This window comes from Paracidobacterium acidisoli (genome assembly GCF_003428625.2).
Lineage (GTDB): Bacteria > Acidobacteriota > Terriglobia > Terriglobales > Acidobacteriaceae > Paracidobacterium > Paracidobacterium acidisoli.
In genome coordinates this window covers 1-57,544 of record NZ_QVQT02000004.1, presented here as the reverse complement: position 1 = coordinate 57,544, position 57,544 = coordinate 1, and the positions used below count along the sequence as shown (strand labels likewise).

The following is a 57,544-nucleotide window of genomic DNA, read 5'->3' as shown; positions in this document are numbered from 1 at the left end:
GCGTCGGAGGCGCTGGTGGATTCGCAGAAGATTCAGAAGGGCTTCCTGATGCGCGAAGACCAGGAGAAGCTGACGAATGCACTGGAGCGTCTGGTGGATTCGCACATTTATATCGACGACACGCCGGGCATCTCTCTGACCGAGATGCGAGCCAAGGCGCGCCGCCTGCGCCAGACGGTAGGCGGCCTGGACCTGATTGTCATTGACTATCTGCAGCTGATGACGGGCAGCGCGGGGGGGCCGGGGACGAAGCGCTTCGAGAACCGCACGCAGGAGGTTTCGGCGATCTCACGCGGGCTGAAAGCGCTGGCGAAGGAGATGAATGTACCGGTGATTGCGCTGTCGCAGCTTTCGCGCGCCTCGGAGCAGCGCGGCGGAGACAAGAAGCCGATGCTCTCTGACCTGCGCGAGTCGGGGTCGATCGAGCAGGACGCCGACGTGGTGGCGTTTATCCATCGCGAGGCGTATTACAACCGCGACGAGACAGGCGCGCCCGATCCGGACACGGAAAACAAGGCGGAGATCATTATCGCCAAGCAGCGCAACGGTCCGACTGGATCGGTGCATCTGGCGTACCTTTCGCGGTGCACTCGTTTTGAAAACCTGGCGCATGGCGACGATGGCGGTGGTTATTGAGCCTGCGATTGACAGGCGGTGGTGCAGATCTTATGGTTCTGGTCAGGCGAAAGCCCGGGCCGGAACTGCAATACAACAACGTAAAACAGCATTTCGCGAGGACACACTGATGAAACGTCTGATCTGGCTGGCAATAGCTGGTTTGGCTGCGCCGCTTGCGCTCTCCGCACAAACAACCGCGAATCCTATTGTTTCGAGCGCGCGCGAGATCTATGCGCGGCAGTCGAAACTTATCGTTGCCGCCGCAGAGGAGATGCCGGCGGACAAGTACAGCTATCATCCGACGCCGGATCAGTGGAGCTTCGGCAAGGTGACGTCGCACATTGCGATGTCGAGCTATGCGGTATGTTCGATGCTTTCCGGTACTGCGGTGCCGGATGGCGCGAAGGTCAGCGATACGGACTCGAAGGACCAGATCGTGGCGGGGGTGAAGGCCGCATTCGATTTCTGCGACAAGGCGCTCGGCGGACTGCAGGACTCGAGTCTGGGCGACACGATTACGTTTTTCCGTGGAACGCATGCGCCGCGGGCACGGGCACTCTTTGAGCTGACGGGAGATCTGCAGGATCACTACTCGCAGCAGGCCGGCTATCTGCGCCTGAACGGAATGCTGCCTCCGTCGGCGAAGCCACGCAAATAACGCACGCTGCCGCTCCGGCCCGGAAGACATGTTTAGATTCCGCGCCGGGGCTGCGGTGTAAGGCGCTACAGGCCGAGATCGGAGAGACCGGGGTGATCGTCCGGGCGCCGGCCCAGCGGCCAGTGATATTTGCGATCCGACTCTTTGATGGGCTGATCGTTGATCGATGCGTGGCGATGATGCATCAGGCCCTCCTGGTCGAACTCCCAGTTCTCATTTCCATACGAGCGATACCAGTTGCCGGAGTCGTCGTGCCACTCGTAGGCGAAGCGCACGGCGATGCGCACTCCGTCGAAGGCCCACAGCTCCTTGATGAGTCGATAGTCGAGCTCGCGCTGCCATTTTCTGGTCAGGAATTTCACGATCTCTTTGCGTCCGTGGATGAACTCAGCGCGGTTGCGCCAGCGGCTGTCGACGGTATAGGCGAGCGCGACCTTTTCGGGATCGCGCGAGTTCCATCCATCCTCGGCCCGGCGCACTTTCTGTATCGCGGTTTCGCGGGTAAAGGGTGGAACCAGACTGACGGGCTGCGTGCTCATCGATTGACTCCTTCTGCGGGGGGCTTTGCCAGAGCTTCTTTCTCGAGCTTTTTCTCGGCCCAGGGCAGCCAGTGGCGGTAGCGATCGGATTTCTGCTCGCGCAGAGAGTCTGCGACCGCGGTCCGGTATCCACCGTTATAGATGGAATACATGACAGCCAGAGCGCAGCCCACACCAAAGAAAAGCCCGAAACAGAAGCCCCACATCATGGTGATAAAGATGTCCATGGCTGACTGGATTGTAGTTCGAGGAACGCCGGGCAGCCTATGGGTAGATGCGATTCAGAGTGCGCGCGAAGGGAATGGTTTCGCGCACGTGCTCGAGTCCGCAGATCCAGGCGACGGCGCGCTCGATGCCCATGCCGAATCCTGAGTGAGGGACGGAGCCGTAACGGCGCAGATCGAGGTACCACTGGAAGGCGTCGAGCGGCAGGTTATGCTCTTCGATGCGCGTCTTCAGCAGATCGTATGACGCGATGCGCTGCGAGCCGCCGATGATCTCGCCATAGCCCTCAGGAGCAAGCACGTCGACACAGAGGGCATATTTCGGGTCGTCGGGGTCGGGTTCCATGTAGAACGCCTTTACCCCGGCGGGGTAGCGGTGCACCATGATGGGACGGTCGAACTGCGACGAGATGTATGTTTCATCGGGCGAGCCGAAGTCGTTGCCGTACTCGAAGGGGTTTTCGAGCAGACCTTTGGCGTGCGCGTCATTCAGCATGGCGACGGCTTCGTCGTAGCGCAGGCGCGGGAAGGGCGCTTTGATGGTTTCGAGCTTTGCCGTGTCGCGGCCGATGACTTTGAGGTCGGCGGCGCGTCGGGTGAGAACGCGATCGACGAGGAAGCTGATGAAGTTTTCCGCGAGACCCATAAGGTCGTCGAGGCCGGCATAGGCCCACTCGGGCTCGACCATCCAGAACTCGGTGAGATGACGGCGGGTTTTTGACTTTTCGGCGCGGAAGGTGGGACCGAAGGAGTAGACCTTGCCGAGGGCGAGCGCGGTGCTCTCGATGTAAAGCTGCCCGCTCTGGGTGAGAAAGGCTTCGTCGCCGAAGTATTCGACCGGGAAGAGCGTGCTGGTGCCTTCACAGGCGGCCGGGGTAAGAATCGGCGGATCGGTGAGGATGAAACCGTTGTCGTCCAGAAAATCACGGGCGGCTTTGACGATTTCAGCGCGGATGCGCAGGATCGCCGACTGGCGGGGGGTACGAATCCAGAGGTGCCGGTGCTCCATGAGGAAGTCGGTGCCGTGTTCCTTGAGAGAGATCGGGAACGGAGTGTCTTCCGGCACGCGCTGCACGACTTCGACATTCTCAACATCCAGTTCGTAACCGCCAGGAGCACGTTTATCGGCACGCACTTTTCCGGTGACGATGACAGAGGATTCCTGTGTGAGAGTTTTGATGCGCTCGAAGATTTCGGGCGTAACGGCCGCCTTTGGGACGATGCCCTGGATGGTTCCACTGCCGTCGCGAAAGATGGGAAAGAGCAGCTTTCCGCTTTCGCGCAGATTGTAGAGCCAGGCGCGCAGGGTGACGGAGTGGCCTTCGTGCTCGCCGATGCGGGCGATCGTGGCAAGAGGCGCATTGGCCACAGGGGCTGTTACGGATTCCGGTTTGATTTCTTCTGACATGGCTTAGAAGCTCTCAAATATTTTTCGCGTCTTTTGCTCCACGGCTTCGGGGGAATCGTCGAGATTGTAATGAATTTCAAGAACGCCGGCAGGAGTCTGCGGGGCGGTCTTCAGCTCGTTCATCGTCTCGTCCCAGACGATGGTGCCGTCACCCGGCCAGAGGTGCGTATCTTTGTCCCCTTTATTGTCGTGCAGGTGCGAGGAGCGGATGTGGCTGCGCAATTCGGAGAGCGTCGGAGCGACTCCGTCGTCAAGATGAGCATGACCCACATCGAGGCAGACGCCGATGTCGGTGAAGTGGCCGGTGGTGAGGATTTCGAGGATGTGCTGCGGCTTCGTCACGTCGCCCTGCAGGTTCTCGATGAGGAGCTTGACGCCGAGGGGATTGGCGAAGGCGCGGAGATGCTCGAGCGCGGTGAGGGAGTGCTCGAGGGTGCGGGGGCTCCAGGTGTCTTCACGCTCGCCGAGATGAACGATGAGAAAGCGAAAAGGGATGAGCTCGGCGGCTTCGAGCGCGCGGCGGATCTCGTCCATGGCGTCGATGCGGCGGGACTTTTCCGGATGGATGACGTTGACGGCAGGAGCGCCGCCGCGGCCCATCTCGAAATCCGGAAAGAGCGGAGCATGCATGGAGAAGGGTTCGACGGGGTTGGAGCGAAACCACTCCGCCAGCTCGGAAACATCGCTGCGGCGTGTGTAATTGAAATGCTGGCGGGCCGCAAAGAGCTCGACGCCCTGGGCGCCCGCTCTGGCAAACAGATCAAGCAGACCTGGATGCAGGCGATGGCGGAGAAAGACGTGCGACGAAATAGCTTTCAGCATGAATGAGACCCGAATGAAACTCCTGTTTCTATCATCTCATTGGGGACTGGCCGTCCGGGGCTGCGTCTCCAGCGATACGTGCTTCGCGCCCATTCAGTACAAACATCTGCTGCTCAGTCAGTTTTGCAGCCATCATCAGTATCCCGCGGCTTTGCCGAAGTGGTGGCGATGATCCTGGCCGCCTTCGAGGTCTCCGGTTGCAGGATCGACATCGATACACTCGCCGTCGCTCCAGTGGCCGCCGATTTTGAGCTGATAGCCGAGGGCACGGAGGCCTTCGATGGTGGAATCGGAGAAGCCGGGCTCCAGATAGAGAACGTCAGGCAGGTACTGGTGGTGGAAGCGCGGGGCGTCGACGGCCTGTTGGATGTTCAGGCCCTCGGCCGCAGTGCTGAGAAGGATGTTGGCAACAGTTGTGATGATGCGTCCGCCGCCGGGCGAGCCGAGCACCATGCGCACTTTGCCGTCTTTCAGCACGATGGTCGGCGTCATGCTGGAGAGCGGACGTTTGCCGGGAGCGATGGCATTAGCCGGGCCCTGGATGAGTCCGAACATATTGGGGACGCCCTGCTTCGAGGCGAAGTCGTCCATCTCGTCGTTCAGCAGAAAGCCAAGTTTCGGGACGGTTACACCGGAGCCGAAGCCGCCGTTGAGGGTGGTGGTGACGGCGACGGCGTCGCCCTGCGCGTCCATGACGGAGTAATGTGTGGTATCGACGGCCTCCTGGCGCACATCGCTCATGGCGGGCGGAGGAGGCAGAAAACCTTCGGGGCGTTTGAGCGTGGCCGAGGGCGAGGCCTGATCGGCGACGATGCTCTGGCGCCAGGCGGCGGCGTACTTTTTGTCGATGAGCTGGTCGATGGGGATTTTTACGTAGTCGGGATCGCCGAGGTAATTTGAGCGGTCCATGTAGGCGCGGCGGAAGGCTTCGACGATGAGATGGATTTCGGCCGGAGTGCGGTCGCCGAGACGGGCGAGGTTGTAACCGTCGAGGATATTGAGGGTCTCAAGCAGGACGACTCCGCCGGAAGAAGGCGGCGGCGCGCTGACGATGGTGTATCCGTTCCAGGTGCCGGTGAGCGGAGTGCGCTCTTTGACGGTGTAGCGCGCGAGGTCGTCGGTGGTGATGAGGCCCCCACCGGCCAGCACGGCAGCGGCAATCTGCTTTGCCATCTCGCCGTGATAGAAGTCGTCGGGGTCCTCGGAGATGCGGCGAAGCGTCTCGGCCAGCTCAGGCTGGCGGAAGATTTCGCCGGCGCGATAGTAGTTGCCGTCGCGCTGAAAGATGCGTTTCGATTCGGGGAACTTTGTCAGGCTGGGGTCGCGGAGCTCGGCTGCCTCTTCTTCGGTAAGCACGAAGCCACCGGCAGCGAGGCGGATGGCCGGAGTCATAACCTTCTTTAACGTGAGACGGCCATATTTCTTTTCGGCATAGACAAGGCCGGCCTCGGAGCCGGGAACGCCAATGGCGCGATAGCCGAGGATGCTGGCGCCGGGGATGACATTACCCTCGGCGTCGAGATACATGCCGGGAGTGGCCTTCAGAGGAGCACGCTCGCGGTAATCGATGAAGATGTTTCTGCCGGTGTGCTCGTGCACCAGCATGAAGCCGCCGCCACCGATGTTGCCGGCTCCCGGCCAAACCACGGCAAGGGCGAAGCCAACGGCTACAGCGGCATCGACGGCATTACCACCATCTTCAAGGGTCTCAACGCCGGCGTCGGTAGCCAGATGGTGGATGGTCACCACCATGGCATGTTTTGTGCGAGCGGGGAGATCGACGGCGAGGGATGCAGCGGTGGTCTTTGCGATGCCGGCGGCGGATACACCGGGTGCGGAGTCCTGAGCGCGCAGGCAGGAGGAGAGGCAAAGACATACGGCCAGAGAGAGCGGGGCGATCCGACTGGTCATCGTCGCCTAGTGTAGCGCGGTACAGGGGCGGAAGTACGCCCGATCGGAAGGGGTTCCGGGGCTGATTCCAGCGGTGAGACGGGTCTGGAGATGACGGAAGCGCTTCTGTTCTGAAGAAGATCGGGTGGTTTCCCGGCAGAACAATCGAAAACGGGATAAAGCACATCTAATGGGATGATTCATACCGGTCAGCATGGGCTGCTTTGAAGGGCCGCGACCGGCGGGAGCAGGTTATGTCACTTATTCGAAGCTGTAGTCATTGCGGTGTTTCCAACCGCGTTCCGGCAGCGCACCTGGCGGATACCGGCCGCTGCGGAGCCTGTAAAGACCCGTTGCCGCCGGTAAGCGAGCCGTTGCAGGCCGATACGGCGCTTTTTGACGAGGTGATGCAGACGGCGCGCGTGCCGGTGCTGGTCGATTTCTGGGCGGAGTGGTGCGGGCCCTGCCGGATGGCGGCGCCGGAGGTGGCGAAGACGGCAGCGGAGATGGCCGGACAGGCGATCGTGCTGAAGGTCGATTCGGATCAGCATCCGGAGCTTGCGGCCCGCTTTCAGGTGCGCGGTATTCCGAATTTCCTGGTGCTGAACGAGGGCAAGGTGGTTCACCAGCAGGCCGGACTTGTCGACCATCACCAGATGGAAGCCTGGCTGCGGCAGGCGGCCACGGTACCGGCCTGAGCGCCAGCCTCAGATTCTGTCAGATCCGATTCCGGCCCTGATCGATCTCAGGTTGGTTCAGAGCCGGGATTTCCGGGAAGGGCCGAAGTGGCTGCCGGCTTTTTCAGGCCAGCATATTGATTTTGTTGTCGAGATTTTCCTCGACAGCGATGAGGCTCGATCCGCTGGCCGAGGCGCCGGGCATGCCGGTGACCTCGATGGTGTACTCACCGGCTGACTGTTCCACGTCGGCCGAGTAACTTTTGCCGCCGGCTATGGTTGAGAAGACTGCCGCCAGAGTCGCCTCCTGCGCGGTGGTTTCGAGTGAAGATGAAACGCTGCTGATCTGCATGGCTCTCCTCCGTGGGATGAATGGGGACGGCAGAACAGGTGCCGTACTGGAGGGTTTTTCGGCCGGAAGCATGCCGGTCTTCAGGCGTTGTATCGGAAAATCGCTGGCCAAACTCGAGTCTGTCTCAGAACAGGACTCTGTTGAAGGCTCTGCCGCTATATATGGCTCAGAAGGATGGATGGCCCCGGTCTTCCGCTGCGAAGCCGGGGCCATGTTTTGCAGACAGCCTGTAAGCCGGATTCTGTCGAGGGTGGCCATTCCTCTTGGCGGCGCATTACTGCGCGCGCTCCAGCGACCTACCCGAAGGTTTCCGCCCCAGGACGGCGAACCGTCATGAGAAGCCCACGCTGGCGCACCGGGCCGGCACGCATCGCGGCACAAATGGGCCGAACCGCGATTTCCTCCCTATTTGGTCTTGCTCCGTGTGGGGTTTACCCTGCCTCCGCCGTTACCGCCGGAGCGGTGCGCTCTTACCGCACCTTTTCACCCTTACCCGTCCTCCTGACGGAGGCCGGGCGGTATCTTCTCTGTGGCACTGGCCGTCCCGGAGCCTTGACGCTCCGGTCCCGGACGTTATCCGGCACACTGCCCTGCGGAGTCCGGACTTTCCTCTGCCGGTCGGACGATGTCCGGCGGCAGCGGCCACCCGGCCTGCCTGCTTCTTCATTATGGCACTGAAAGAGGCGCAAAAAGGCGCACCCATTCCGGTTTCAGCGAGAATGACCGAAAAGAGAATGCCTGCAAAAGGGGAAAGCAATGAGCACCGGCTTCGATTTTTTTTTTCTTTGCGACATCTGGGCAGTCTTTATGGTGCTGTGCCTGCCATGGCGCGGCGAGCAGAGCGAGTTTCTTGCATGGTCTCTGCTCGACATGATGATGCTGGCCGCCGTCGTCGCCGGACTGTGGGCGATCAGCCCTCGCAAAATCAATGTGGAAGCCTCCCTCGCTGCTCTGGCCATTGCCTGCCTGCGTTTTACCATCCGCTGGAAGGTCTACAAAGAGAGGCAGAAAAAAGCAGCAGAAAGCAGCCGGGAGAGCAGCAATGCAGCCGTCGGCGGCCAGGCAAAAAACGGTCAGGAATAAGACGGTCAGCGATATGGCTGTCAGCCGGCCGTTTCATGACTGGCCGCTTCATCCCCGACGGTCTTATGCCTGACTGCCGACCGCTTTTTCGATGACTCGCCGATTTGCCGGTCCGCTGGCCTGCTCACCCGCTGTCAGCTCCTCCAGCAGCGTGCGTACTTCCGCTATCACCTCGGCGGCCTTTGAGGAGGTCAGCGGATACTTCAGCACTCCCTGCGGGGTGAACTGCGCGCCGCGCTTCGCGTTCTTCGCGACGAGCTTCATGAGGCGTCCGGGATCGACGCCCGCGTGCTCGGTGAAGCGGATGTGGAGCTGATCGCGTTTGCGATCGACCTGGGAGACGCCGATGGACTCGCACTGCACGCGCAGCAGCGCTGCGTCGAGGAGGTGACGGACGCTCTCCGGCAGAGGACCATAGCGGTCCTCGAGCTCGGACTGGACATCGGCCAGCGCGCCCTCGGTGGTGGCTCCGGCGATGCGCTTATACATGCGCAGCCGCTGATTTTCTTCGGCGATGTAGCTCTCGTCGATGCGCAGAGCGATGCCGAGGCTGAGCTGGGTGGTGAGATGCTCGACCTTTTCCTCGCCCTTCAGTTTGGCGACGGCCTCTTCGAGCATGCCGGTGTACATCTCAAAGCCCACTGCTTCGATGTGGCCGCTCTGTTCGCCGCCCAGCATGTTGCCGGCGCCGCGGAGCTCGAGATCGAGCGCGGCGATCTTGAAGCCTGCGCCGAGGTCGGAGAACTCCTTGAGCGCGGCGAGACGGCGGCGGGCGATGTCGGTGAGCTCCTGCTCGGGCGGGATGAGGAGCCAGGCATAGGCGCGCCGGTTGGAGCGGCCGACGCGGCCGCGAAGCTGATAGAGCTCGGAGAGGCCGTGGCGGTCGGCGCGGTTGATGATGATGGTGTTGGCGAGCGGGATGTCGAGACCGTTCTCAATGATGGTGGTGGCAACCAGAACATCGTGCTCGTGGTGCATGAAGGAGAGCATGACCTTTTCGAGCTCACCTTCGCTCATCTGGCCGTGGCCGACGGTGATGCGGGCGGAGGGCACCAGCTCCTGAATCTTTGCGGCGATTTCGTAGATGGTCTCGACGCGATTGTGAACGAAGTAGATCTGGCCGCCGCGCTCGAGCTCCACTTCAATGGCGGAGCGGATGAGCTTCTCGTCGAATTTGGCGACGACGGTCTGGATGGCCATACGGTCTTTCGGAGGCGTTTCGATCACGCTCATATCGCGCAGGCCGACGAGGGACATGTGAAGGGTGCGCGGGATGGGCGTGGCGCTCATGGCGAGGACGTCGATCTCGCGGCGTATCTGCTTGAGGCGCTCTTTGTGGCGTACCCCGAAGCGCTGTTCCTCATCGACGACGAGCAGACCGAGGTCGTGGAACTGAATATCCTTCGACAGCAGCCGATGCGTGCCGATCAGGATATCGACCTTACCGGCCGCCGTCTGTTCCAGAATCAGCTTCTGTTCTTTGGCCGTTCGGAAGCGCGAGATCATTTCGATGTTGATGGGGAACTGGCGGAAGCGTTTTTTGAAGGTCTCGAAGTGCTGGAAGCTCAGCACGGTGGTGGGAGTGAGAACGGCCACCTGTTTGCCGTCCTGTACGGCCTTGAAGGCGGAGCGCATCGCCACTTCGGTCTTGCCGTAGCCCACGTCGCCGCAGAGCAGGCGATCCATGGGGGTGGTGGATTCCATGTCGCGCTTGATGTCGTTGATGGCAGAAAGCTGGTCGTCGGTTTCGTTGTAATCGAAGGCGTCTTCGAACTCGCGCTGAAACTCGTTATCGGGCGAGAAGGAGTGGCCCTGCGCCGCGCGGCGCTGCGCGTAGAGCTTCAGCAGCTCATCGGCCATGTCCTGCATGGCCTTTTTCACGCGCGCCTTCGTTTTTGCCCACTGCTGCGAGCCAAGCTTGTTCAGAACAGGAGCCGGGCCGGCTTCCGTCGAACGATACTTCTGGATCAGATCGAGGCGCGTGAGCGGGACATAGAGGCGGGCGCCTTCAGCAAACTCGAGCACCATGAACTCGATCGTGACGCCGTCCTGCACGATCTCTTTGAGGCCCATGTACTGCGCGATGCCGTGCTCGACGTGCACGACATAATCGCCGACGGCGAGGTCGCGGAAGTCGGAGACAAAGGCCGCGGTCTTCGATTTTTTGGGAGCAGGCCGCGCGGTGACATCAGCGTCGTCGGAGAAGTCCTGCGCGCCAAAGATGACGAGGTTTGCCTTGGGCAGGCTGACGCCGTTGGCGAGCGGGCTGCGGACGAGAATCGGCGTGCGGTAATCGCCGGCCAGATAACTGGACTCGTCGTAGATATTTTCGCTGCCGGCGTGCTGGGTGCGGCTGCCGAGGCGGTAGGGCAGCTCGTATTCACGGAGAAGGTTGGCAAGACGCTCGACTTCGCCCTGGCTGGGCGCGGTGAGGAGCATACGCGTCTCCTGCTGCATGAGCGAGCGCACCTGCTCGATGAAGGCGGGGATCGATCCGTGGAAACGCAGCGTGGGGCGGGATTCGAACTCGATTTCCCCCAGCGTGTGGTCGTCTTCGAGGACGTCGACAGCGCCGAGCTGATCGATGTCGAGGCCGGGATGCGAGGTGAGCTGAGCCTGCAGCAGCTCAGGGCGCATGTAGAGATCTTCGGGGCGGATGAGCGATCCGATGCTGGAGCGATCGTGGCGCTGCTCGACTTTGTTCCACCAGCGGTCGATCTGATTGCGGATCATGGCCGGTTCGTCGACGAAGAGAGCGCAGCGCGGGAAGAGATCGAGCAGCGTGCCGGTGGCTCCGGCGACTCCGGCGAAGAACTCCCAGCCGGGAAAGACGGAGACGCCGCCGGCGGCGACGGACTGGGCGACGAGATCGGGATCGTCGGCGGATTCGAGGCGCGCGCCGCTGAGACGCGCATGCACCGCCGCGAGGAGCCGCTCGGTGACGGGCGTTTCGGTGAGAGGCAGCAGACGGGCTTCCTCTAAAGGCGAAGACGACCGCTGTGTCTCCGGATCGAATTTCTTAATCGTCTCAATCTCGTCGCCGAAGAATTCGAAGCGGACGGGACGGTCGGCCTCGGGCGAGTAGACATCGAGGATGCCGCCGCGACGGGTGAACTGGCCGGGCATCTCGACGATGTCCATCTGCGTGTAGCCGATGCCGGTGAGATGAGCGAGCAGGGTTTCGACATCGACCTCTTCGCCGCGGCGAAGAACCTGCGCGAGACCGTTGTAGAACGATGCGGGAAAGAGCTTCAGAGCGGCGGCTTCGACGGGCGCAATGACGATGGAGGCGCCACCGGTGGCGATCTTCCAGAGCGTGGTGGCGCGCTGCTCCTGTACGTCAGGGTGCGGAGAGAGGTTTTCAAAGGGGAGTACGTCGTGCGCGGGCAGGCGAAGCACGCGCTCGGGCGGGATGGCTCCGGTAAGGTCGCAGCCGGAGCGGAGGGCGAGCTGCAGCGCGTCGGCGGCCTTGTTGTCGGCAACGACGACAATGACGGGAACCTGAGCGGCGCGCGCGAAGAGGGGAAGGTAAAGGGCTCGCGCTGTCGAAGTCATTCCAGAGACACGACGGCGCCCACGGGCAAGAGCCAGGTGTCTCCGTGCCTGTTCAAAAGGGGAAGAATGCTCCAGATCCGCCAACAATTCGCGGACAAACGGGAGGATCATGCAGATACCAGTCTAACAGCGGCGCGACGTATGTTGATACTCCGTGACGTGGCGGGCAGGGCGGTCATCAGGCGCGTGTAAAAGCTCGTTCAAATGATAAAAACAGGAGTTTGCTACCCTGTCTCGCTATGAAAAAACATTTCGCTCTTTTGCTGGCGGTGGTGGTCGTGGGATGCAGCGGTATGGTGTCCTTCGCGCAGCATGCGATGCTGCTCTCAAACGTGCGCCGTATTTACATCGAGAAGATGGCGGATAACCTTGACCAGTATCTGGCTTCGTCAATCTCCGGCAAGTTTCACGGAACGGTGACGGTGGTTCTGGATCGCAGGGATGCCGACGCCATTCTGCGGGGAGTGAATATCGGCGCACAGACGACGGAAAAAGCGACGGTCGAGCTGGTCGATCCGGGCGAGCATCAGGTTCTGTGGTCGGGCACGGCGGGCGACCGCAAAATGCTGACCCTCGATATTGGCCACGGCGGCCAGCAGAAGATGGCCGACAATCTGATGGGACAGTTGCGGAAGGCGATGCGGCGATAGGGGCGGACAGCTTTTCTTAGCCGCGAGAGCGCCTTACTCCATCGAAAGGTTGAGGCCGGAATCGCACTCTGGATTGAGGACAACAATACCAATGCCTGGTATGGTTCCCTGAGGCTTATTTCCCAGGATATGCACAGAGGAAATGAGCGCATTGTTCTCTTTCGAGGAGTGCCCATGTTCAGACGTTTCCTGTCTGCGAGTCTGCTTTTCCTGGCTTTGTCACCGATGCTTTATGCGCAGAGCAATTACGCCACGCTGCGCGGCTCGGTGATGGATGGCCAGCGCCACATCATTCCGAATGCACATGTAAAGGTTACGGCGAGCGCCACGGGAGCCACGCGGGAGCTTGAGACGGATTCTGCCGGTCTTTATGTTGCCGAGGGCCTGCAGCCCGGCGCCTATCAGGTCGAGATCAGCAGCGCGGGGTTTGCAGCTGCAACGGAGTCGATTCAGCTCGAAGTCGGCCAGCAGGTGACACTCGACAAGGTGCTTGCGGTCGGCGCGCAGACACAGACATATTTCGTGGGCGCAAATCCTGAGCTGCTGAAGACCGCCGATGCCAGTGTGGGCGAGGTGGTGGATCGCCGCTCCGTGCAGCAGCTTCCTCTCAACGGCCGCCAGCTGATCGATCTGGTGAGCACGGTGCCGGGAGCGCATGTGAGTATGGGCGCGCAGGAGGGCAATGCAAATCCGCTGTACTGGCGGCCGGGGCAGTTCTCGGCGATCAGCATCAGCGGCAATCGCCCCAACGCCAATTACTTTCTGCTCGACGGCGCGACCAATACCGATCCGACCTTCAATACGCAGAACCTGAATCCGAATCCTGACATCGTGCAGGAGTTTCAGGTGGAAACGGGCAGCTACACCGCCGAGATGGGTGGTGCCGGGGGCGGCCAGATCAACATCGCCACTCGATCGGGGACCAGCGTTTTTCATGGCACCGCGTATGAGTTTCTGCGCAACGGCGCCTTCGATGCGTATTCCTTCGGAGCGATGGGCGCGACCAAGCATCTGGTGCAGAACGATTACGGGGCAGCGGTGGGTGGTCCGCTTTACGGCAAACATACTTTCTTTTTCGTGAACTACGAAGGCTACCGGCATGTGGCGACGGATGCGATGACGGATACGGTGCCCACGGCTGCGGAAGCGTCAGGCGACTTCAGCCAGAGCGGCGTGGATATCTACGATCCGAATTCCACCTATGCCAATCCCGATTACAACGCGGCGCAGCCGGTGAGCGCGTCGAATCCGCAGTTTCTGCGTAAGCAGTTTGAGTACAACGGTCAGCTCAATGTGATTCCGCCCGACCGGATCAGCTCGGTGGCGAACGTTATGCTGCAGAAGTATGTGCCGCAGCCCAATCAGATGAGTGGCATGAGCATGGGCATGACGATGAACGGCCAGCCGGGCGTTGTGGGGGCTGGAAACGATGCGAATAACTATCTGGACCTGCGCAACGAACAACATTACACAGACCAGGGCACTCTGCGCGTCGATCATGACTTCAGCAAAGGCAGCAGTGCATTTCTGCGTTACAGCGCTCAGGGCGAACATGGCTTTATGCCGGAGAATCTTCCCGGTTTCGGCTACTACCATGACAACCTGGCACAGCAGGGCGTACTGGGATGGAGCTATATCCTCTCCGAGCACATGCTGAATATCTCGTCGCTGGCGATCTCGCGGCTGAGTATGGATCACACGACAGAGAGCGCCAACAAAAACGACATCGTCAGCGAGCTGGGTATTCAGGGTGTCGGCTTCGGCGGCCCGGGAGCGTGGGGGGCGCCTTACTTTACCGTGCAGGGCTATTCGCCTTTCGGAGACAGCTTCTCTGCCACACCGATGCACGCCTGGGACACGATTCTTGAAGGCCGCGATACGCTGAGCTGGCAGGCTGGCCGTCACAGCTTTAAATTCGGCGGGGCGTACCAGTGGTACATCTGGCCGATGTGGGGCTTCTTCCAGAATCGCGGGTACTACCAGTTCACGAATGGATTTACGACGCACACGCTGACCAGCGATGGGACGGGATCGGGGCTGGCCAGCTTTCTGTTAGGCATGCCGGTGGTGCGGCAGCGACAGGCGGGTGTTCCGCAGATGAACCTGCGCCAGTGGTATGCCGATGGCTTCGCTCAGGACACCTGGCGCATGACGAATACGACGACGCTCGATTACGGCGTGCGGTATGAGTACATGAGCCCTCTCTGGGACATTACGTACACGAACAGCAACCTCACGTTTAACGACGGCGTGCCTTCCCCCTTTATCGGCGGGCAGGGCGGTTATCCGAAAGGTCTGATGTATCCGAATAAAGCCAACTTTGCCCCGCGCCTGGGTCTTGCGCAGAGTGTTCCGGGCATGGGTCTGGTGGTGCATGTGGCTTATGGCATTTTCTATACGCCGGTGGATATGAACACGTGGTGCAATCAGCGCCATAACATTCCGTACGTCTTTCCGGAGACGGCGCAGAGCGATAACTACACGCCGACCACGGCGATTACGAATTTCAATTTTGGAGACCCGGTACTGGGCAAAACGGTGGTCAGTTTCACTGCGCTCGATCTGCATGCACCAGCTCAGTATGTCCAGCAATGGAGTACGTCCATCGAGAAGAGCCTTGGGAGGGAGACGACGCTCGAAGTGGGATATCTCGGCTCCCGGGGCTTCCACCTGCAGCGAGCGCATCTGATCAACAATGCGCAGCCGGGACCAGGGGCCATTCAGCCGCGGCGTCCTCATACCAGCATGAGTTTTGTTGCGGGAACCGTGCTGCCGAAGAGCGTGACGGTGGCGAACCAGGCCAATCCGCTGCTTACGCCGGTGAGCACCATCAATCTGCTGGAGAACACGGCGCAGAGCTGGTATGACGCGGGGTACGTCAATCTTCGCCGCCGCTATGCGAATGGCCTGAGCCTGCTGGCGAACTATACCTTTGCCAAGAGCCTCGAAGGTGCGCCGGACTTCCGTTCCCCCATGTACGAATCGGCCATTCCTCAGAATGACAATGATCTGAAGGCGGACAAAGGGCCGGCGTGCGATATTCGCGATCGCTTTTCACTGAGCGGTGTCTATGATGTTCCGTCCTGGGCGCATTCACGCCTCACGGCGCTGGTGACAAAGGACTGGCGGTTCTCGACGATCTATCAGATTCAGACCGGCTATCCGCTGACCATTTCGGTCTTCGGGGATACGGCGAATGCGGGCACCGCTCTTGGAGAGAATCCCATCCGGGGTAACTATACCGGGCAAAAGATTTTTCCGCACGGGACGCACAATGCCATGGAGTGGTTCAACACCGCGGCCTTTGCGGCTCCGCCTGCGTACACCTTCGGCAACGTCGGCCGCAACTCGGTCTATGGGCCGGGTCTGCAGAGCCTGGATCTGGCTGTGGTGCGCGCCTTCCATCTGACGGAGCGGTACAGCTTTGAAACGCGCGGAGAGTTCTTTAACAGCCTCAACAAGGTCAATCTCGACACGCCCAACCGCTTTGTCAATACGGCAGGGTTTGGAACCATAACCGATGCGATGAATCCCGGGCGGCAGATCCAGCTCAGCGCCCGGATTTCGTTCTGAGGCATGGAAGGCGGGGCGACAATTATCCGTGGGGCGGCTGTTCCGGCCGCTTCGTGCTCCGCCTTGCTAAACTGAAGGCTGTTTATGGCGACAGCGGCGATTGTTTCTCCTGAGATTATGGCGAAGTACGAGCCTGTTATCGGGCTTGAAGTCCACGTGCAGCTTCTGACCGAGACCAAGGCCTTCTGCGGCTGCGCGAACAAATTCGGTGCGCCGCCGAATACGAATGTGTGTCCGGTCTGTCTGGGATTGCCGGGCGCGCTGCCTGTGCTGAATGAGCGAGCTGTGGAGTTCGCTACGCTGGCCTCGCTTGCGCTGCACTGCCAGGTACGCGAGCGCTCGATTTTTGCGCGGAAGAACTACTTCTATCCCGATCTTCCGAAGGGATATCAGATCTCGCAGTTCGATAAGCCGCTGGCCGAGCATGGATGGATTGACGTACCGACGCCAAACGGCACGAAGCGGATCGGGATTACACGTCTGCACATGGAAGAAGACGCGGGCAAGAGCATTCATGATGGGTTTTCGGACTCGGCCACGCGCACCTATGTGGATCTGAACCGCTGCGGGACGCCGCTGATCGAAATTGTGAGCGAGCCGGATATCCGTACGCCGGATGAGGCCTATGAGTACCTGACGCGGCTGAAGGAGATCCTTCTCTATACGGCGGTGAGCGACTGCAATATGGAGGAAGGTTCGCTGCGCTGCGATGCGAACGTGAGCGTGCGGCCGCGCGGGCAGGAGAAGTTCGGCACGAAGGCCGAGGTGAAGAATGTCAACAGTTTCCGGTTTATCCGCGCTGCGCTGGAGTACGAGATCGAGCGCCAGATCGATGTGATCGAAGGCGGCGGACGAGTGGTGCAGGAGACGCGGCTGTGGAATGCAAATGAGGGACGCACCTATTCGATGCGCTCGAAAGAGCAGGCGCACGATTACCGGTACTTCCCGGAGCCCGATCTGCCGCCGCTGATTGTCAGCAGCATACGCCGGGCGGAGATTGCGCAGCAGATGCCGGAGCTGCCGGAGGCACGGCGTGCGCGAATGGTGGCCGATTATGGCCTGACCGAACAGGACGCGCAGACGCTGACAGCCACGCGCGCCTTTGCCGATCAGTTTGAAGCGGCAGCGAAGACGGCGAAGAGCCCGCGCCGTGTAGCGAATCTGATTCAGAGCGAGCTGACGAGCCGGCTGAAGGCTGCCGGACTGGAGCTGGAGCAGTCGCCGATCTCGATGAAGGGCGTCGCTCAGGCGGCCGATCTTGCCGAGGAAGGCAAGCTGTCGAGCAAACAGCTCAAGCAGCTCTTCGACATTGCCTTCGAGAAGAGCGAAGATTTCCCGGTTGTCTACGAGCGCGAGAAGCCGCAGCAGATCACCGATGCTTCAGAGATCGAAAAGATGATCGATGAGGTGATCGCCGCGAATCCGAAGCAGGTGGAGCAGTACCGGGGCGGCAAGAAGACGGTCGCAGCATTCTTTGTCGGCCAGGTGATGAAAGCGTCGAAGGGGCAGGCGAATCCAGGGCTGCTGAACGAACTGGTGGTCAGGAAGCTCGACAGCTGAAAATCAGGAGGGCGCCGCGCCGGTGTTTCCCGGCTGCGCCGCCCTGCCCGATCAGCCCAGGCCCTGTGCGATGAGCCCTGCTGTATGTGATTCTCTTAGTCGCCCGTGCCGCAGCTGCAGATACCCTGTCCACTACCCAGGATATTGACGAAGGCACACTGTGCCTGCAGATTGGCAAGCTCCGAGGCGCCCAGCGTCGAATCGGAAGACTCAGTCTCAGTGATCGGCCAGGCAGTCCCGACCGCGTTCTGAATATGAGTCACCCATGCGCGAAGGTTGGACTTCGGGGAGACATTGGAAGTCGGATCACACGGCGAGTTGTTGACCGCGGCGGATACGATCTTAATTACGCCATTCCGGGACACCACACCGGTCAGCGGATTGCTGGTCAGGTTGCTGCGAACCGACAGCGTACGGAGGCCGTTATGGGTCTCGACGCATCCGCAGCACTCGGAGAGCTGCTGATCGGCATCGAAGACGTAGATCATGGCGCAGAGGTTTCCATACGTCAGGCCAGGATTGTCAATCCTGACTGTCGCATCGGGCGCCGGCGCCGCGTTGTTCGAGAAGTAGTTGACTTTAAAAACATCCTGAGCTGAGGCCTTTGTTACACCTGCTATCGCCAGACCGGCGATCACGAGGACCGCAGCGAGAATTTTACGGACAGGGAATTTCATGTGGTCTTCTCCTAAGCGCCGGCTTGCATCGATGTTTCGGCACTTAGTCCCCAACTCTACCCCTGAATTTCAAACTTACAATTACCCAGTTGACCTAAACCCTAAACCTTAAACCCTCCTGCTGAACCGGAAGGCTGATCGGTCTCCAGCAGGGGAAAATCGCTTCCTGGAGAGGGTGTCCTGCGGAATCGCAGGCCGCTTTTTGACGCGGGCTAAGTTGTTTTCTTTAGCGCACGATGCCCTATATCGCGCCGATAGATCATGCCTTCGAAGGAGATGAGCTTCATCGCTTCATAGGCCGCTTCGAGAGCGTGCTCAAGTGAGTCGCCGGTAGCGGTTACGCCGAGCACGCGGCCACCGCTGGTGAGGTATTCACCATTGACCAGCGAGGTGCCTGCGTGGAAGATCTCGACGCCCGGCAGTCGGACGGCGGCATCGAGTCCGCTGATCTTATGGCCGGTCGTGTAGCTGCCGGGATAGCCCTCCGAAGCCGCGACAACGCATGCCGACGCACCGGGCTTCCAGCGGAACTCGGTCTCGCTCAGACGGCCCTCGACACATGCTTCCAGTGCTTCCATCAGATCGCTTTCCATGCGCGGCAGGATGGCCTGCGTCTCCGGATCGCCGAAGCGGGCATTGAACTCGAGGACCATCGGGCCGCGGGCGGTCATCATCAGTCCGCAATAGAGCACGCCGACGAAAGGCGTATCTTCGGCAGCCATGCCATCGATGGTCTTCTGCGCGATATGGTGCAGCAGCCAGGCCCTCATTTCCGGATCGAGCATGGCATCGGTGGAATAGACGCCCATGCCTCCGGTGTTTGGTCCGGTATCGCCTTCGCCGAGACGCTTGTGATCCTGCGCGGGGGCGAGCGGCGCGACGTGCTTTCCATCGCTGAGGACGAGGAAGGAAAGCTCTTCGCCGGTGAGGAATTCCTCGACGATGATGCTGGTTTCGACGGAGCCGAGAAGGCGTCCGCTGAAGAGGCCGGCGATAGCCTCCTGCGCCTGCTGCTTCGACTCGCAGATGAGCACGCCTTTGCCGGCGGCGAGGCCATCGGCTTTGATGACGACGGGGAGGTGGAAGAGGTCGAGCGATTCGAGCGCTTCTGCCTGGGAGGCGCAGACGGCATAGTTGGCAGTGGGAATATTGTGCCGCTGCATAAAGCGCTTGGCGAAGCCCTTGCTCGTTTCAAGCATGGCGGCCTTGCTGGTGGGGCCGAAGACACGCAGGCCGCGGTGGATAAGCTCGTCGGCGAGGCCGAGCGCGAGCGGTACTTCAGGACCGATAACGGTGAGGTCGGGATTTTCGGCAGCAACGACGCGCAGAAGGTCGTTCAGGTCCTTTTGATTGGCGGGGACGCAGCGCGCCTCCGCAGCGATTCCGCCGTTTCCCGGCGCGCAGACCAGCTCTGTTACCCGAGGAGACCTGCGAACAGCGCGGCAGAGCGCATGCTCGCGGCCCCCCGACCCGATGACCAGCACTTTCATGAATTCAACTTCTCCCGTTGTGGATGCTTCAAAGAAAAGTCTAACCCACGCTCTGTGAGGAGACAGGGTGACGCGGTGAGTAGGCGAAGGGGCTTCAGGGAGCGGGCTTTGTTGTGACGGTGGTGTGATCGAGGATGATGCGCCAGCCTTCGGGCTCCTTTTCAAAGACGAGCGAGAAGATGCCGCCAGTGTCGCCGCCTCCGGCCTGGGTGCGGGCGAGATGAAAGTGACCGGTCACGACGGCGTGGCCGGCGCCGAGCATACGCACCTGCAGCTCGGAGAAGTGCAGGATTCCCATAGCAGATTTGCCGGGGTAGCTGTGCCGGTAGCGATCGAGAATGGGCTGATAGCCTCGCGCGATCTGCTGGCCGATGAAGGTGGTTTCGGGCGAGTCCTGATAGCCCTTCATGAAGGCATCGATGTCCCCGCGGTTCCATGCGGTTTCCTGCGCGGTAAGGACCTGCAGGATAGAGGCTTTATCGCCTGCAAATGCCGTCGCGGCACAGAGCAGCATGGCCAGCAGAATTGTGGTTTGTCTTCTCTTAGTCATCTCACCCTCCCTCAGATCCGGTTCCGGATATATCATGACCCGTTCCACGCGGACGGAAAAGCTATGAAGCATATTGCTCCGATGCTGTCTTTGATGGTGCTCTTTTATTGCATGCAGGCGATGGCGCAGCGGGGGCTGCCTGCACTGCCGACGCTGCCTTCAGCGGGCGTGCTGCCGCAGCCGGCGGCGCTGACGATTTCGCACGAGAGCTCGCCGGAGCAGCCGTTTTCGGTGATCGGGCCGCGCGGCGCGCTGCTGGGCCAGCAGGATGGCGGGTTTGAAGCGTGGATCTTTCCGTGGAAGGTCTTCAGCGGTCTGAAAATCACGGCGAATATGCAGGATTATCCGGTTCCAATTGATGTGAACGAGCATGCGGCATCGATTGATGTTCGTCCGGATTCGACGACGATCACGTATTCGCATGCGAACTTCACGATCCGGCAGATCATGTTTGCTCCGAAAGAGACACCGGAGGGGTCGGGAGTTCTGGTTCTTTATCAGATTGAGGCAGTGCGACCGATGACGCTGACGTTCAGTCTTACGCCGGTGATGGACCGGATGTGGCCCGCGCTGTCGGATTCGCCGCCTTCGCCGGAGTGGGTTCGCACAGCGGGGGGATCGGGCTTTTACATTCTGCACGAGAATCTGCCGGGAAATGCGGCGGCGCTGGCGATGCCCCGGGCGGAGCCGGGGATTCTGGCGCCTTACCAGGAGCGGGCGAGCTTCTGGCCGCTGCAGTTTGTGCTGCACTTCGATCCGAAGACGGATGCTCACACGCTGTTTCCACTGCTGATCGCGGTGGGGAATTCGGATGCGGCGACGACGCATCAGGCATTTGCGAAGAGCCTGGCGGAGCTCGACAGCCTGGCGGCGTCGCAGGTACAGGCCAACGAGGCCTACTATGCGAAGCTGCTGAGCACGAGCACCGGCATCGAGACGCCCGACGCGCAACTGAATGCGGCATTCTCATGGGCGGAGGCTTCGATCGATCAGCTTCGCATCCGAACACTGACGCAAAGAGAGCCGGACGGGAAAGAAGAGGCGCTGACGGCGGGATTCGTGGGCTCGGGGGATTCGGCGCGTCCGGGTTTTGGATGGTTTTTCGGACGGGACTCTCTGTGGACGCTGTATGCGATGGACAGCTGCGGTGATTTTTCTGTGACGCGGCAGGAGGTGGAGTTTCTGCTGGAGAGGCAGCGGGCCGATGGGAAGATCATGCACGAGTGGTCGCAGACGGCGAGCCTGGTGGACTGGCATGCACTGCCTTACGAATATGCCGCGGCGGATTCGACACCGTTGCTGCAGATGGCGATGGCGGATTATCTGAAGATCAGCGGCGATGCGGATTTTGTGCGGACGCACTGGAATGAGCTGCTGAAGGCGTGGCGGTTCGAGACGGCGCATGTATCGGACGATGGGATTTATAACAACAGCCAGGGAACGGGCTGGGTGGAGTCGTGGGTGCCGTCGATGCCGCACCAGGAGATTTATCTGGCGCTGCTGGATGAAGAGGCGAGCACGGCCTTTGCGGAGCTGGCGCAGGTTACGGGGCATGCCGATGAGGCTCAGCAGGCGCGAGAGCGCGCGGGACGGCTGCGGAGCGCGATCGAGAAGGAATACTACGTGCCGTCGGAGAGCTTTTATGCGTTCAGCCGCAATCCGGATGGATCGACGGACAACACGGCGACGATTTTTCCGTCGGTGGCGTGGTGGGACGGCAATGCGGCGCTGGAGCATCCCGACGCGATGATGAGCCGCTGGGCATCAGGCGAGTTTTCGACGGACTGGGGCACGCGGATTCTGAGCGACCGTGTGAGTTTTTACGATCCGATCAGCTATCACCAGGGAACGGTATGGCCGCTGTATACGGGCTGGGTCTCTGTGGCGGAGTATCGCGCGGGAAGAACGCTGGCCGGCTATGCCCACCTGATGCAGAACGCGGAGATGACCTGGGCACAGGACCTGGGCAATGTGACGGAGCTGCTGTCGGGGCAGTTTTATCAGCCGCTGGGACGGAGCACGGCGCATCAGCTGTGGTCTTCGGCGATGGTGATCTCGCCGGTACTGCGGGGAATGTTCGGGCTGGAGTGGAATGCGGGGGAGCATACGCTGATGGTGGCGCCGCATCTGCCGGCGGAGTGGAAGACGGTGACGGTGCGGAGGGTGCCGCTGGGAGGCAGCCGGTTCGATCTGACGTTTACGCGGCGCGGCGCGGAGATGGTAGTGGAGGCTTCCCGGAGTGGCGAGGTGCGGCTGGCCTCGCATGTGCCGGGAGCCAAAGCTGAAGGGCGCACGCTGCGAATTCCTCTGCCTGCAGTGGAGGCGGGTTTGCGGCAGAAGCTGCCGGAGCCGGGTGCGGAGACGCAGGAGATGAAAGTGCTGGATCAGCAGAGCAGCGGGCGTACATTGACGCTGACGCTTGCGGCGCAGGGCGGGAGCCGGCAGGTGCTGGATCTGCGGGAGAACGCTCCGAAGCTGACTCTGCGTACCGATGATGCCGAGATGGGTGTGGTCAGCGATGGGCTGCGCACGATGGCGGTCACGTTTCCGCCGGGGGACGGTTATGTGACGAAGACGGTCACAGTGCGCTGGTAATCGGGCAGAGCACCATAACCGGGGTTATTAACCGGCATTCGTGAATCGATTCAGCGGCTGAAGACGATTCTGCCGCCGCAGATGGTCTGCTTCACCCGGCCCTGCATAGACCAGCCGTCGAAGGGTGTGTTCTTCGATTTCGAGAGCGAATCAGTGGCGTGGAAGGTCCAGCTTTCAGAGGGGTCAAAGAGGACGACATCGGCTGCAGCGCCGATGCTCAGGGTGCCGCGATCTTTCAGATTGAGAACGGAGGCAGGCCGGGAACTGAGCAGTGAGATCATGCGATCGAGCGGCATTTTGTGCCTGACGTGCAGGATGGAAAGGGTGAGCCCAAGAGCGGTTTCAAGACCGGGGATGCCGTTGGGAGCGCGCTCGAACTCCTGCTCCTTTTCGTGGGCGGCGTGCGGGGCATGGTCGGTAGCGATGGCATCGACGGTTCCGTCGAGGATGCCTTCGATCATGGCTTCGCGATCGGCTTCGGCGCGCAGAGGTGGATTCATCTTTGCGTGCGTGTCGTAGTTGCCGATGCGCTCTTCATTGAGCACGAAATGGTGCGGCGCCACCTCGCAGGTGACATGCAGCCCGGAGCGGCGCGCCTGGCGCACGGCATCGAGCGCCTTCTTTGTGGAGAGATGAGCGACGTGCAGATGCGCGCCCTTCACCTTTGCCAGCAGACGAATATCGCGCTCGACGAGACCGGATTCGGCTTCGACAGACATACCGCGCAGGCCGAGGCGAAAGGCAACCGGACCGGCGTTCATGGAACAGCCGCCGGTGAGACGTGTGTCCTCAGCGTGCTGGATAACGGGCAGGCCCACTTTTGCTGCGGCTTTGAGCGTGGCCAGCATAATGTCATCGCCGAGAATGGGTTTGCCGTCATCGGTGACGGCTACGGCTCCTGCGGCTTTCATGGCCGCGTAGTCGATGAGGGTTTCGCCCATGGAGCCGCGAGTCGCTGCTGAGATGGGATACACGCTGATGGCGGCGCCTCGCTCGGGGGCGAGCATCCAGCGGGTTGTCTCCGGCGAATCGTTGACGGGGATGGTGTTCGGCATGGCACAGACGCTGGTGAATCCGCCGGCGGCAGCGGCGCGGGTGCCGGTGGCGATGGTTTCCTTGTATCCCTGGCCGGGCTCGCGCAGGTGGACGTGAATATCGACGAGACCGGGAGCAACGATGAGGCCCTTGGCGTCGATGAGATCGGCTCCGGCGGCTTTGATGCGGCCGGGCGCGTCGATGGCCGCGACTTTGCCCTCGCGCAGCAGCAGGTCGGCGGATTTGTCCACGCCGTTCGCGGGATCGAGAAGACGGCCTGCGCGAATCAGAAGTGGCTTCATGCGCGGGCTCCTTTCTTGGTGCCGAGGGCGCGGGCCAGCAGCGCCATGCGGATGGCGACGCCGTTGCGCACCTGCTCTTCGATGGCGGACTGCGGGCCGTCGGCGACGTCGCTGGTGATCTCCATGCCGCGGATGATGGGGCCTGGGTGCATGATGAGCGCCTTTGGCGCGTGCGCAGCGATGCGCTCGCCATTCGCCTGATATTTCGCGGTGTACTCGCCGAGATCGAGGCGGAGACCGGCGAGGCGCTCGGCCTGGATGCGGAGCATCATGACGATCTGCGACTGGCGGAGCGCATGATCGAAGTCGCGCTCGATGACGATGCCGGGGCCGAGCTGTGCGGCTGTTTCCGGCAGAAGAGGCTCGGGGCCGCAGAGGATGACTTTCGCTCCCAGCTGCGGCAGCAGAAGCGCGTTGGAGCGGGCGACGCGGCTGTGCAGGATGTCTCCGCAGATAGTGACGGTCACGCCAGCGAGCGCGTGCGCAGCGACTTTGGCGGATTTGAGATCGAGAAAGCGCAGCATGGTGCGCAGATCGAGCAGCGCCTGCGAAGGATGCTGGTGCATGCCGTCGCCCGCATTGAGCACGGGCAGGCCGGTGGCCTGGGCCAGCAGATACGGGCCGCCTGACCAGGGGCTGCGCAGGATGATGCACTCGGCGCCAAGGGCGCGCAGGGTGATGCCGGTGTCCTTCAGCGACTCACCTTTCTCGATGCTCGAAGAGAGGGAGCTGACCAGGGTGGTATCCGCGCCGAGGGATTTGGCGGCGAGCTCGAAGGAGGTACGGGTGCGGGTGCTGGACTCGTAAAAGAGCAGCGCGACGCGGCGTTTGCGCAGCCACTTTGCCCGCTGCTGCGGATCTTCTTTCTCAAGCTCGGTCGCGAGGGAGAGTATCCTCCGGACCTCACCGATGGAGAGATCGGTGATGGAGATCAGCGATGCGGGATGGACCGGGCGGGCGGAAAGCGAGGAGATCGAAGAGTGCTTTTGCGATGTCTTTGCGGGCATGGCGAGGCTTTTGCCGGTTCGTTCAGTCAACGCGCTCTACCATGAGCACCTGTTCGTCGTTGTCGATTTCGCGCAGCCTGACTTCGATGATCTCGCGGTCGCTGGTCTGGACGGTGCGGCCGACGAAGGTCGCTTCGATGGGCAGCTCGCGATGGCCGCGATCGATCAGGGTCAGCAGCTGCACGCGCGTGGGACGGCCGTGGTCAAAGAGCGCGTCGAGCGCGGCGCGGATGGTACGGCCGGTGTAGAGCACATCGTCCATGAGGATGATGTTGCGGCCGTTAACATCGAAGCCGATGGCGCCGGGCGTGACAACAGGACGGACTCCATGCGTGGAGAGGTCGTCGCGATAGAAGCTGATGTCGAGCACGCCGGAGTCGATGGTGCGCTTCTCGATCCCGCCGATCAGGCGGGCCAGCCGCTGGGCCAGGGGCACGCCGCGCCGTTTAATGCCGACGAGGCCGAGGCTGTCGGCTCCGTTGTTTTTTTCGATGATCTCGTGCGCCAGGCGAACCAGGGTTCGCTCGATCTCAGAGGCGGACATGATCCGCCCTTTTTCGCGCAGCTTCGGATTTGCGGAGGCGATGGTATCGGACATAGGGGCTTTGGCGATGATACGAGGAGCGGGCGGGAGCGGGCAACAGGCGCCGGAGCTGTAATCAGACGGCGCGGCGGGTCCGCTCGCGGGCGGCGAGAATGCGCGCGCCCAGAGCTCCGCCGGCAGCGGCGAAGAGGACGGTTCCGAAGGAGACGATGGCGACGGTAAGAAGCTGGATGGCAGCGTGTCCGTCGGGCGAGAGCCAGAAGGCGACCCAATGGTGCAGCAGCTCGGCTGCCTGGGGGGCTCCCTCAGAGCCGCTCTTGAGGGCCGAATCAGCGACCTGCTGCGCCATAGTCTGGAACTGCTGGTCGATTTTCCCCGCGTTGTGGAGAAAATAGCGGTGAATGACCAGATCGCCAGCTTCCATAAGGGCGGCGATGAAGGAAGTCAGCAGACCGGCAACGGCTCCGATACGCCACCCAACCTGGCCGTCGGCAAGGGCCGAGGGGCAGTTGCGGCGATAGAGGGCTACGGCAGCGAATCCGCCGGCCAGAAGGAGAAAGATGCTGAAGCCCACCAGACCGGAGATGAGTCCGAGCGGTACAGCGAGCAGGAGAGCGGAGGTAATTGCCGGCTTCCAGGAGACCTTGTGGCGGTCGCGCGTGCCGCTGCGCTGCACGGCGGCCGGCTGCTGCAGGTCGGCTTCATCGCCTTCCTGAACGCGGAGCTGAGGCGCACCGCAGTGCGGGCAAAAGATCCCCGAATCGACAAGAGAACCGCCGCAGCGATGGCAAACCGCTTCCATAGGGTTATTGTACCGGGAGCGGCGCGGGTAAGCCGGGCTCAGTCGCTGGTGTCGGAATTACGGTCCAGATCTTCAGGAAGCTGCAACTCAACCAGTGCAAATCGCGTACCACTGCTGCTCTTTTTGAGAGCAAAGATGTGCTGATGGTGACGCGAGCCGGCTTTGAGGTTGAGATCTCCGGAGTCGGAGATGTTGACATGCGCTTTGCCGTGCTCCTCACTGCAGGTGAGGCCTTCACCGGTGACGGTGAGTGCGCCCACCGTTTTATCGCCGTCGCACTGGAGCACATCGCCATAGCGCGCCATCGCCTTTTTATAGAAGGCGACGACTTTGTCCTGAGAGTCCGCAGTCTGATAGGTAACGGCTTTTACGCGAAGCTGCCATTTGCCGAAGCCGAGGTGCACGTCCGCGGACTTGTCACCGTCGCTGTCGGGCGAGATCTGCGCGCCTGGATAGACGGGCAGGCCGAGATCGGCAGCCGAGGTGTCGTCGGAACGGACATGGAGACCTCCCAGAGGGGTGTCGATGCGGACATTTTTATTGTCGCCGTCTTTTGATTTGTCGACAGAGATGTGGCAGCCGGCCATGCCTGTCATGAGGGCCAGCAGAGCCACTGTGAGGGTGGTGCGCATCATCGCGGAATTTCTCCTCGATGAAACCATACGCCTGGGACGGGGATTCGGTTCCGGGAAACATGACCGAAGGTAATCGCCAGCGAAGGAGATTATCCCGCTTTTTTCTTGACATATCCGCATTCGCTGCACAAGATATGGATGGCCTGAGAAAGTTGTTTCTATACGTGGTGTTAAAACTGCGACAGACGGGCTAAGAAACCGGAGTGGCCTGAATCTCTTTAGGGAGAAGATTCAGCGGAGGCAAACCAGATCCGGTTGTACTGCACAGCAGAGTGATATCGAGGCTTCGCCGACGGGCGAGGCCTCACTTGTCTGCACCGGTGCAGAATACAGATTTTATCGGTGGCGCTTGCCTTTGCCACCGGAGCGCTTTGGACCAGCGGCCTGCTGCATGCTCTTTTTCTTCTTCCCGCGCCTGCTCTTGTCCGGCGGCCGCGCGACGCCTTCGGCAAATGCCGGAACGGCAGAGGCGTCGAAGCGCTTCTTCTTCTTCTTTTCCGCTTTCTTTGCAGCTTTTCGCGATGGTTTTGCGGGACGAGCAGTGGCGGCCGCAGAAAGCTGATCGTCAGTGAGAAGGATGGAAAACTGCAGGCGCTTTTCGACGGCGTCGACACGGTCGAGAACGACGCGGGTGCGCTGGCCGATGGAGAATTTTCTTCCCCAGCGTTCGCCGATGATCTGACGGGTGTTTTCCCGGAAAGAGTAATAGTCATTGTCGAGCGCGCCGAGGCTCTGAATGGGGACAAGACCTTCGACGAAGAGGTCGTCGAGCTCGACGAAGAGGCCGTATTTCGTGGCGCTGAGGATCATGGCGCTGAACTCCTCGCCAACGCGATCCTTCATGAATTTGATTTTTTTCCATTCGACGAGCTCGCGCTCGGCAGCATCGGCCCGACGCTCGGTTTCGCTGGACTCAGTTGCGATGAGATTGAGCGATTCCTCATCGAGAGGCTCGTGTACCGGGCTGAAGCCTGGTGCTTCCACTGGAAGCGCTGCATCTTCATCGATGGACTCGATCAGCAGGGACGGGCTGCTTTGAGCCGCTGGCCGGGACGGCTTTTTCGCGTGCGGCTCGCCGGTGGAGAGGATGCCGTGGCCATCGATTCCACGATGCAGAAGAGCTTTGGTGATGCGGTGAACGATGAGGTCGGGGTAGCGGCGGATGGGAGAGGTGAAGTGCGTGTAGCAGGGCGCGGCGAGGGCGAAGTGGCCTTCATTTTTCTCGCTGTAGCGGGCCTGCTTCAGTGAGCGGAGCATGAGGTAAGAGAGGATGCGCTCTTCGGGTTTGCCGGAGATCTTTGCGGCCAGCTTCTGGTACATCTGCGGGGTGACGGGGATCTCATCCGGAATTTCGTGCGCATGCGGCTGGCTGCGATGATTGCCTCCACTGCGGCGATCAGTCCTGTATTCGCGGCGCTCACTTTTCATGGTGAAGCGCTTCACGGGAAGGTTGCCGATGCCGAGGGAGTAGCCGAAGGCGGCGGCGGTGTCTTCGAATTCGACGATGCGGCGCGGCTCGGGCTTTTCGTGGATACGGTAGAGGGAAGCCACGCTGAGGTTTTCAAGCCAGGAGGCAACACACTCGTTGGCGGCGAGCATGAACTCCTCAATGAGGCGGTGCGCCCAGTTGCGTTCGGAGCGGGTGACAGCCTTCATGGCGCCGAACTGGTCGAACTCGATGATGGGCTCGGGGAGGTCGAAGTCGATGGAGCCGCGGCGCTCACGTTTGCGATTGAGGATGAGCGCGAGCTCGTGCATGCGCTCGAATTCCGGGACGAGGTCGCGGAACTCATCGCGGACAACCGGGTCGGCGTCGAGGATGGCGTGGACCTGGGTGTAGGTCATGCGGCGGGCGGAGCGAATGACGCCTTCGGAGACCTCGTAGCCGAGGATGGCGCCATGCTCGTCGATGCGCATGAGGCAGGAGAGGACGAGCCGGTCTTCGGCGGGGCGAAGGCTGCAGATATCGCTGGAAAGTTTCTGCGGGAGCATGGGAATGGCGCGGTCGGGAAAGTAGACAGAAGTTCCGCGAAGGCGTGCTTCGAGGTCGAGAGACGAGCCGGGTGTGACGTACTGCGCGACGTCAGCGATGTGCACCTGCAGCTCCCAGGTGCCGTCGCCGTGATGGCGGACGAGCACGGCATCATCGAAGTCGCGGGCGGTTTCTCCGTCGATGGTGACGATGGGGAGATGGCGGAAGTCGCGGCGCGCCGCGACGATGACGGGATCGAGATGGGCTACGGAACGGGCCTCAGCAAGTACATTTTCCGGAAAGATACGTGGAAGCTGGTGCTTGCGGATGATCATTTCCACATCCACGCCGAAGTCATCTTCATCGCCGAGGACTTCGAGGACGCGACCGCGCGCGGGGTGGGTGGGTCCAGGCCAGTCGGTGATTTCCACATCGACGACGAGGCCTTCGAGATCAGAGTATGCGTGACGCGCCTCTTCGCCGAGGACGCGGTGCGGGGACGCCGATGAGCCCGGCTCGGGCAGGTCACTGTCGAAGGGGATGACGATGGGCTGGGTCATGCGCTCGTCAAAGGGCACGACATGATGCCCCTGGGCGCGCTCGCTGCGCGCGTAGTGGAAGATGCCGACGACGGTCGGGTTGCGGCGGGTGAGCACACGGACGATGCGGCCCGAGCGGCGGCCGTCTCCACGGGGAGGGGCGAGCTCGACGAGGACCTGATCGCCCTGCATGGCCCCCTGCATCTCATTCGGCGGGATAAAGATGTCGTCATCGCCGGTTTTGCGGTCGGCGGCGCGGACGAATCCAAAGCCGTCGCGATGCAGGTCAAGGCGGCCGGCAACGAGGTTGTCGCGGGTATGCGCGGTTTTTGCGATAGACCACTGCTCGCGGTCGGTTTTGGTGAGGCGGCCGGCAAGGGTGAGGCGGGCGAGGTGCTCGAGAAGCAGACGGCGCTCGCGTCCTCCGCCGAGGCCGAACTCGCGCACGAGCTGCTTATAGCCGGCGCGGCTGCCGGGAGAGCGTTCGATATGACGCAGCAGTTCGCGATCGGTCATGCTTACTATCGTAAGCGCGTTGCCAGGGTACCTGAAGAGGTTCGCACAAAAGATAAACCCCGGGGGGTGCCATTTTTACGGAAGGATGTTTAAGATGCAGACAACAGCGGCGATTGCGCGGAAGGAATCGAGGGATTCCTGGTGAGGGTGAGGATCGACGTTTGGAGCTTTGCGTTTCTTCCGCGATGCAACGGATTGCGAACGGAAGACGCGGGCACGATACACCAGAGGAGAAGAAAGGAACCAAGTAGTGATGTGGAAACCAAATCAGCCCGGAAGCTCTTCCCAGACGCCGAACAGCGAACCGACGCGTCCGGCAACGCCCGCAACCCCCAGCTTTGAGTCGAGCACGCGTCCGGCTCCCGCAGCGACCCCGCAGAGCAGCAACGCTTCTTCCGGCGAACAGGCAACGATTGGCAAGAGCCTGGTCATCAAAGGCGAAGTTACGGGATCGGAATCTCTTTACATTGACGGCAAGGTGGAAGGCTCAATCAACCTGGCCGGCAATCGCGTCACCATTGGCCGGAACGGTCAGGTAGCTGCGAACATCTCCGCGCGCGAGATCGTGGTGCTGGGCAAGGTGCGGGGCAACGTGAATGCCAGCGACCGCGTGGACATTCGCAGTGAAGGCTCGCTGACCGGCGACGTAACAGCGCAGCGCATCTCGATTGAAGATGGCGCGTTCTTCAAGGGCGGCATCGACATTCGCAAACCGGGAAGCAATGAAGCGAAGACGGCGAACTCCGCCGCTTCCACGGAAAAGGCTGTCGCAGTTCAGGCATAATTTTTTTACTTTCTGTCTTTCGAGGCTCCTGCGGATGGATCATTGCAGGAGCCTTCGTGTTTCTGCAGGCTTTTGTTTTTGAGACCGGCTCAGGCCTCGGCTCGCTTCGAAAAGCGAGAGAGCAACTGGCCGGGCAGCGCTGATCCGGTGAGTCGCAGGATGGCGGCGCAGACCGCAAGCCAGAGAAGAGTCGCGACGGTGAGAAGAGCCAGCTCGAAGAGCCGGCTGGTGGTATGCACATAATGCCGCAGACCGGCGAGGGCAACGAAAGCAGCCGCGCCGGCAATCAGCGAGCGGAGCAGCTCGGAGTATTCGAGCCCGGCGAGGGAAACCATGCGCCGCCGATGGAGGAGCACGGCGAGCGTGATGGTCTGAACGAAGATTCCGATGTCGGAGGCGACGGCGAGACCGACCGGACCCAGAGCGCGATAGAGATACCAGTAGACGGGCAGAGAGAGCGCAGTGACGATGGTTCCGGCCACCATGGGAGTGAGAGTGTTTCCGGCGGCGTAGAAGGCGCGGGCATAGATGGCCTGGGCCGACCAGAGGCAGAGCGAGATGGAAAAGATTCCGAAGTAGAGGGCCATGACGCCGGAGTCGGCGCGATGAAAGGCCCCGCCGCGCAGGATGAGATCGACCAGGGGTAGCGCCATGCCGATCATGAAGGCGGAGAGCAGCAGGGAGAAGGCAAGAATACGCGAGACGGAGGAGTTGACGGCGCGCGCGAAGGGGGCGCGATCCGGAGCTCCGGCGGCGTCGAGTTTGCCGTAAAGCGAGGCGAGAAAGGGCAGCGATGCGGCGCCCGCGGCCTGGCCGAGAGCGACCGGAGCGGTAAAGAGCTGCTTGGCGTAGGTCAGCAGAGAAACGGCTCCGCCGGTGTGCGAGGCAAAGTAATTGATGATCCAGTTATCGGCGGTGACCAGCGAGACGCCGAGCATGAGTGGGATGGACATACGCACCCACTCGCGCAGGCCGGGATCGGCGAGATTGAAAACCGGCCGGAAACGCATGCCGACGCGATGGGCCCAGATGGCGTTGAGCAGAAAGGGGCCCAGGAAGGCTCCGGCAACGGCTCCAAGAGCCAGGGCGGAGGGGCCGAGGCGGTGATAAAGCAGGATGCCGCCGAAGATGATTCCGCTGGTGTAGATGAGCGGGGTGAGGGCCTGGATGGCGAACTGCTTGCGCACGAGAAGGACTGCAGCGAAGACCCCGCCGGCAAGGAAGAAAAGCTGCGCGGGCAGCAGGATACGCGTGAGATGGGCGCAGAGAGCGGCCTTGCCGGGATCATTCTCAAAGCCGTGCAGCAGAGCGCGGACGTAGAGCGGCGCGATTCCTTCCGCGACCAGGATCGCGATGCCGAGCACCAGCGTCATGGTGGTGAGGATGACGGACATCGACCGTTCACCCTCGGCCTCGCGGCCGGTTTCGCGGTAGCGGGTGAGAATGGTGACGAAGGTGATGGACGCCGCGCCTCCGACAAGGAAGTAGGAGACCATGTCCGGAAGCTGAAAGGCGGCGTTGAAGGCATCGGCGGCGGCGGTGCGGCCGAGGAGGTATGCGATGTATTTGGTCCTGACGAGTCCGATGACGCGCGAGGCGAGAGCGGACGCCATGAGCAGCAGCGTGGCAGTGAATGCCGTGTGGCTGTGCGAGGGGCGTAGAATCGCGAATACTCTTCGCCAGCGCGAAGAGGTTGCAGGTGACGGCATACGATAACCAGATTCTATGGAAAATTTTCGACTGAAGGTATTCCGTACTGTAGCCGCGCAGGCCAGTTTTCGCCGGGCGGCCGAATTGCTGCACCTGAGCCAGCCCGCGGTGAGCCAGCAGATTCACGCGCTGGAGGAAGAGCTGGGCACTCCGCTGTTTGACAGGAGCGGCGCGCGGGTGCGGCTGACCGATGCGGGAGCTGTGCTGCTGAAATATGCGGAGCGCGGGGCACAGCTGGCGGCAGAGGCGCTGGCGGCGGTAGGACGCGTGCAGGGCAAGGCGACGGGAAAACTGCGTCTGGGGGCTTCGACCACCGTGGCCCAGTATGTGCTGCCGCGGATGCTGGGAGCGTTCCGGAAGCAGCACCCGCGGGTCGATCTGGCGGTGATGAGCGGAAACACCGAACGGGTGATCACGGCGCTGGGCCGGAATGAGATTCAGCTGGGCTTTATCGAAGGCCCGGCATCGAGCCGGGAGATGCACCGCCAGAAATTTCTGGAAGACAGGATGGTGCTGATCGTTCCGCGAAGGCATCCGTGGGCATCGGGCGGGCGAATTGCTCCCGAGGCGCTGGCGGGTGTGCCGCTGCTGATGCGGGAGCGGGGATCGGGGTCGCGGCGAGTGGTGGAACTGGCGCTGCGGCGCGCCGGGCTGCGGCAGAGGCAGCTGCACATTGCGATGGACCTTGATTCGACGGAGGCAATTGTCTCCGGGGTGGAAGCGGGCCTGGGCGCAGGCTTTGTTTCGCAGTGGGCGATCGGCAAAGAGGTTCGTCTGGGGACGGTGAAAACAGTCGCTGTCGACGGGCTCGATATCCGGCGCGATTTCACGCTGATTCGTTCGCCTGGTCCGCTGCCGGAGGGACCGGCTGCGGCATTCGAGCGCTTCGCGCTGGCGGAAGGGAAAGCATCCGGCGGCGATAAGTAAAACTTATCGCCCATCCAAAACAGTGTCTGGACCGCATGGCCAGGGCCTGCGACTCTGATGCTGCCATGACAAAGAATCTGTTCTTCGTGGGAATCATCCTGGCCGCCAGCGGAGTTCTTTCTCCGCCGATGGCTCTTGCTGCGGGACTGGCTTATGGGCTGACGGTAGTTCATCCCTGGCACCTCGACGCGAAGCGGCTGTCGAAGTTTCTGCTGCAGGCTTCGGTGGTGTGCCTGGGATTCGGGATGAATCTGAGTCAGGTGGTGCGCGTCGGCCGCTCCGGCTTTCTTTACACGGCAATCGGCATCAGCTTCGCGATGGCTCTGGGCATGTTGCTGGCGCGGTTTTTGCATGTAGAGAAGATTCAGGGATTTCTGATCTCAGCGGGGACGGCGATCTGCGGCGGTAGTGCGATAGCGGCGCTGGGCCCGGTGACAAACGCGAGCGAAGAGGCGATGGCGGTTTCCATGGGCACGGTCTTTGTGCTCAACTCCATCGCGCTGTTTATCTTTCCGGCGATCGGCAGCATGATGCATCTTTCCCAGACGCAGTTTGGGCTGTGGGCGGCGCTGGCGATTCATGACACAAGCTCTGTGGTGGGTGCCGCGGCAAAGTATGGCGCGGTTGCGCTCACGATCGGCACAACGGTGAAGCTGGCGCGCGCGCTGTGGATTGTTCCGGTCTCTCTGGGGGTAGCGATGGTGCGGCGCAGCGGAGCGCGTGTTCATCTGCCGTGGTTCATTCTCTGGTTTTGTCTGGCGGCGGTTGCGAACAGCTACATACCGTGGTTTCATGCGGAGTATGCGACGCTGGCGAAGCTGGGCAGGCTGGGACTGGCGGTCACGCTCTTTCTGATCGGTGCGGGGATTTCACGGCAGACAATTCGTGAAGTGGGCGCGAGACCGATGATTCAGGGAGTGCTGCTGTGGGTGGTGGTGGGCACAGTTTCACTGCTGGCAATTGCGAAGGGGTGGATTCATCTCTGAGGAGCTCTGAGAGGATGCAGCACGATGGACAATCTGATGCTCTGATGGCGTTTTACCGCGAAGGCGGAGCGGACGATGCGGGCAGGAGATGGGAAGAGATTGTTGCCTGGCCGGACGAGCGGCTGGAAGCGATGCACGATTTTATCCAGTGGCTGTTTCCGCTGCCGGAGCGCAGCGGGGCGAATCCGTGGGCTCCGACGCTGAGTGCGGCGACCATCGCTGCGTTTCATGCTTCACCAGAGATGCGGCAGCGGCTGCGAGAGTCGTTTCTGCGGATGCTGCGCTTCTACGGCCTGGAGTGGGCGAGCGATGGGCAGGTGCGTCGAGCGGAGTACTTTGCGGCAACGGCAGACAACTGGCTTTGGCCGGAGAACCACAATTATTTACGGCTGACACGGATTCTGCGCTCCCTGGCGCTGCTGGGGCTGGAGAGGGAATCGGCTGCGCTCTTCAGGGCGCTGAGCGGGATTCGCAGAGATTTTCCTGGGCGTATTACGCCGCGGACATTCACATTCTGGAGCGAAGCCGCGGCGGCAATCCCATAGAATGGCCTTTCCATCTGAGTGAAATCTTTGCGCGGAAGGGATGGCATATGCAGGCAGGCTTAGGGGCAGCGGTCTGGCGGGTTGCGCTGACAGGCGCGGCGGTGGCTGTGTTCTTTTTTACGGCGCAGGCCGAGGGTCCGGTCGATGGAGGCAACGGCATTCGGCTGGCGGCGCCGCCGGTGGCCGCGGTGCATGTGGTGACGGATGAGTATCACGGTGTCCGCGTCGAAGATCCATACCGCTGGCTTGAAGATGCAAAGAGTCCGGCGACGCGGGCGTGGATTGACGAAGAGAACCGCTATACGCAGCAGTATCTGTCGCAGGTGAAGATACGTCCGCAGATTGCGAAGCAGCTGGATGCGCTGCAGCGTGTCGACAACTACTCGATGCCGATCGAGCGGGGAGGAAGGTATTTCTTTCAGAAGCGGCTGGCCGATGAGAACCAGGCATCGATTTATTTTCGCAAGGGATGGAAGGGCGCAGACCGCCGGTTGGTGGACGCGACAAAGCTGAGCGCCGATCAGAATACCTCGGTGGAGATAGAAGATATCTCGAATGACGGCGATCTGCTGGTGTATGGAGTGCGGCAGGGCGGAGCGGATGAACTGTCCGTCCATGTGCTGCGTGTGACGACGGGAAGGGAGCTGCCGGATGTTCTGCCGTCGGCGCGCTACTTTGGCGTGAATCTCACGCCCGATGGGAAGGGCATTTACTACTCACGCTTCACGCATGAGGGAACAAACGTCTATCTCCATACATTTGGAAGTGCCTTCAGCAGCGATAAGAAAATCTTTGGCGGTGAGTACCGCGGAGAGAAGCTGGGCGAGCTGGATCTGGTGGTTGCGTATACGACGGATGATGAGCACTACCTGATGGTGAATATCAGTCACGGCGTTCCGGCGACCAGCGACGACATTCTGGTGAAGGACCTGCGTAAGCCGGAAAGCGATTTCGCACCGCTTGCGTATGGCATTGAAGCACATATCAGTGCGACGGAGGCGGACAACAGGTTTTTTCTGCAGACAGACTATGAGGCTCCGAACGGGCGCATTGTGGAAGCTACCCCGAATGAAGCGCCGGCCGCGTGGAAGCTGATTATTCCCGAAGGGAAGGACGTCATCGACGGATTCAGCATTGCGGGCGGGAGGATCTTCGTTTCGCGGCTGCACGATGTGAAGACGGAGACGGCGATCTATACGCTGGACGGACAGCAAACCGGACGGCTGACGTATCCGGGGATTGGCTCGGGCACGGTGGTATACGGGCGTCCGACGGAGAACGAGGGATTTTACAGCTTCGAATCGTTCATAACGCCGCCTACGATTTTCCGGTATGACATTCGCACCGGCAAAAGCGAGGTCTTCGCGGCGCCGAAGGTGCCATTCGATTCGGCGCAGTATGAGATCACGCAGGTGTTTTATGCATCGAAAGATGGCACGCGGGTGCCGATGTTTATTGCCGGAAAGAAGGGGCTGGCTCGCGATGGCGAGGCTCGGCTGCTGATGACCGGATATGGCGGCTTTGATGTGCCGGAGCTGCCGGGCTGGAACGCGGAATACGCGTGGTGGATGGAGCAGGGAGGATTTTTCGCCGTGCCCAATCTGCGAGGCGGCAACGAGTATGGAGAGGCCTGGCACAAGGCGGCGATGTTCGGGAACAAGCAGAATGTCTTCGATGATTTTTTTGCCGCCGCGGAATACCTGATCCATAACCACTACACGAAGCCCGAGCGCTTTGCGATTCGGGGGCGGTCGAATGGCGGATTGCTGATGGGAGCGGCGATGACGCAACGGCCTGACCTTTTCGGCGCGATCTGGTGCGGGTATCCGCTGCTGGATATGCTGCGCTATCAGAAGTTCGAATTTGGCCGGTTATGGACGACGGAGTACGGGAGCGCGGACGACGCGAAGGACTTCGAGTATCTGCGCAGATATTCGCCGTATCAGAATGTGCATCGCGGAACAAAGTATCCGGCGATTATGTTCTTCACCGGAGACAACGATACGCGCGTCGATCCGCTGCATGCCCGCAAGATGACGGCGCTGATGCAGGCAGAGGACGGAGGCGACCGGCCCATTCTGCTGCACTACTCGCTGAAGGGTGGACACAGCGCAGGTGTTTCTCTGTCGCAGCTGGTGGAGGATGAGGCCGACGAGCTGGCATTTTTATGGAACGAGACGAGCGCTCATTGAAATCTGATCTGTTGCGGAAGCCTCACCGGAAAAAGATCGTTTCCATCAAAGCGGAAGTATGGGTATGCTGACAGCCTGAATTCACGCCTGTTTTTTCAGGCGGTCTGTTTGAGGGGTTCGTATGCCCGCTTCACAGAATCCATCTCCGCGCACCAGCTTGAGGCTGGTGATAGCGATGTTTTGCATGGTTGCTGTACCGGCTGCGCTGACGCTGCACCGTGTTCGGGTTGTGCCTGCAGCCGTGCCTCTGCTTCCTCAGCCGTCGCCGTACGGATATACGGTGAGCCTGCTGCTCTTCATCATCCCGGTGCTGGTGATCGCGTTCTGGTTTCTGCCAAGTGAAGAGGTAAAGTTTTCGCGGCACGCCTTCTGGTGGACGATTGTTCTGCTTTTTCCGCTGGGCGCGCTGCTGGATTTCTTCTTCGCGCAGTATTTCTTTGTCTTTCCGAATGCGGGCGCGACGCTGGGGATTGGCGCGCCGGCGCTGGGGCACAGTGTTCCTGTGGAAGAGTACATCTTCTACTTCACTGGCTTTCTGGCGGTGCTGCTGCTTTATATCTGGTTCGATGAGTACTGGCTGGCGGCTTACAGCGTGCCGGCCACGGCGGAGTCTCGGATCACGTTCGACCGGCTGCTGCATGTGCATCCGTGGTCGCTGGCGATTGCAGTGGTGCTGATCGCGGCCGGCATCGCGTACAAGAAGCTCTTTTCCGTCGATCCGGCGGGATTGCCGGGATACTTTCTGTTTCTGGTGCTGGTGGCGCTGCTGCCTTCGGGCCTGCTGCTGCCTTCGGCGAGACCATTTATCAACTGGCGCGCTCTGAGCCTGACGATGTTTCTGATGCTGCTGGTGAGCCTGATGTGGGAGGTGACGCTGGCGCTGCCGTATGGATGGTGGGGCTTTCAGAATGGGCAGATTATTGGTCTCCATGTGACGGCGTGGTCAGGACTGCCGATCGAAGAGGTCTTTCTCTGGGTCGCGGTGACATATGCGACGGTGATTGTTTACGAGATCGTGAAGCGCTGGAAGGCGTCAGGGCGACCCCTGTGGCATGCGTTCTGCGGACATGCCACGGGCTCTGCGGCGCACCAGTAAGGCACGCCGCAGACTGGGGAGGGAGCTTCTACGACAGCAGAGTGCGGAAGTAATCATTGAGCAGACGATTTTCAGGGTCGTATTGTCTGCGCGTTTCCTCGAGTGTTTTAAGACGGTCACCGAAGGCCTTCTGCACTATGGCAGCGGTGAGGCCTGGAGTCTGATTGAGAAGCGGACAGCCGTTGCGATCCACACAGAACTGGTTATAGGCGGTGAGGAAGTCGTCCCAGCCGGGATTGGCGGTGGAGACGGGATCGATGGTCATGACGGTGCCGTTCCATGAATACGAGAGCAGAGCCTTTTGATCCTGCGCGATGCGGTAGCCGACATAGAGCAGGTTGGAGCGGTAGCCCTTCTGCCTGTAGTAGTCGGTGCAGAATTTGAAGAAGTCGGTAAGGGCTGCGGGGTATTCCTCTTCAGGAAAGGCGAAGAGGCTGAAGGTGTAGCGGCTGTCGTCGGAGACGGTGGGGTAGTGAATGATCTGATCGCCGGGGATGGTGTAGTCGCTGACGACGATGTTCTCAAGCTGGAGCCGCCAGGCTGCGTTGAAGGCGTCGATGATGCCATAGCGGATGGAGGGAACAGAGAAGTTCTGCTCGACATCATGGCCGAGCTTAGGGCCTGAAGTGCCCCAGATATGATTGCGCAGCGCCCAGGCGCAGCGGTTGGGTTCGCCGGTGGCTCCGGGATTGTATTTGCGGTATTCGACGGTGATTTTGTTGTCGAAGGGAAAGATGTAGAACATCATCGAATAGCCGAGGGCTTTCAGATCGGGCAGAGCGCTGAGGAAATCCTGCAGGCTGTAAGTTGTATGGTGCACAGCCATAGGCAGAAGACGGCGGATTTTGTAGGTGACTTCGTAGATGATGCCGAAGAGGCCATAACTGGAGCGCACCTTCTGCATCAGCTCGGGCTGTTCGGCTTCGGTGACTTCGAGAAGATCTCCATTGGGAAGCACCATTTTGACGCCAACGATGTAGGAGCCTACCTGTCCATACTCGCCGGCAAAGGAGGCGTCCTTGGTTCCGGCGCATGCGGCGCTGCCGGCGGAGAGCCTGCCGATTTCAGTGTTCACGTAGAACTGCATGCCTTTGGCTTCGAGCGCCTTCGCCATGTCGAGGTGAATGGCGTCGGCCTGAACGGTGAGGGTGTCGGGACCGATGTTGAGGATCTGATTCATCTTCATGCGAATCAGGGTTCCCCCTTCGGCGACGCCGCAGGGGGCGGTGGAATGGTTCGACCCGACGGCGCGAACGGGAGAGGGGTAGGTGGAGGGATTTTTGAAGACGGCGATGATGTCGTCGACCGAATTGGCGTCAACGATGACCTGGGGATGGGAAACAATGTTGCCGAACCAGTTGGTTACGGTGGCAGCGGACATGAACGGAACCTCCTGAGCGCGTGGCGCCGGGGATTGCGAAAGATGGCAATGCGGAGCAGTGCAACGGATCTGTTCTGTCTGGCGATGCCTGGGCAGATGAGCGATAGAGCTATCTGCCGCCGTCTCGTGGAGCGAACCGGACGGACGACTGGACGCGAACCCGGTTGAGAAGAAGAGGAGACGGGTGATGCAAGCATCCGGACGAAACGATCCGGCAGGAACGGGGCGAAAGTACAGGACGGGGTGGAACAAAGTCAAGCCGGATGTGAGGACGTGTGGTAGGATGACGCCGGTCAGGAGATGGGGAGTTGCTCCGAGCGCCGGAACTCTCTCCTGAAGGGGCAGCACGTTCATGCACCTGAAACGATCTCTCCTTATTCGGGCTGCCGGTGTGATACTGGCCGCCGCGGCGGCGACCGGTGGTTTCACCACCTGGGCGCAGAATACCTATCCCTGTCCGAGCGGCAGGAGCAGCTGCTATCAGTCGAGCTATGCCGGGCTGACTCCGCTGCAGATGCACGGGCGCGATACCTGGTACTTCTGGACGGGCGGCGATGTGGATGCGTCCGGCAAGTCAGTTGTGGGCGATCAGGCGCTGTGGCGGTTTCTTGCGGTGGAATCTCATGGCGAATTTGATCTGCTGCAGGCGGTCGATTCGCGATATCGCGGCGAGCGCTTCCGGCGCTTTGGCGTGATCAGCGACCCGGACTGCATGAAGGCGACGCACGCGGATCAGTATGGATTGTGGATGGATGACTGTTCGAGTCCGGATGTGCCGCAGATTCCGGATATTCCGGGAGAGCCGACGGGTGTGATGGGGCTGAGGAAGTTCCGCAATCCGAAGTTCAAAGAGTCCGAGTGGGATGTGAAGAAGTACATGGCCGATCCGGCGACGATGGAACCGCCGTATCTGATCGGCATTGCGTGCGGCTTCTGCCATGTGGGATTCAATCCGCTGCATCCGCCGGCCGATCCGGAGAATCCGCAATGGCACAATCTGTTTCCGGGAATCGGCAACCAGTATTTTCGCGAACAGCTGTTCTTTACGGCGAAGTATCCGCCGAAGAGAGGGCTGAAGGCGAGCGACTTTCGATGGCAGGTGGCGCAGGCGCAGCCGCCGGGAACGTCGGATACTTCTCAGGTTGCGACCGATCACATCAACAATCCGAATGTGATTAACAACATTGCGAATCTGAACGACCGGCCGAAGTTCAAAGAGGTGACGGCGGACGGCGTGACGCGCGAGGTGTATCACGTGCTGAAAGACGGCTCGGATTCGGTGGGGTCGGCGTGTCTGGATGATCCGACGCCGAAGCCGGGCGTGGACGACACGGCGTGCGCTGCGCTGCGCGTGTATGTGAATATCGGCGTCTGTGCGGGTGTGTGGACGACGCTGCATGATCCGGTCTTCGGGCTGAAGCGTCCACAGTCGGTTTTCGATCCCAAAAGCGCGCGCAAACAGGATGGCGCATGCGATGAGGGATGGACGAACACCGAAGCGAGGATGAATGGTCTTGAGGCTTTTCTGCGGACGCTTGCTCCGCTGAAGCTGGCCGATGCCGATGGCGGAGCGGCATATCTGCCGAAGGATCAGCAGGTGGTAGTGCGAGGCAAGCTGGTATTCGCGGAGAACTGCGCGAGGTGCCACTCGAGCAAGCGGCCCCCGCAGGGCGATGCACGATCCGAGACCGAGTGGTTTCGTCAGGCAGTGATGCAGGAGGATTTTCTGACGGATAACTTTCTGTCAGACGATGTGAGGCATCCGGTCTCAGAGATTGGCACCAACAGCGAGCGCGCGATGGGCACCAATGCTCAGGCGGGGCATATCTGGGCGGAGTTTTCCTCGGAGACGTACAAGCAGCAGCCGGAGGTAGAGATCTCAGGGCTGACAGATCCGCTGCATCCGAGCCTGAAGCTGCTGCCGGTGGAGGCGAGGGGCGGCAGAGGCTACTATCGGACGCCGACGCTGGCCAATGTGTGGGCTACGGCGCCGTTTTTTCATAACAACTCGCTGGGGATATTCAATGGCGATCCGTCGGTTGCGGGGAGGATAGCCGCTTATGAAGACGCGATGCAGAAGCTACTGTGGCCGGAGCGGAGAGACGGGCTGAAGACGATTCGGCGGACGACGCAGGCGAGCACTTTCGAGTATGAGGAGGGCGGTCATGTGTGCATTGCGCGCAATACGCCCATTGACGTGGTTGCCAATGCTGGCGCTGTGCCGCCGGAGGTTCTGCGCAGAGATAATTTTCTGAACCGGCTGCTGTGCCGCATCACATCGGGTGGCCATGTCAACGGGCTCTTTCTGCTGACGGACAATGCTCCCGATTTTGTCGAGGACCGGGGGCACACCTTTGGGTCGACGCTGCCGGATGACGACAAGCGGGCACTGACGGAATACATAAAGACATTCTGAGCGGCTGCGCAGACGGAATCAGATTTTGATGAAGATCTTTTTCCGGTAGAGGAAGACGACCGGAATCCAGCAGACGAGCACAAATGAGATGGAATAGCACAGAGAGCCGATGACCGGCGGATGGATGGGCTGATACAGGTGCCGGTAGATAGAGTAATCAAGACTCGTATGAGGCCCGGTGCGGACGGCCCAGAGGCCGGCTGCCAGTAATTCGGATATAACATAGGCGGTAATGGCATTGGTGCCGAAGACCAGCCAGAAAAAGGTCCAGCCCTTCTTCCAGCCTTTGATTTCTATCGCCCAGTAACAGAGACCCAGGCTGACCAGAGCGACGCCGGCGGTGAAGAGCACGAAGGAGCTGGTCCAGAGCTTTTTGTTGATGGGAAACCAGGGGTTCCAGAGCTCGCCGAGCACGATGCAAAGAACACCGGAGGCAAGCATGCCCGCGCATTTTTGCCCGAGGGTGCGCTTTGTCCGCAGCCAGATGCCGGTGAGCATGCCGAGAAGCAGGGTAGCCATGGAGGGCAGATCGCTGAGCAGGCCTTCTGGATCGCGAACACCTTCATAGAGACGCCCGGGGAAGATGTGGCGGTCGATGTATGCGGTGAGATTGCCGTTTTTGTCGAGCAGGGGGATGTCGCGCACAGGCATTCCATAGCCGGGAACCGGGACCCAGCGCATGAGAATCCAGTAGCCGAGGAGGGCGACGATGATGAGAGTGATTTTGCTGCTGATACGCTGGCGGTCCCAGAGATACAGGACGCTGCCGATGAGGAAGCAGATGGCGATGCGCTGCAGCACTCCGTAGATGCGGAGGGTCGCCAGATGGAAGAAGGGGAATCCGTTAACGACGAGGCCCAGGAGAAAGAGAACGACGAAGCGCCGCACATTATGAGAGAGCAGGCTGGCTTTGGTTGCGCCGCGGCTGAGACGGGATTCGGTGGAGAAAACAATGGAGATACCGACGAGAAAGAGAAAGGTCGGGAAGACCAGGTCAGTCGGTGTCCAGCCGTTCCAGTCGGAATGACGGAAGGGCCACCAGGCATACGGACCGCTGTTGTTGACGAGGATCATCAGCGCGATGGTGATGCCACGCAGCACGTCGAGCGAAACAAGACGGGTGGAGGTGGCGGTGCGCGGCGATTCGAGGGTGTGCGTAGAGGCAGGGCTGGACATCAGGCTCGGTTCCCCTGGATAGAGCAGGCAGGAATCAATCTACTCGCATGGACTTCGTTCTTCTATCAAAATGCGCTCGATGGTCTGAGCCTGGCGATGGCCGTGCGGAAGATTCCAGACGCGAGCCTGCAACCTGCAGCGGCACAGGCTCGCCTGCGAGAGGGATTACTGCTTCAATGCGGCGTCAATCGCGGCGATCACCTGTGGCGAGTCCGGAGTGACATTCGGCTCGAAACGAGCCAGCGGTTTTCCATCCCGGCTGACCAGAAATTTGGTGAAATTCCATTTGATCTCGCCGTCGAACTGCGGGTCTGTCGATTTACTGGTAAGGAACTGATAGAGCGGAGCTTTGTCCGGTTCCAGCACGGAGACTTTGGACATCATGGGAAAGCTCACGTTGTACTTTGTGGTGCAGAACTTTTTGATCTCCGCGTTGGTGCCTGGCTCCTGCCCGGCAAAGTTGTTTGCCGGAACGCCGATGACGACCAGGCCGCGGCCCTTATATTTCTCATACACCGATTCGAGCGCCGCATACTGTGGCGTAAATCCGCAGTGGCTGGCGACGTTGACCAGCAGCAGCACTTTGCCGTGATACGACGACAGGCTGACCGGCTGCCCATCAATCGACTTCAGCGTGAAGTTATAAACACTGCCGGTGGACGCGGCCATCGCGCTCCCCGCCAGGCAGAACGCAAGAATGAAAGCAAATCTGCGCACGAATCCCCCTCCTGACATCACAGGGATCATACCCGATTGCTGTTTCACAGGCTGCCGGAATCGCTTTGAGAAGCCCTGATGGCCGCATTGCCGTGTCCAGGAAAGCGTACGTCAATGCAAGGATGAACGTCGGGATGACATCACCGCCGACTCCCCCAGGACTGGGAGATACCGGACTACGGCTGCTATATCGGCTACATAATGACGCGGTATCTATAAACAGAACCGACTCAGTCCGCAACAAACAGGTAGTCTCCGAAATCCGCTCCGTTGTATTTGTAGATGTCGGAATCTACTATTCGATAACCAAAGCTGCTCAAGAGCTTGAACATATCTTCTATCTTTTGTCCTTCTGGAAGCCATAAGGGATGTATCGCAATAATCAGAGCTGGATGGTTATGAGCGAGAAGATGTTTTGCCCCCTCGCACACCCATATTTCGGCACCCTCGGCATCGATCTTAATCAGATGGGGGATGAGTCCCGATTGGCGTGAAAAAGTATCCAGCGTAATGGTTTCGATCTCGATAACAGATTTGCCCCGGGCCGAAATCTCCGGGGTGTCCGTACCGAAGAGAGAGTTCATGAACGCATTTCCGTCTCCAACCAGATAAAAAGGTATTCCGGCATCATCTCTATTCGTAACTGCCTTGGGAATGATGTCTAACTGCGACAACCGGTTCACCGTTTTGTGGTAGGACAAGAACTCTACCGACGGAGGGGATGGTTCGAAAGCCACAACTCTGCCGGCGCGTCCGGTCTTCCGGGCAGCGACTATCGACATCCAGCCCTGATGTGCGCCGACATCAAAAAAAACATCACCTGGGTGGAGGTTGTCAGCGATCCAGCGGAAGACATGGGGTTCAGTGAGTCTGCGATTCAAAAGCTGAGAGTGTGTCCATACTGGCCTGCCCAAAAGCATCTTTGGAACCGGCAATCCGGTTCGCGCGAGGGTTTCCTTGAGAAAATGATGCAGCCCCGGAACGTGCTTCCGAAGTAGTGAGTTAAGTGTTGCCGGCATATGTCCCTTTTTGGAGATTCGCAGTGATACGCGGCGGAACAAGAACAGACCGCAGCGGCCCTCTCTCATTAAAGAACGCCCAGGGAGTGGTAAGCGGCGAACCCGGCTACCCGTCCAAAGAAATGACAATCTAATGACGTTTTGTGACAAGGGAAGTCTCGGCGAGGTGGTGACAGTGACAATATGCATCGTGGTGTTTGCGGTGAGTGCGCGGGCGCAGGCAGTGGCAGGTTCAGGCACAACCGGTACAGCCCCGGTGTTTACGGGAACCTCCACGGTTGGTAACGCGCTCATTGCGGTCTCGGGCAGTCAGGTCGGGACAGGGACAACTACCCCGGGCGCACAATTAGATGTAAGTAATGGTGTGTCTTTAGGTACGGGCAATCCACACGAGAATCGAATTGGCAATAGCAGGGATAACTCCACGATGCGACCTGGGTAGTCTTCCGCAGGGGTCTATACCTCGTGTGGACTTACAACTCTATGCCAGCTAACCCTTATGCCCTGATAAGGACAGCTAGTGCCAATCCAGTTGCCTTACAGCTTTACGGGCAGTGCCGGCATCGGCATATCGATGTAAGTGATTGATTTTATGGTGGGCCCGGAGGGATTCGAACCCCCAACCAAGGGATTATGAGTCCCCTGCTCTGACCATTGAGCTACAGGCCCGGTGAAGCGGCTCGTCTCAGTGTAGCGGATGAGCCGCTTCGGGATTGTTCCGCGGCGGGGATGCAATATGCCGGAACGATTCTGATCCAGGGTCACTTCACGGTAAAGGGCACCGACGCGACGTGGTGCTCCCAGGCAAGCTGCAGCACGCCTTTGCTGCCGCCTTTGTCCTGGATGGAGTAATAGAGTGTCTCGACGAGCGAGGGCGGTGTGCTCATCTCCATTTTTACGCGGCCAAGATCCTGTGAGGCGTTATAGGTGAGGCCCCACTGGCCGGTCTGTTTGTTGACGACGAGAGTCCAGTGGTCAGGGTCCTGCACGTCGGCGAAGAGGGTGTAGTCGCCTTTGGGAACACTGAGGCCGCCGAGATCCAGGTCGGCGTCGGTATGGAAAGAGGTTGCGGCATTTGCACCTGCCCGCCAGACGGGGGCGGTGCGGTCGTGCGACACGAGACCGCCAGGGCCGAAGATCTGACGGCCACGAACGGAGGGAGCGGAATATTTGATGGTGAGGGTTTGGCCGTCAATGGTGGCAGTGGCGGTGCGGGCTGGGCTGGGCGGAGCTTTCTGTGCGGATGCGGTACCGACCATCAGCAGGCTACAACAGGCAAGGGCGAGAAAGAGCTTCATGACCGGAGAGTCTCCTGTTCTTCCGATTTGCGCCGGCGGCCATTCCGCTTCAAACGAGGCGAGCCGGAGCGGAACCGGCGGCTTGGACAGCATACAGAAAAGAGGGAGAGACCGGCCGGGTGAGCCGACCAGGTTAAGCCATTCGGATCAGGCCCTGGGATCAGCTGGCGGGGACGAGCATCTCGCTGACGGTGGCGGCGGTCATAGGCCGGGCGAAGTAATAGCCTTGGCCGAAGGGGCAGCCCATGGTGCGAAGCTGCTCGGCCTGATGGGCGGTCTCAATGCCTTCGGCGACGACCTTCATGCGCAGCGAGCGGGCCAGGTCGAGGATGGTGCGGACGATTTCAGCTCCGCCTTTTTCTTCCGCGATTCTGCCGATGAAGGAGCGATCGATTTTAAGAGTGTCGAAGGGAAAGCGATGGAGGTGATGGAGGGAGCTGTAGCCCACTCCGAAATCGTCCATGTGCAGACCGACGCCGAGGTTCTGCAGATCCCGCATGGTGCGCAGGGCGGTGTCGGCGTCACTCATGAGGCTGGTTTCGGTGACCTCAAGGCGGAGATCGCCGGCAGCGAGGCTGGTCTGACGCAGAATCTGCTCGATACGCTCGACCAGTCCCAGGCTCGAAAACTGCCGGGCAGAGAGATTGACGCTGACGCGCAGGTCTATATCGCAGCCGCTCTGGCCGCGCGTCTTTTGATTTTCCTGATTGCGGCCGGTCGCGGAGGCCTGCTCGCGCCAGGTGACGAGCTGGCGGCAGGCCTCGGTCAGCACGCAGTCGCCGAGAGGCAGAATGAGTCCCGTCTCTTCAGCGAGGGGGATAAATTCTGACGGAGGGATCATGCCGCGTTGCGGATGCTGCCAGCGGACCAGGGCTTCGAAGCCGATGATGCGGCCGGTGACGAGGTCGATTTCCGGCTGATAAAGGAGAATCAGCTCGCCGGCGGCGATGGCTCTTTCAAGGTCGGCTTCGAGGCGAAGCTGATCGAGAGCCCGCTCGCGCATGCCGGTCGAATAGCAGACGATTCTGACCGGATCGGCAGAGGGGCCGGAGGTTCTGGCCTGCACGAGGGCCGATTCGGCATCGCGCATCAGCTCCTCGGGGTGAGCATAAGCGGCATCGGCTTTGGCGATACCGAAGACGTGGCCGGGCGTGATGCGCTCGCGGCGCCAGGCGAAGGTCTGATGGAGCTGCCTGTGGATCTGCTGTACGCGGCCGACGGCTTCCTCGCGGCTGGAGATCTCTTCAAGGCAGACGAGAAAGCCGGCTCCGCCAAGGCGGGCGGGGAGCGAGGGTGCGGGGATGGCCTGACGCAGCCGTTCGGCGGCGTGAATGAGCAGAGCGTCACCGCCGGCGTAGCCCAGCTTTTCGTTGATCATCGAGAAACGGTCCAGAGCGAGAGAGACGACAGCAAAGTTCCAGTCGCCGCGGGAGCGTCCCTCTTCCATGCGCTGCTCGAGGTGATCCAGAAAGAAAAGGCGATTGGGCAGCGAGGTGAGCGGGTCGGTCATGCGCCGGTCGGTGGTATCGGTAAGCGAGCCGGCGATGCGTACGACCTCTCCATCCTCTCCGTGCCTGGCGATGGCGCGCACGAGCACCCAGCGATAGATGCCATTGGCATGGCGGAGGCGATGTTCGCGGCGGAGGCGCAGTGCCTTGCCGGCGCGAACCGCGCGCAGGTCGGCCATGAGCAGTGGCTTGTCTTCCGGGTGGACACGGGTGAGCCAGTGATCGGGGTCGGCCGAGAGCTCAAGCGTGAGGAAGCCGGAGATCTGCTGCCAGCGGGGGGAAAACCAGGCTGTGCCGGAGGGCAGATGCCACTCCCAGAAGCCGTCCTGCGAGGCTTCGGCGGCGAGGGCGAAGCGATCCTGCTGGGGGAGGGGCTGATCCGTCTCCTGTGCCGCCATAGGGTTTGATCCGTTCAGGACATTCCAGGATATTCAGACACGAGGGATGTCTGCCTGTGAAGTCCTTATCGGTGCAGACGGGAGAAAGCTTTAATAAGGGATCAGCAATTAGCGGGGTAGAGATCAGAACGGAAAAGGCGCAGGGAAGACCCTGCGCCTTTTCCGGAACCAGATCACGGAGTTATGCCGCGGTGGTGCTGAGGGCCGTCTTTGCCTGACCGACGAGGGCGGTGAAGCCCTGCGCATCGTTCACGGCGATATCGGCCAGCACCTTGCGGTCGAGCTCTACGCCGGCCTTCTTCAGACCGTTGATGAGCTGCGAGTAGCTGATGCCGTTGATCTTGGCGGCGGCATTGATGCGGACAATCCAGAGCGAGCGGAACTGGCGCTTCTTCTGCTTGCGGCCGCTGTAGGCGAACTTCAGTCCGCGCTCGACGGCTTCCTGGGCTGCCTGGTAGAGTTTTGATTTTGTAAGAAAGTATCCGCTCGCCCTTTTCAGGATCTTTTTGCGGCGGTCGCTGCGTTTTGTGCCACGTTTTACGCGGGGCATGGTGGTTCTCCTTTTGCGTGTTTCGTTTTGCGGCTGGAGGCAGGAGGCGCTTGCCTGCGGGCTTGCGCTTTAGACCTCTTCACTCGCTTTGCCTGCCGGATCTCTCGGCCGCTTTCGCAGCCGGGGCCCACGCCGGAACGCTTTACCGGGGGACCTCATTCCATAAAAGGAATGGATCAGGCGTATGGGATCATGCGGGCCACCTTCGCGTGGTCGGCGTCCGAAACCAGAGCGCTGTGTGCCAGCTTGCGCTTGGTCTTGGTCTCCTTCGACGTGAGGATGTGGCGCATCTTCGACTGGCCGCGCTTGATTTTGCCGGTACCGGTCTTTTTGAAGCGCTTGGCCGCGCCACGATGTGTTTTCAGTTTGGGCATGGTTTTCCTGCTGACTACAGACGTAAAGACAACATTTGTCAGTATACGGGAATCGGCAGGAGCGCGCCAGAGGGATGCGGACGCGTTTCCGCTCCCGGCAGCCTCTCCCCAAAAGGCCGCCGGAAACGGAAGGACCCGCCACAGGGCGGGCCGGGTCTGTTTGTTTTCGGAGTATGAATTGAGGATAGCGAAACCGGAAAAACTCAATGCCAACTCTTTCGGGAATGTAACTTCCGCAGAAACAGGCATCCGGCGCGAGTCGCACCTGTCGGGATCTTGACAATAAAAGACAGGAAGCAGGCGGCCATGCAAAGGGAAAACGGACGTTCTTTCTTTTGGAGCGCGTCTCTTAGTTTCCGCTGAAGCGCATTCGGGAACGGTTCCACGTCCGGCCGGTGGGGTTGCCGGAGGACGAGGCGCTGCCGGCATCGGGTCCACCTCCCAGCCCATTCTCGTTCTCAACTGCACGGGGGCGCATATTGGTCGGCAGAAAGATGCTGAAGACGGTCCCATGGTGCTGCGGAGCGGTAGTGGAGCGCACCTGCATCTCGCCGCCGTACCGGCTGACGATCGACTGCGTTACCCAGAGTCCGAGGCCGGTTCCGTGTTGTCCCTTGGTGGTGAAGAATGGCTCGCCCAGCCGCGCACGTACCTCAGCGGAGATGCCGCCGCCATTATCGCCGATTGAAACCCGAATGCCTCGCACTCCGGAATCTGACCATTTGCGTGTGGAAGTAACGCGCAGGCGCAGGCGGCCGTTCGGCGCACAGGCTTCGATCGCATTCGTAACGAGGTTGGAAAGGACCTGGCGTATCTCACCGGGGTAGACCATGACCGTCTCAGAGGATTCGTACTCTTCGAAGACACGCAGATTTTTCTCCGCGATCCGGCGTGTGTAAAGCACCAGCACCTCACTGAGCAGCTCGGAGATGCGCACGCGGACGGGTGCATTGGTCTCGCGGTAAAAGTTCAGGGTCTGCTTGCTGATGCGCACGACGCGATCCATTTCGCGCTGCGCCAGCTCCAGATAATGCCGTGTGCCCTCGGGCAAACGATCGTCGAGCCCCATCAGATACAGAAGATTGGTCACGGCTTCGAGAGGGTTGTTGATCTCGTGCGCGATGGAGGCGGCGAGGCGTCCGATGGTGCTCAGCTTCTGGTTCTCGCGCAGCATGTCGGCGGCCTGGTCGAGCTCGATGCGGGCTCGTGAGCGTATGCCCTGCTGCTCGCGCAATATCCGTTCAAGCGCCTCCGGGAGGTGCTCACGGTCGGTCACCTGCACGAGGCCGGATCGCGATTCAAAAGCGGTCACGCCTTCGATTGCCGAGGCGCTTCGCTCCTGTACAGCGAGCACGGGCAGTGTGCGACCGCTGCGCTCGATGGTATCGAGCACCTCGGCGGTGCCAAAGTCGGTCAGTCCGGGGCCGGCCATCAAAATCAGATCGGTGCTGCCTGCCAGCAGCTCGACGAGAAAATCTTCCCGCCGGTCGACGCGATGCAGCGATACTGTAAGCCCGGCGCGCCGCGCCGCTTCGCGAGCCTCATGCGCCGTTGCCGCATCCCTGCTCAGCAGCAGTACGCATGGAATAAAAAACCTGTTCATATTCCTGCCGGTGGCCAGGGAGTGCCAGGCGTTCGTATCCGAACCGCCCTGGGCGTACTTTCCTGCCATTTCCGGCACATTCAGCTGCGACGGTTGTCCGTTTTCCCATCGCAGATCGCCGGATAAATTACGTTCCAGATGAATTGCCCGCATCGGAACCTCCTCTTGATCTCATGAGGTTCTCTCTCTTCCTCAGAATCGTCCGCAGATCGGGTTTCCATGAGCAGCAACCTCTGGCGGATCAAAGATTGTCACCGCGGAAACCTGCGACGCTCAGCCTGTACGATGGGAGATAAGACGCCTTTTGTTGCCTCTGATCCCTGGACCGAAAGGGTGGAACCATGGCCGCCACTCCGTCTGAACCCGGTTTGACCTTCGAAAGATGGTCTTTTGCCGTCGCCGCCGATTTCCTGATGATTTTGGCAACCTCGGCCCCGCATGCCAATCTAAAGAAAGAACCCGGCAGCGAAAGCCTGCGGGATTTCTGCGACCGATGACTAAACCAGGGAAGAAGAAAACCAGGAAGGCCTTTTTGTGTCTCCCCGCACTGCTGCTGGCCGTCCTCGGCCTTCCGCTGCGGGGCGCCGCTCAGAATACGCTGCAGGGGATGCCGGCCAGCTCCGTGCAGGGTGATTATGCGGGCAGCGTGCAGGCTGTGCCGCTGACGCCCGGGGTGCGTAAGCTGACGCTCGATGATGCCATCCGTCTGGGCCTCGAGAACAACCTGGCCTATACGCTGGCCCGTCAGCAGCAGCAGCAGGCGGCAGCGCAGAAGCTCGAGTTCATCAATGTTCTGATGCCGAATCTTTCGCTGCATGCCGAGACGGGAATTCACGAGTACGACCTGCCCGCAGAGGGCTTCCATCCGTCGATTCTTCCGGATTTTGCCGGATTTCTGCCGCCAGGCTTTTCTCTGTCTTCGTTTCCAACGGTAGTAAAGGCAGATACCACGCAGGCCCAGATCAATATGAGCCAGCCGCTCTTCAACTGGGCTGGATATGACGTGTGGCGGGCGGCCAGGGCGAGCGAAAAAGCCGCTTATTACAATGCGCAGTCGGCACGCGGCCTGGTAGTGCTGAATGTCGGAACCTCATATCTGCAGGCGCTGAGCACATCAGCGCAGATCGACTATGCGCGCTCGCTGCTGAAGACCGACGAGACCCTGCTCAATCAGGCGCATGAGGAGCATCTGGCGGGAACGGCAGCGAACCTGGACGAGCTGCGGGCCCGGGTGCAGTACGAGAGTCAGGAGCAGGTGGTGATCAGCGATGAGAATGCCTTTGAGAAGGCGAAGATCGCTCTGGTGCGTCAGATCGGCCTTGATCCGGGACAGCAGATCCAGCTGACGGAAGCCGCTCCCTATGCGGATCTGGCCGTGCTCACAATGGGCGAAGCGCTGCAGGAGGCCTACTCCAGCCGGCAGGATTATCAGTCGATGACTCAACAGATTCGCGCGGCTGAGCTGGAGCGAAAGGCGACAGTACATCAGCGGCTGCCAACGCTGAGCTTCAGCGGCAACTATGGAGTGACGGGGATCTCGGGCGGTGTATTTCACGACACATTTACGGCTGAGGGCAGCCTGACGGTTCCGCTGTTTAAAGAGGCGAAATTCCGGGGGGATCGTGACGTAGCCGAGGCGCAGCTGGAACAGCTTCGTTCGCAGATGGCAGACCTGCGTAACAAGATCGAGCAGCAGCTGCGCGATGCGATGCTGGATCTGCAGAGCGACAGTGAACTGGTGCGCGTGGCGCGGAGCAATGTCGATCTGGCCACGACAGCGCTGGAGCAGTCGACGGAACGCTTTCGCGCCGGGGTCGATGACAATCTGCCCGTTGTGCAGGCGCAGTCCACGCTCGCCCAGGCGCAGACGCAGTATGTGAACAGCGTCTACCAGTTCAATCAGGCGAAGCTCACCTTTGCCCGCAGCCTTGGCGTGGTCGATACCCAGTACAAGACATTCCTCGCGGGTAACATTTCGACCGGCAGATAGACGATTGCGGGGATTCAAGAGCGCGGCTGGCTGAGATCACGAGGGGCCTGTCGCGAAGGGCCATCCAAAAGAAATGCAGAGAAATGCACCATGCCCTTTGAGGGAACATGGCGCATCTGTGAAGATCATTTCCTCAGAAGCTGGATAGGAAAATTTGCGGTCGCGCAGGCGGCTACGATACGCCCGAAGGGCCGCCGCGTGGGAAGGTGCCCTGTTTGCGCTCCGACCGCTGCTGGGTTTCCGACGGTTTTTCGGCCATCTCGTTGGCAATATGCTCCATTCTCCGCTGGTCCGGAGATTCCCTGGAGTCGACGGATTCTCGGCTGTTGAGTTCCGGTGTCTTGTGGCTCTGGGGTTCTTTTTGCATTTTGCATCTCCTGTTAACAGGAGATGCCCTGCTGCGTGGCCGAGTTATCCGTCCACGGTTGCCGGCGGTGCAGTCCAGGCATGGTTTCAGGGCATGCGGCCGGAAGATGGGGCGGCAACTGAATCTCCGATGCCAGGAAAGTGCCGGATGAGATGATCTTCAGGAGGGAGATTTTCCTGACAGAGATGTATCGCGCGGCGGTATACTTGTTTTTGCGCGAAATATTTTCGGAATATTCTTCCGGAGCCGTGATTTTGCCGCTTCCCGTTTGACTCTGGACGGGTCGCCTGCTACTCTTAGATGGTTCACGACTGCGCTTTTTCTCTGTATGGTGTGCGAGGAAGAGGCGGTGTGAGGTAAGGCCACAGGGAAGTCTGATGTTGTGGTAAATCCCGCCGGCGGATATGGGCGGGAAGCAGTAAGAATTGAGAATAACGATACGGGCAAAGTCAGAGCCGTATCGGGTTCAGTTCGCATCGGAGCCTGCGACACTCGTCACCCTGGCGAGCTATGCGGGCCGGAACTACGAAACGGAATCGGCTTACTCCCGGCACTGATGGGGAGATGACGCGCGGTCACCGTCGATAGTTCTCGTCTGTTACGGAAGTTGGGACGGAAGTAACGCAGACGCGAAGCAGCAGAGCGGAAGATTCGTTCTGTTATATCGTGGGCGCGGGCAAACGCTGGCTGGAATGCGTTTGAGGCTGCGCGCGAGTGGTCTTTGCGGTGGGTTGCGACAGGGTGAAGCTGCGGAAGTGGTTTCCGCGTGTTCTGAAAGCGGTTTTTGAAGTGGTAAGGAGTCTGGATTGCCTACATTCAGTCAGCTGGTGAAAAAGGGCCGCACGGCGCCCAGGTACAAGACGGCATCGCCGGCGCTGCAGGGTTCGCCGCAGCGGCGCGGGGTCTGCACGCGCGTGTATACGCAGACGCCGAAGAAGCCGAACTCGGCACTGCGCAAGGTGGCGCGCGTTCGCCTGACCAATGGTATCGAGGTGACGACGTATATTCCCGGCATCGGCCACAACCTGCAGGAGCACTCGATTGTGCTGATCCGCGGCGGCCGCGTGAAGGACCTCCCGGGTGTTCGTTATCACGTTGTGCGCGGCACGCTGGATTCGGTCGGCGTGGCCAACCGCAAGCAGGGACGCTCGAAGTATGGGGCAAAGCGCGCGAAGGGTGGCGCTCCGGCGGCAGGCGGCAAGAAGAAATAGTTGCCGTTAAGGCAGCCGCTTCGCGTGGCTGCTCCCGCTGGTGGCATGTCCGGCTTCGGGATGAAGGCGGAATGAGATTCAAGATTGTCGTATAGAGAGATCAGAGATTTATGCCCAGAAAAGGTCATATCGCGAAGCGTGAGGTTGCTGCAGACCCGGTCTACAGCTCGACGCTGGTAACAAAGTTCATCAACTCGATGATGTGGGACGGCAAGAAGTCGACGGCGCAGGGAATTTTCTATACCGCCATGACGAATCTGGAGCAGAAGGGTGGCTCCGACGCGCTGACGCTGTTCAAGAAAGCGGTCGAGAACTGCAAGCCGCTGCTTGAGGTAAAGACGCGCCGCGTGGGCGGTGCGAACTACCAGGTGCCGATCGAGGTGAATCCGGAGCGCCGGACGTCGCTGGCGATTCGCTGGCTGGTGACCTATGGCCGGGCGCGCGGCGAGAAGGGCATGATCGACAAGCTGACCAATGAGCTGCTGGATGCGGCCAATGGGCGCGGCGCGGCGATGAAGAAGAAGGAAGATGTGCATCGCATGGCGGAAGCCAACAAGGCATTTGCTCATTATCGCTGGTAGGACTGACCGTTCAGGCAGCTGCGCCTTCGGCGCGAGCCGGGCGGGATAGAAAAAGGAATGCTGTGGGAGCGGAGATTGCTCCCAAAGTAACAAACCGAACCGCGGGCCATGCAAGGCCCGCAGGAAGCAAAGAGAGAAGCTGTGGCTCGCCAGGTACCTTTAAATCGTTGCCGGAATATCGGAATCATGGCGCATATCGACGCCGGGAAGACGACGACGACTGAGCGCATCCTTTTCTATACGGGCATCACGCACCGTATCGGTGAAGTGCACGAAGGCACGGCGACGATGGATTACATGGAGCAGGAGCAGGAGCGCGGCATTACCATTACCTCCGCTGCCACCACCTGCACGTGGAATAACATCCGCATCAATATCATCGATACGCCCGGCCACGTGGATTTTACGGCTGAGGTGGAGCGGTCGCTGCGCGTGCTGGACGGCGCGGTCGCGCTTTTCGATTCGGTGTCGGGCGTGCAGCCGCAGACGGAGACGGTCTGGCGGCAGGGCGATAAGTACAAAGTTCCCCGTATCTGCTTTGTCAATAAGATGGACAAGGCGGGCGCGGACTTCGAACACGTGATCGAGACCATTCGCAAGCGCCTGGGCGCGCGGCCGGTGGCGATTCAGATTCCGATCGGCGCGGAGGCAAATTTCAAGGGCGTCATCGATCTCATCGAGATGCGCGCCATTCTGTGGCATGACGAGACGATGGGCGCGAAGTATGACGTCGAGGCGGTTCCGGAGAGCCTGCTGAAGAAGGCCGAGGCCTTCCGCATGCAGCTGATCGAGACGGTCGCCGAGAATGACGACGAGATGCTGCACAAGTTTCTCGAGGGCGAGACCCCGACCGCGGAAGAGCTGAAGAAGGCACTGCGCAAAGCGACGATCGACATGAAGGTCTTTCCGGTGCTGTGCGGTACAGCCTTCAAAAACAAGGGCGTGCAGACGCTGCTCGATGCGGTGGTCGATTATCTGCCCAGTCCCCTGGATGTGCCGCCGGTCGAGGGCATCGATCCGCATGACCCGTCGCATATTCTGGTTCGCGAGGCGAAAGACGACGCGCCCTTCTCGGCACTGGGCTTTAAGCTCATCAACGATCCCTTTGGTAAGCTGGGCTTCATCCGCCTCTACTCCGGCTCGCTGAAGACCGGCGATACGGTGATGAATCCGCGCACCGGCAAAACCGAGCGTGTGGGCCGTCTGGTCAAGATGCACGCTAACAAGCGTGAGGATATTACCGAGATTTATGCCGGCGATATCTGCGCCTGCGTCGGACTGAAAGAGCTCAAGACCGGAGATACGCTGTGCTCGCCGAATGCTCCGGTTGCGCTGAGCGCTATCGATTTCCCTGAGCCTGTCATTTCGGTCGCGGTCGAGCCGAAGACCAAGAGCGATCAGGAAAAAATGGGCCTCGCGCTGGCGCGTCTGGCCGATGAGGACCCGACCTTTAAGGTCCGTACCGATCACGATTCGGGACAGACGATTATCAGCGGCATGGGCGAGCTGCACCTCGAGATCCTTGTGGACCGCATGAAGCGCGAGCACAAGGTTGAGGCGAACGTGGGCGAGCCGAAGGTCGCATTCCGCGAGACGATTCGCAAGCTGTCCGAGGCGGAAGGCAAGTACATTCGCCAGACGGGCGGTTCGGGTAACTACGGTCACGTCAGGATTCGCCTGGAGCCGAACGAGCCGGGCAAGGGCTTCGAGTTTATCGATGCCATCAAGGGCGGCGTGGTGCCGAAGGAATACATCAAGCCGACCGAGCAGGGTATTCGCGAGGCACTGCATAACGGTGTGCTGGCCGGCTACGAGATGGTCGATTTCAAGGCGACGCTCTACGACGGCAGCTATCACGACGTCGACTCGAACGAGATGGCCTTCAAGATCGCCGGCTCGATGGCTTTCAAGGAAGCCGCAAGGAAAGCCAGCCCGGTCCTGCTGGAGCCGGTGATGGCGGTCGAAGTCACGGTTCCCGAGGAGCACATGGGAACCATCATCGGCGACATCAATTCCCGCCGCGGCCGGATCGAAGGCATGGAGCATGTGGGTGGCTCGCAGGTGATCAAGGCGATGGTGCCGCTTAAGGAGATGTTCGGATACGTGAATGACATCCGCTCATCGACACAGGGTCGCGCTTCGTACACCATGCAGTTCGCGCGTTATGAAGAAGCTCCCCGCATGATCTCGGAAGAGATCATCGGCCGGAACCAGGGCAAGTAAGAGATTTGCGAGAAGATTTCACGGCAGATGTTTGCTGAAAAGATTTACGGCAGATATTTTTGTCAGGTTTTAGACGCGGGTCCGTAGCGGGCCCGGAAAAAGAATCGGGTTTCAGCAGCATCCTGGAGAGGGAACTGGTATGGCGAAGGAGAAGTTTGACCGTAGTAAGCCGCATGTGAATGTGGGGACGATCGGTCATATTGATCACGGGAAGACGAC

General features: G+C 60.5%; 46 protein-coding genes, 1 tRNA gene and 1 other RNA gene (1 of these 48 cut by a window edge). 20 read left to right on the top strand and 28 right to left on the bottom strand.

All coding sequences use genetic code 11. The features are described from left to right. Together dnaB and D0Y96_RS11300 are read left to right on the top strand one after the other, a co-directional pair. Positions 1-636 carry the final stretch of a replicative DNA helicase gene (dnaB, locus tag D0Y96_RS11305; protein WP_117299945.1) on the top strand. It extends 765 nt beyond the left edge of the window, so the window shows 636 of its 1,401 coding nt (coding positions 766-1,401); its start codon lies beyond the left edge, outside the window; it ends in the stop codon at positions 634-636. Positions 637-745: 109 nt separating this feature from the next. Continuing rightward, on the top strand, positions 746-1,276 hold the full coding sequence (locus D0Y96_RS11300) for a DinB family protein (protein WP_158562356.1): 531 nt from the start codon (positions 746-748) through the stop codon (positions 1,274-1,276). Between the two features lie 65 nt (positions 1,277-1,341). On the opposite strand, the gene D0Y96_RS11295 is transcribed toward D0Y96_RS11300, so the two are convergent. The 5 genes from D0Y96_RS11295 to ggt all read right to left on the bottom strand — a co-directional run bounded on the left by D0Y96_RS11295 (position 1,342) and on the right by ggt (position 6,180). Beyond that, the gene (locus D0Y96_RS11295) at positions 1,342-1,815 is read right to left on the bottom strand and encodes a nuclear transport factor 2 family protein (protein WP_117299941.1); all 474 of its coding nucleotides are present in this window, start codon (positions 1,813-1,815) and stop codon (positions 1,342-1,344) included. Further along, entirely contained in the window at positions 1,812-2,042 is a 231-nt protein-coding gene (locus tag D0Y96_RS11290) for a hypothetical protein (RefSeq protein ID WP_117299938.1), read from the bottom strand. Before D0Y96_RS11290 ends, D0Y96_RS11295 begins: the two co-directional genes overlap by 4 nt. A gap of 37 nt (positions 2,043-2,079) precedes the next feature. Then, entirely contained in the window at positions 2,080-3,447 is a 1,368-nt protein-coding gene (gene asnS / locus D0Y96_RS11285) for an asparagine--tRNA ligase (protein WP_117299936.1), read from the bottom strand. Positions 3,448-3,450: 3 nt separating this feature from the next. Next, on the bottom strand, positions 3,451-4,269 hold the full coding sequence (locus D0Y96_RS11280) for a sugar phosphate isomerase/epimerase family protein (protein WP_117299934.1): 819 nt from the start codon (positions 4,267-4,269) through the stop codon (positions 3,451-3,453). Positions 4,270-4,404: 135 nt separating this feature from the next. Next, positions 4,405-6,180, bottom strand: coding sequence for a gamma-glutamyltransferase (gene ggt / locus D0Y96_RS11275; protein ID WP_117299931.1), 1,776 nt, complete (start codon positions 6,178-6,180; stop codon positions 4,405-4,407). Positions 6,181-6,413: 233 nt separating this feature from the next. Between ggt and trxA the strand changes: the two genes are divergently transcribed. Then, the gene (gene trxA / locus D0Y96_RS11270) at positions 6,414-6,857 is read left to right on the top strand and encodes a thioredoxin (RefSeq protein ID WP_117299928.1); all 444 of its coding nucleotides are present in this window, start codon (positions 6,414-6,416) and stop codon (positions 6,855-6,857) included. 103 nt (positions 6,858-6,960) lie between these two features. Here trxA and D0Y96_RS11265 read toward each other — a convergent pair whose 3' ends face one another. Beyond that, on the bottom strand, positions 6,961-7,188 hold the full coding sequence (locus tag D0Y96_RS11265) for a hypothetical protein (protein ID WP_117299926.1): 228 nt from the start codon (positions 7,186-7,188) through the stop codon (positions 6,961-6,963). A 214-nt stretch (positions 7,189-7,402) separates the two neighbouring features. After that, an RNA gene (rnpB, locus tag D0Y96_RS11260) (RNase P RNA component class A) lies at positions 7,403-7,847 on the bottom strand. A 97-nt stretch (positions 7,848-7,944) separates the two neighbouring features. On the opposite strand from rnpB, the gene D0Y96_RS11255 reads away from it, so the two are divergent. Beyond that, the gene (locus tag D0Y96_RS11255; RefSeq protein ID WP_117299924.1) at positions 7,945-8,271 is read left to right on the top strand and encodes a hypothetical protein; all 327 of its coding nucleotides are present in this window, start codon (positions 7,945-7,947) and stop codon (positions 8,269-8,271) included. A gap of 63 nt (positions 8,272-8,334) precedes the next feature. Here D0Y96_RS11255 and mfd read toward each other — a convergent pair whose 3' ends face one another. Then, complete coding sequence (gene mfd / locus D0Y96_RS11250; RefSeq protein ID WP_117299921.1) at positions 8,335-11,937, bottom strand: transcription-repair coupling factor; 3,603 nt, start codon at positions 11,935-11,937, stop codon at positions 8,335-8,337. Between the two features lie 128 nt (positions 11,938-12,065). On the opposite strand from mfd, the gene D0Y96_RS11245 reads away from it, so the two are divergent. The 3 genes from D0Y96_RS11245 to gatB all read left to right on the top strand — a co-directional run bounded on the left by D0Y96_RS11245 (position 12,066) and on the right by gatB (position 17,609). Continuing rightward, a complete protein-coding gene (locus tag D0Y96_RS11245; RefSeq protein WP_147325029.1) occupies positions 12,066-12,476 on the top strand; it encodes a hypothetical protein in 411 nt (136 codons plus the stop codon). A 174-nt stretch (positions 12,477-12,650) separates the two neighbouring features. Beyond that, positions 12,651-16,049, top strand: coding sequence for a TonB-dependent receptor (locus tag D0Y96_RS11240; protein ID WP_158562355.1), 3,399 nt, complete (start codon positions 12,651-12,653; stop codon positions 16,047-16,049). A gap of 84 nt (positions 16,050-16,133) precedes the next feature. Next, the gene (gene gatB / locus D0Y96_RS11235) at positions 16,134-17,609 is read left to right on the top strand and encodes an Asp-tRNA(Asn)/Glu-tRNA(Gln) amidotransferase subunit GatB (RefSeq protein ID WP_117299914.1); all 1,476 of its coding nucleotides are present in this window, start codon (positions 16,134-16,136) and stop codon (positions 17,607-17,609) included. Positions 17,610-17,704: 95 nt separating this feature from the next. Here the strand turns inward: gatB and D0Y96_RS11230 are convergent, their stop codons facing one another. From D0Y96_RS11230 to D0Y96_RS11220, 3 genes are all read right to left on the bottom strand, one after another. Beyond that, a complete protein-coding gene (locus tag D0Y96_RS11230; protein ID WP_117299912.1) occupies positions 17,705-18,286 on the bottom strand; it encodes a hypothetical protein in 582 nt (193 codons plus the stop codon). A gap of 212 nt (positions 18,287-18,498) precedes the next feature. Continuing rightward, complete coding sequence (purD, locus tag D0Y96_RS11225) at positions 18,499-19,776, bottom strand: phosphoribosylamine--glycine ligase (RefSeq protein WP_117299909.1); 1,278 nt, start codon at positions 19,774-19,776, stop codon at positions 18,499-18,501. A gap of 94 nt (positions 19,777-19,870) precedes the next feature. Then, complete coding sequence (locus tag D0Y96_RS11220) at positions 19,871-20,326, bottom strand: YybH family protein (protein ID WP_117299907.1); 456 nt, start codon at positions 20,324-20,326, stop codon at positions 19,871-19,873. 63 nt (positions 20,327-20,389) lie between these two features. On the opposite strand from D0Y96_RS11220, the gene D0Y96_RS11215 reads away from it, so the two are divergent. After that, complete coding sequence (locus tag D0Y96_RS11215; protein ID WP_117299905.1) at positions 20,390-22,921, top strand: amylo-alpha-1,6-glucosidase; 2,532 nt, start codon at positions 20,390-20,392, stop codon at positions 22,919-22,921. A 50-nt stretch (positions 22,922-22,971) separates the two neighbouring features. Here D0Y96_RS11215 and D0Y96_RS11210 read toward each other — a convergent pair whose 3' ends face one another. From D0Y96_RS11210 to D0Y96_RS11185, 6 genes are all read right to left on the bottom strand, one after another. Next, the gene (locus D0Y96_RS11210; RefSeq protein WP_117299903.1) at positions 22,972-24,258 is read right to left on the bottom strand and encodes a dihydroorotase; all 1,287 of its coding nucleotides are present in this window, start codon (positions 24,256-24,258) and stop codon (positions 22,972-22,974) included. Continuing rightward, entirely contained in the window at positions 24,255-25,295 is a 1,041-nt protein-coding gene (locus D0Y96_RS11205) for an aspartate carbamoyltransferase catalytic subunit (protein ID WP_252263721.1), read from the bottom strand. The genes D0Y96_RS11210 and D0Y96_RS11205 overlap by 4 nt, the downstream gene beginning before the upstream one ends. Next, a complete protein-coding gene (gene pyrR, locus D0Y96_RS11200; protein ID WP_286676411.1) occupies positions 25,288-25,863 on the bottom strand; it encodes a bifunctional pyr operon transcriptional regulator/uracil phosphoribosyltransferase PyrR in 576 nt (191 codons plus the stop codon). The genes D0Y96_RS11205 and pyrR overlap by 8 nt, the downstream gene beginning before the upstream one ends. A gap of 61 nt (positions 25,864-25,924) precedes the next feature. Beyond that, positions 25,925-26,611 carry a hypothetical protein gene (locus tag D0Y96_RS11195; RefSeq protein WP_117299897.1) on the bottom strand — a complete coding sequence of 229 codons (687 nt, stop codon included), beginning with the start codon at positions 26,609-26,611 and terminating at the stop codon, positions 25,925-25,927. 38 nt (positions 26,612-26,649) lie between these two features. Beyond that, positions 26,650-27,246 carry a hypothetical protein gene (locus D0Y96_RS11190; protein ID WP_252263720.1) on the bottom strand — a complete coding sequence of 199 codons (597 nt, stop codon included), beginning with the start codon at positions 27,244-27,246 and terminating at the stop codon, positions 26,650-26,652. Between the two features lie 336 nt (positions 27,247-27,582). Continuing rightward, positions 27,583-30,273 carry a ribonuclease R family protein gene (locus D0Y96_RS11185; protein ID WP_117299895.1) on the bottom strand — a complete coding sequence of 897 codons (2,691 nt, stop codon included), beginning with the start codon at positions 30,271-30,273 and terminating at the stop codon, positions 27,583-27,585. Positions 30,274-30,526: 253 nt separating this feature from the next. Here D0Y96_RS11185 and D0Y96_RS11180 point away from each other — a divergent pair, with 253 nt between their 5' ends. Beyond that, positions 30,527-31,057, top strand: coding sequence for a bactofilin family protein (locus D0Y96_RS11180; RefSeq protein WP_117299892.1), 531 nt, complete (start codon positions 30,527-30,529; stop codon positions 31,055-31,057). Between the two features lie 89 nt (positions 31,058-31,146). Here the strand turns inward: D0Y96_RS11180 and D0Y96_RS11175 are convergent, their stop codons facing one another. Next, positions 31,147-32,766, bottom strand: coding sequence for a lipid II flippase MurJ (locus D0Y96_RS11175; RefSeq protein ID WP_117299889.1), 1,620 nt, complete (start codon positions 32,764-32,766; stop codon positions 31,147-31,149). Positions 32,767-32,782: 16 nt separating this feature from the next. Here D0Y96_RS11175 and D0Y96_RS11170 point away from each other — a divergent pair, with 16 nt between their 5' ends. From D0Y96_RS11170 to D0Y96_RS11150, 5 genes are all read left to right on the top strand, one after another. After that, the gene (locus D0Y96_RS11170; protein ID WP_117299887.1) at positions 32,783-33,694 is read left to right on the top strand and encodes a LysR family transcriptional regulator; all 912 of its coding nucleotides are present in this window, start codon (positions 32,783-32,785) and stop codon (positions 33,692-33,694) included. A gap of 65 nt (positions 33,695-33,759) precedes the next feature. After that, positions 33,760-34,680 (top strand): YeiH family protein, encoded by a 921-nt coding sequence (locus D0Y96_RS11165; RefSeq protein ID WP_252263719.1) that lies wholly within the window; start codon positions 33,760-33,762, stop codon positions 34,678-34,680. 14 nt (positions 34,681-34,694) lie between these two features. Beyond that, positions 34,695-35,225, top strand: a complete 531-nt coding sequence (locus D0Y96_RS11160; RefSeq protein ID WP_117299881.1) for an opioid growth factor receptor-related protein — start codon at positions 34,695-34,697, stop codon at positions 35,223-35,225. Positions 35,226-35,272: 47 nt separating this feature from the next. After that, a complete protein-coding gene (locus D0Y96_RS11155) occupies positions 35,273-37,417 on the top strand; it encodes a prolyl oligopeptidase family serine peptidase (protein ID WP_117299879.1) in 2,145 nt (714 codons plus the stop codon). A 184-nt stretch (positions 37,418-37,601) separates the two neighbouring features. Next, positions 37,602-38,513 (top strand): hypothetical protein, encoded by a 912-nt coding sequence (locus tag D0Y96_RS11150; RefSeq protein WP_252263718.1) that lies wholly within the window; start codon positions 37,602-37,604, stop codon positions 38,511-38,513. A 28-nt stretch (positions 38,514-38,541) separates the two neighbouring features. On the opposite strand, the gene D0Y96_RS11145 is transcribed toward D0Y96_RS11150, so the two are convergent. Further along, entirely contained in the window at positions 38,542-39,894 is a 1,353-nt protein-coding gene (locus tag D0Y96_RS11145; RefSeq protein WP_117299874.1) for an FAD-binding oxidoreductase, read from the bottom strand. A 352-nt stretch (positions 39,895-40,246) separates the two neighbouring features. On the opposite strand from D0Y96_RS11145, the gene D0Y96_RS11140 reads away from it, so the two are divergent. Next, a complete protein-coding gene (locus D0Y96_RS11140; protein ID WP_117299872.1) occupies positions 40,247-42,310 on the top strand; it encodes a hypothetical protein in 2,064 nt (687 codons plus the stop codon). 18 nt (positions 42,311-42,328) lie between these two features. On the opposite strand, the gene D0Y96_RS11135 is transcribed toward D0Y96_RS11140, so the two are convergent. From D0Y96_RS11135 to D0Y96_RS11095, 9 genes are all read right to left on the bottom strand, one after another. Then, a complete protein-coding gene (locus D0Y96_RS11135) occupies positions 42,329-43,486 on the bottom strand; it encodes an acyltransferase family protein (RefSeq protein WP_117299870.1) in 1,158 nt (385 codons plus the stop codon). 165 nt (positions 43,487-43,651) lie between these two features. Then, positions 43,652-44,203 (bottom strand): glutathione peroxidase, encoded by a 552-nt coding sequence (locus D0Y96_RS11130; protein ID WP_434090776.1) that lies wholly within the window; start codon positions 44,201-44,203, stop codon positions 43,652-43,654. A gap of 230 nt (positions 44,204-44,433) precedes the next feature. Beyond that, positions 44,434-45,222 (bottom strand): FkbM family methyltransferase, encoded by a 789-nt coding sequence (locus D0Y96_RS11125; protein ID WP_158562354.1) that lies wholly within the window; start codon positions 45,220-45,222, stop codon positions 44,434-44,436. Between the two features lie 593 nt (positions 45,223-45,815). Beyond that, positions 45,816-45,891: transfer RNA gene (locus D0Y96_RS11120), tRNA-Ile, on the bottom strand. Between the two features lie 92 nt (positions 45,892-45,983). Then, on the bottom strand, positions 45,984-46,520 hold the full coding sequence (locus D0Y96_RS11115) for a DUF2911 domain-containing protein (RefSeq protein ID WP_199480250.1): 537 nt from the start codon (positions 46,518-46,520) through the stop codon (positions 45,984-45,986). Between the two features lie 160 nt (positions 46,521-46,680). Beyond that, complete coding sequence (locus D0Y96_RS11110) at positions 46,681-48,426, bottom strand: putative bifunctional diguanylate cyclase/phosphodiesterase (RefSeq protein ID WP_117299863.1); 1,746 nt, start codon at positions 48,424-48,426, stop codon at positions 46,681-46,683. A gap of 181 nt (positions 48,427-48,607) precedes the next feature. Continuing rightward, complete coding sequence (gene rplT / locus D0Y96_RS11105) at positions 48,608-48,976, bottom strand: 50S ribosomal protein L20 (protein WP_117299860.1); 369 nt, start codon at positions 48,974-48,976, stop codon at positions 48,608-48,610. A gap of 176 nt (positions 48,977-49,152) precedes the next feature. Continuing rightward, on the bottom strand, positions 49,153-49,350 hold the full coding sequence (gene rpmI, locus D0Y96_RS11100; RefSeq protein WP_117299858.1) for a 50S ribosomal protein L35: 198 nt from the start codon (positions 49,348-49,350) through the stop codon (positions 49,153-49,155). Positions 49,351-49,699: 349 nt separating this feature from the next. Next, a complete protein-coding gene (locus tag D0Y96_RS11095) occupies positions 49,700-50,953 on the bottom strand; it encodes a sensor histidine kinase (RefSeq protein ID WP_215601620.1) in 1,254 nt (417 codons plus the stop codon). Positions 50,954-51,294: 341 nt separating this feature from the next. Here D0Y96_RS11095 and D0Y96_RS11090 point away from each other — a divergent pair, with 341 nt between their 5' ends. From D0Y96_RS11090 to fusA, 5 genes are all read left to right on the top strand, one after another. Then, entirely contained in the window at positions 51,295-51,450 is a 156-nt protein-coding gene (locus D0Y96_RS11090; RefSeq protein WP_158562353.1) for a hypothetical protein, read from the top strand. Positions 51,451-51,485: 35 nt separating this feature from the next. Continuing rightward, complete coding sequence (locus D0Y96_RS11085) at positions 51,486-52,943, top strand: TolC family protein (protein ID WP_158562352.1); 1,458 nt, start codon at positions 51,486-51,488, stop codon at positions 52,941-52,943. Positions 52,944-54,116: 1,173 nt separating this feature from the next. Beyond that, complete coding sequence (gene rpsL / locus D0Y96_RS11080) at positions 54,117-54,521, top strand: 30S ribosomal protein S12 (protein ID WP_117299852.1); 405 nt, start codon at positions 54,117-54,119, stop codon at positions 54,519-54,521. A gap of 110 nt (positions 54,522-54,631) precedes the next feature. Then, positions 54,632-55,102 (top strand): 30S ribosomal protein S7, encoded by a 471-nt coding sequence (rpsG, locus tag D0Y96_RS11075; protein WP_117299849.1) that lies wholly within the window; start codon positions 54,632-54,634, stop codon positions 55,100-55,102. A gap of 141 nt (positions 55,103-55,243) precedes the next feature. Continuing rightward, on the top strand, positions 55,244-57,325 hold the full coding sequence (gene fusA / locus D0Y96_RS11070; protein ID WP_117300947.1) for an elongation factor G: 2,082 nt from the start codon (positions 55,244-55,246) through the stop codon (positions 57,323-57,325). The last annotated feature ends 219 nt before the right edge of the window (positions 57,326-57,544 follow it).

What these genes read in the sequence shown, in the direction of transcription:
- D0Y96_RS11145 (WP_117299874.1), bottom strand. Translation starts at nt 39,894, where the DNA reads ATGTCCGCTGCCACCGTAACCAACTGGTTCGGCAACATTGTTTCCCAT.
- D0Y96_RS11140 (WP_117299872.1), top strand. Translation starts at nt 40,247, where the DNA reads ATGCACCTGAAACGATCTCTCCTTATTCGGGCTGCCGGTGTGATACTG.
- D0Y96_RS11175 (WP_117299889.1), bottom strand. Translation starts at nt 32,766, where the DNA reads ATGCCGTCACCTGCAACCTCTTCGCGCTGGCGAAGAGTATTCGCGATT.
- D0Y96_RS11155 (WP_117299879.1), top strand. Translation starts at nt 35,273, where the DNA reads ATGCAGGCAGGCTTAGGGGCAGCGGTCTGGCGGGTTGCGCTGACAGGC.
- D0Y96_RS11280 (WP_117299934.1), bottom strand. Translation starts at nt 4,269, where the DNA reads ATGCTGAAAGCTATTTCGTCGCACGTCTTTCTCCGCCATCGCCTGCAT.
- D0Y96_RS11300 (WP_158562356.1), top strand. Translation starts at nt 746, where the DNA reads ATGAAACGTCTGATCTGGCTGGCAATAGCTGGTTTGGCTGCGCCGCTT.
- D0Y96_RS11215 (WP_117299905.1), top strand. Translation starts at nt 20,390, where the DNA reads ATGAAGCATATTGCTCCGATGCTGTCTTTGATGGTGCTCTTTTATTGC.
- D0Y96_RS11295 (WP_117299941.1), bottom strand. Translation starts at nt 1,815, where the DNA reads ATGAGCACGCAGCCCGTCAGTCTGGTTCCACCCTTTACCCGCGAAACC.
- D0Y96_RS11240 (WP_158562355.1), top strand. Translation starts at nt 12,651, where the DNA reads ATGTTCAGACGTTTCCTGTCTGCGAGTCTGCTTTTCCTGGCTTTGTCA.
- D0Y96_RS11150 (WP_252263718.1), top strand. Translation starts at nt 37,602, where the DNA reads ATGGTTGCTGTACCGGCTGCGCTGACGCTGCACCGTGTTCGGGTTGTG.
- D0Y96_RS11265 (WP_117299926.1), bottom strand. Translation starts at nt 7,188, where the DNA reads ATGCAGATCAGCAGCGTTTCATCTTCACTCGAAACCACCGCGCAGGAG.
- rplT (WP_117299860.1), bottom strand. Translation starts at nt 48,976, where the DNA reads ATGCCCCGCGTAAAACGTGGCACAAAACGCAGCGACCGCCGCAAAAAG.
- rpsG (WP_117299849.1), top strand. Translation starts at nt 54,632, where the DNA reads ATGCCCAGAAAAGGTCATATCGCGAAGCGTGAGGTTGCTGCAGACCCG.
- D0Y96_RS11165 (WP_252263719.1), top strand. Translation starts at nt 33,760, where the DNA reads ATGACAAAGAATCTGTTCTTCGTGGGAATCATCCTGGCCGCCAGCGGA.
- D0Y96_RS11185 (WP_117299895.1), bottom strand. Translation starts at nt 30,273, where the DNA reads ATGACCGATCGCGAACTGCTGCGTCATATCGAACGCTCTCCCGGCAGC.
- D0Y96_RS11230 (WP_117299912.1), bottom strand. Translation starts at nt 18,286, where the DNA reads ATGAAATTCCCTGTCCGTAAAATTCTCGCTGCGGTCCTCGTGATCGCC.
- D0Y96_RS11115 (WP_199480250.1), bottom strand. Translation starts at nt 46,520, where the DNA reads ATGAAGCTCTTTCTCGCCCTTGCCTGTTGTAGCCTGCTGATGGTCGGT.
- D0Y96_RS11190 (WP_252263720.1), bottom strand. Translation starts at nt 27,246, where the DNA reads ATGATGCGCACCACCCTCACAGTGGCTCTGCTGGCCCTCATGACAGGC.
- D0Y96_RS11210 (WP_117299903.1), bottom strand. Translation starts at nt 24,258, where the DNA reads ATGAAGCCACTTCTGATTCGCGCAGGCCGTCTTCTCGATCCCGCGAAC.
- D0Y96_RS11090 (WP_158562353.1), top strand. Translation starts at nt 51,295, where the DNA reads ATGGCCGCCACTCCGTCTGAACCCGGTTTGACCTTCGAAAGATGGTCT.
- D0Y96_RS11290 (WP_117299938.1), bottom strand. Translation starts at nt 2,042, where the DNA reads ATGGACATCTTTATCACCATGATGTGGGGCTTCTGTTTCGGGCTTTTC.
- pyrR (WP_286676411.1), bottom strand. Translation starts at nt 25,863, where the DNA reads ATGTCCGATACCATCGCCTCCGCAAATCCGAAGCTGCGCGAAAAAGGG.
- trxA (WP_117299928.1), top strand. Translation starts at nt 6,414, where the DNA reads ATGTCACTTATTCGAAGCTGTAGTCATTGCGGTGTTTCCAACCGCGTT.
- gatB (WP_117299914.1), top strand. Translation starts at nt 16,134, where the DNA reads ATGGCGACAGCGGCGATTGTTTCTCCTGAGATTATGGCGAAGTACGAG.
- D0Y96_RS11110 (WP_117299863.1), bottom strand. Translation starts at nt 48,426, where the DNA reads ATGGCGGCACAGGAGACGGATCAGCCCCTCCCCCAGCAGGATCGCTTC.
- rpmI (WP_117299858.1), bottom strand. Translation starts at nt 49,350, where the DNA reads ATGCCCAAACTGAAAACACATCGTGGCGCGGCCAAGCGCTTCAAAAAG.
- mfd (WP_117299921.1), bottom strand. Translation starts at nt 11,937, where the DNA reads ATGATCCTCCCGTTTGTCCGCGAATTGTTGGCGGATCTGGAGCATTCT.
- D0Y96_RS11255 (WP_117299924.1), top strand. Translation starts at nt 7,945, where the DNA reads ATGAGCACCGGCTTCGATTTTTTTTTTCTTTGCGACATCTGGGCAGTC.
- D0Y96_RS11220 (WP_117299907.1), bottom strand. Translation starts at nt 20,326, where the DNA reads ATGACTAAGAGAAGACAAACCACAATTCTGCTGGCCATGCTGCTCTGT.
- D0Y96_RS11125 (WP_158562354.1), bottom strand. Translation starts at nt 45,222, where the DNA reads ATGCCGGCAACACTTAACTCACTACTTCGGAAGCACGTTCCGGGGCTG.
- D0Y96_RS11170 (WP_117299887.1), top strand. Translation starts at nt 32,783, where the DNA reads ATGGAAAATTTTCGACTGAAGGTATTCCGTACTGTAGCCGCGCAGGCC.
- D0Y96_RS11245 (WP_147325029.1), top strand. Translation starts at nt 12,066, where the DNA reads ATGAAAAAACATTTCGCTCTTTTGCTGGCGGTGGTGGTCGTGGGATGC.
- D0Y96_RS11180 (WP_117299892.1), top strand. Translation starts at nt 30,527, where the DNA reads ATGTGGAAACCAAATCAGCCCGGAAGCTCTTCCCAGACGCCGAACAGC.
- D0Y96_RS11160 (WP_117299881.1), top strand. Translation starts at nt 34,695, where the DNA reads ATGCAGCACGATGGACAATCTGATGCTCTGATGGCGTTTTACCGCGAA.
- asnS (WP_117299936.1), bottom strand. Translation starts at nt 3,447, where the DNA reads ATGTCAGAAGAAATCAAACCGGAATCCGTAACAGCCCCTGTGGCCAAT.
- purD (WP_117299909.1), bottom strand. Translation starts at nt 19,776, where the DNA reads ATGAAAGTGCTGGTCATCGGGTCGGGGGGCCGCGAGCATGCGCTCTGC.
- D0Y96_RS11195 (WP_117299897.1), bottom strand. Translation starts at nt 26,611, where the DNA reads ATGGAAGCGGTTTGCCATCGCTGCGGCGGTTCTCTTGTCGATTCGGGG.
- D0Y96_RS11135 (WP_117299870.1), bottom strand. Translation starts at nt 43,486, where the DNA reads ATGTCCAGCCCTGCCTCTACGCACACCCTCGAATCGCCGCGCACCGCC.
- ggt (WP_117299931.1), bottom strand. Translation starts at nt 6,180, where the DNA reads ATGACCAGTCGGATCGCCCCGCTCTCTCTGGCCGTATGTCTTTGCCTC.
- D0Y96_RS11095 (WP_215601620.1), bottom strand. Translation starts at nt 50,953, where the DNA reads ATGAACAGGTTTTTTATTCCATGCGTACTGCTGCTGAGCAGGGATGCG.